Origin of the sequence: Xanthobacter sediminis (assembly GCF_043195015.1) — a bacterium.
Classification (GTDB): Bacteria; Pseudomonadota; Alphaproteobacteria; order Rhizobiales; family Xanthobacteraceae; genus Xanthobacter.
Map to the genome: position 1 here is coordinate 1 of NZ_JBAFWH010000003.1, position 57,671 is coordinate 57,671.

At 70.1% G+C, this 57,671-nt stretch carries 41 protein-coding genes (1 of these 41 running past the window's edge); 25 read left to right on the forward strand and 16 right to left on the reverse strand.

Translation table 11 applies throughout. The features are described from left to right. The first annotated feature begins 623 nt into the window (after nucleotides 1-623). The 3 genes from V5F61_RS04165 to V5F61_RS04175 all read left to right on the forward strand — a co-directional run bounded on the left by V5F61_RS04165 (nucleotide 624) and on the right by V5F61_RS04175 (nucleotide 4,801). Nucleotides 624-2,618 (forward strand): M23 family metallopeptidase, encoded by a 1,995-nt coding sequence (locus tag V5F61_RS04165; protein ID WP_393989521.1) that lies wholly within the window; start codon nucleotides 624-626, stop codon nucleotides 2,616-2,618. Nucleotides 2,619-2,679: 61 nt separating this feature from the next. Beyond that, nucleotides 2,680-3,654: a hypothetical protein gene (locus V5F61_RS04170; RefSeq protein ID WP_393989522.1), complete on the forward strand. Its 975-nt coding sequence runs from the start codon at nucleotides 2,680-2,682 to the stop codon at nucleotides 3,652-3,654. Between the two features lie 181 nt (nucleotides 3,655-3,835). Beyond that, complete coding sequence (locus V5F61_RS04175; protein WP_393989523.1) at nucleotides 3,836-4,801, forward strand: hypothetical protein; 966 nt, start codon at nucleotides 3,836-3,838, stop codon at nucleotides 4,799-4,801. Nucleotides 4,802-4,818: 17 nt separating this feature from the next. Here V5F61_RS04175 and V5F61_RS04180 read toward each other — a convergent pair whose 3' ends face one another. Both V5F61_RS04180 and clpB read right to left on the reverse strand, forming a co-directional pair. Continuing rightward, nucleotides 4,819-5,238, reverse strand: coding sequence for a DUF2267 domain-containing protein (locus V5F61_RS04180; RefSeq protein ID WP_393989524.1), 420 nt, complete (start codon nucleotides 5,236-5,238; stop codon nucleotides 4,819-4,821). A 166-nt stretch (nucleotides 5,239-5,404) separates the two neighbouring features. Then, nucleotides 5,405-8,044 (reverse strand): ATP-dependent chaperone ClpB, encoded by a 2,640-nt coding sequence (gene clpB, locus V5F61_RS04185; RefSeq protein WP_393989525.1) that lies wholly within the window; start codon nucleotides 8,042-8,044, stop codon nucleotides 5,405-5,407. Nucleotides 8,045-8,356: 312 nt separating this feature from the next. Here clpB and V5F61_RS04190 point away from each other — a divergent pair, with 312 nt between their 5' ends. The 10 genes from V5F61_RS04190 to V5F61_RS04235 all read left to right on the forward strand — a co-directional run bounded on the left by V5F61_RS04190 (nucleotide 8,357) and on the right by V5F61_RS04235 (nucleotide 20,828). After that, complete coding sequence (locus V5F61_RS04190) at nucleotides 8,357-9,163, forward strand: MOSC domain-containing protein (protein ID WP_393989526.1); 807 nt, start codon at nucleotides 8,357-8,359, stop codon at nucleotides 9,161-9,163. A 131-nt stretch (nucleotides 9,164-9,294) separates the two neighbouring features. After that, on the forward strand, nucleotides 9,295-9,831 hold the full coding sequence (locus V5F61_RS04195) for an arsenate reductase ArsC (protein WP_393989527.1): 537 nt from the start codon (nucleotides 9,295-9,297) through the stop codon (nucleotides 9,829-9,831). An 80-nt stretch (nucleotides 9,832-9,911) separates the two neighbouring features. After that, nucleotides 9,912-10,523 carry a LysE family translocator gene (locus tag V5F61_RS04200; RefSeq protein ID WP_393989528.1) on the forward strand — a complete coding sequence of 204 codons (612 nt, stop codon included), beginning with the start codon at nucleotides 9,912-9,914 and terminating at the stop codon, nucleotides 10,521-10,523. Nucleotides 10,524-10,588: 65 nt separating this feature from the next. Further along, nucleotides 10,589-13,015, forward strand: coding sequence for a DNA topoisomerase (ATP-hydrolyzing) subunit B (gene gyrB / locus V5F61_RS04205; protein WP_393989529.1), 2,427 nt, complete (start codon nucleotides 10,589-10,591; stop codon nucleotides 13,013-13,015). Between the two features lie 137 nt (nucleotides 13,016-13,152). Beyond that, the gene (ligA, locus tag V5F61_RS04210; protein WP_393989530.1) at nucleotides 13,153-15,306 is read left to right on the forward strand and encodes an NAD-dependent DNA ligase LigA; all 2,154 of its coding nucleotides are present in this window, start codon (nucleotides 13,153-13,155) and stop codon (nucleotides 15,304-15,306) included. A 171-nt stretch (nucleotides 15,307-15,477) separates the two neighbouring features. Continuing rightward, nucleotides 15,478-16,284 carry a (Fe-S)-binding protein gene (locus tag V5F61_RS04215; RefSeq protein ID WP_393989531.1) on the forward strand — a complete coding sequence of 269 codons (807 nt, stop codon included), beginning with the start codon at nucleotides 15,478-15,480 and terminating at the stop codon, nucleotides 16,282-16,284. A gap of 17 nt (nucleotides 16,285-16,301) precedes the next feature. After that, entirely contained in the window at nucleotides 16,302-17,744 is a 1,443-nt protein-coding gene (locus V5F61_RS04220) for a LutB/LldF family L-lactate oxidation iron-sulfur protein (RefSeq protein ID WP_393989532.1), read from the forward strand. Continuing rightward, complete coding sequence (locus V5F61_RS04225) at nucleotides 17,741-18,424, forward strand: LutC/YkgG family protein (RefSeq protein ID WP_393989533.1); 684 nt, start codon at nucleotides 17,741-17,743, stop codon at nucleotides 18,422-18,424. Before V5F61_RS04220 ends, V5F61_RS04225 begins: the two co-directional genes overlap by 4 nt. A 143-nt stretch (nucleotides 18,425-18,567) precedes the next feature. Further along, a complete protein-coding gene (locus tag V5F61_RS04230; RefSeq protein ID WP_393989534.1) occupies nucleotides 18,568-19,287 on the forward strand; it encodes a hypothetical protein in 720 nt (239 codons plus the stop codon). Between the two features lie 356 nt (nucleotides 19,288-19,643). Next, a complete protein-coding gene (locus V5F61_RS04235) occupies nucleotides 19,644-20,828 on the forward strand; it encodes a methyl-accepting chemotaxis protein (RefSeq protein WP_393989535.1) in 1,185 nt (394 codons plus the stop codon). A 397-nt stretch (nucleotides 20,829-21,225) separates the two neighbouring features. On the opposite strand, the gene hisN is transcribed toward V5F61_RS04235, so the two are convergent. Further along, entirely contained in the window at nucleotides 21,226-21,999 is a 774-nt protein-coding gene (hisN, locus tag V5F61_RS04240; protein ID WP_393989536.1) for a histidinol-phosphatase, read from the reverse strand. 340 nt (nucleotides 22,000-22,339) lie between these two features. Here hisN and V5F61_RS04245 point away from each other — a divergent pair, with 340 nt between their 5' ends. The 7 genes from V5F61_RS04245 (at nucleotide 22,340) to rfbA (ending at nucleotide 32,422) form a co-directional block, all read left to right on the forward strand. Next, nucleotides 22,340-24,787, forward strand: coding sequence for a GcvT family protein (locus V5F61_RS04245; RefSeq protein WP_393989537.1), 2,448 nt, complete (start codon nucleotides 22,340-22,342; stop codon nucleotides 24,785-24,787). A gap of 259 nt (nucleotides 24,788-25,046) precedes the next feature. Then, a complete protein-coding gene (locus V5F61_RS04250; RefSeq protein WP_393989538.1) occupies nucleotides 25,047-25,994 on the forward strand; it encodes an ABC transporter substrate-binding protein in 948 nt (315 codons plus the stop codon). Between the two features lie 99 nt (nucleotides 25,995-26,093). Then, nucleotides 26,094-27,128 carry a quaternary amine ABC transporter ATP-binding protein gene (locus V5F61_RS04255; RefSeq protein WP_393989539.1) on the forward strand — a complete coding sequence of 345 codons (1,035 nt, stop codon included), beginning with the start codon at nucleotides 26,094-26,096 and terminating at the stop codon, nucleotides 27,126-27,128. Further along, nucleotides 27,125-29,146 (forward strand): ABC transporter permease, encoded by a 2,022-nt coding sequence (locus V5F61_RS04260; RefSeq protein WP_393989540.1) that lies wholly within the window; start codon nucleotides 27,125-27,127, stop codon nucleotides 29,144-29,146. Before V5F61_RS04255 ends, V5F61_RS04260 begins: the two co-directional genes overlap by 4 nt. A 19-nt stretch (nucleotides 29,147-29,165) precedes the next feature. Further along, the gene (locus tag V5F61_RS04265) at nucleotides 29,166-30,044 is read left to right on the forward strand and encodes a phosphotransferase (RefSeq protein ID WP_393989541.1); all 879 of its coding nucleotides are present in this window, start codon (nucleotides 29,166-29,168) and stop codon (nucleotides 30,042-30,044) included. A 233-nt stretch (nucleotides 30,045-30,277) separates the two neighbouring features. Then, nucleotides 30,278-31,444 (forward strand): nucleotide sugar dehydrogenase, encoded by a 1,167-nt coding sequence (locus V5F61_RS04270; protein WP_393989542.1) that lies wholly within the window; start codon nucleotides 30,278-30,280, stop codon nucleotides 31,442-31,444. Between the two features lie 105 nt (nucleotides 31,445-31,549). Then, nucleotides 31,550-32,422 (forward strand): glucose-1-phosphate thymidylyltransferase RfbA, encoded by an 873-nt coding sequence (gene rfbA / locus V5F61_RS04275; RefSeq protein ID WP_393989543.1) that lies wholly within the window; start codon nucleotides 31,550-31,552, stop codon nucleotides 32,420-32,422. A 140-nt stretch (nucleotides 32,423-32,562) separates the two neighbouring features. Here rfbA and trxA read toward each other — a convergent pair whose 3' ends face one another. The 13 genes from trxA to V5F61_RS04340 all read right to left on the reverse strand — a co-directional run bounded on the left by trxA (nucleotide 32,563) and on the right by V5F61_RS04340 (nucleotide 51,215). Further along, nucleotides 32,563-32,883, reverse strand: a complete 321-nt coding sequence (trxA, locus tag V5F61_RS04280) for a thioredoxin (RefSeq protein ID WP_393989544.1) — start codon at nucleotides 32,881-32,883, stop codon at nucleotides 32,563-32,565. 86 nt (nucleotides 32,884-32,969) lie between these two features. Continuing rightward, entirely contained in the window at nucleotides 32,970-36,464 is a 3,495-nt protein-coding gene (gene addA, locus V5F61_RS04285; protein ID WP_393989545.1) for a double-strand break repair helicase AddA, read from the reverse strand. Next, nucleotides 36,461-39,493, reverse strand: a complete 3,033-nt coding sequence (gene addB / locus V5F61_RS04290; protein WP_393989602.1) for a double-strand break repair protein AddB — start codon at nucleotides 39,491-39,493, stop codon at nucleotides 36,461-36,463. The genes addA and addB overlap by 4 nt, the downstream gene beginning before the upstream one ends. A 47-nt stretch (nucleotides 39,494-39,540) precedes the next feature. After that, entirely contained in the window at nucleotides 39,541-40,254 is a 714-nt protein-coding gene (locus tag V5F61_RS04295) for a nucleotidyltransferase family protein (RefSeq protein WP_393989603.1), read from the reverse strand. 17 nt (nucleotides 40,255-40,271) lie between these two features. Further along, nucleotides 40,272-41,825, reverse strand: coding sequence for a tRNA (adenosine(37)-N6)-threonylcarbamoyltransferase complex ATPase subunit type 1 TsaE (tsaE, locus tag V5F61_RS04300; protein WP_393989546.1), 1,554 nt, complete (start codon nucleotides 41,823-41,825; stop codon nucleotides 40,272-40,274). Then, a complete protein-coding gene (locus tag V5F61_RS04305) occupies nucleotides 41,825-44,212 on the reverse strand; it encodes a sensor histidine kinase (protein WP_393989547.1) in 2,388 nt (795 codons plus the stop codon). The genes tsaE and V5F61_RS04305 overlap by 1 nt, the downstream gene beginning before the upstream one ends. 439 nt (nucleotides 44,213-44,651) lie before the next feature. Next, complete coding sequence (locus V5F61_RS04310; protein ID WP_393989548.1) at nucleotides 44,652-45,980, reverse strand: bifunctional folylpolyglutamate synthase/dihydrofolate synthase; 1,329 nt, start codon at nucleotides 45,978-45,980, stop codon at nucleotides 44,652-44,654. Nucleotides 45,981-46,006: 26 nt separating this feature from the next. After that, a complete protein-coding gene (gene accD / locus V5F61_RS04315) occupies nucleotides 46,007-46,900 on the reverse strand; it encodes an acetyl-CoA carboxylase, carboxyltransferase subunit beta (protein ID WP_393989549.1) in 894 nt (297 codons plus the stop codon). Nucleotides 46,901-47,014: 114 nt separating this feature from the next. Further along, the gene (gene trpA / locus V5F61_RS04320; RefSeq protein WP_393989604.1) at nucleotides 47,015-47,842 is read right to left on the reverse strand and encodes a tryptophan synthase subunit alpha; all 828 of its coding nucleotides are present in this window, start codon (nucleotides 47,840-47,842) and stop codon (nucleotides 47,015-47,017) included. Between the two features lie 49 nt (nucleotides 47,843-47,891). Further along, entirely contained in the window at nucleotides 47,892-48,236 is a 345-nt protein-coding gene (locus tag V5F61_RS04325; RefSeq protein ID WP_393989550.1) for a hypothetical protein, read from the reverse strand. Beyond that, nucleotides 48,233-49,444, reverse strand: a complete 1,212-nt coding sequence (trpB, locus tag V5F61_RS04330) for a tryptophan synthase subunit beta (protein ID WP_393989551.1) — start codon at nucleotides 49,442-49,444, stop codon at nucleotides 48,233-48,235. The genes V5F61_RS04325 and trpB overlap by 4 nt, the downstream gene beginning before the upstream one ends. Next, the gene (locus V5F61_RS04335; protein ID WP_393989552.1) at nucleotides 49,441-50,133 is read right to left on the reverse strand and encodes a phosphoribosylanthranilate isomerase; all 693 of its coding nucleotides are present in this window, start codon (nucleotides 50,131-50,133) and stop codon (nucleotides 49,441-49,443) included. Before V5F61_RS04335 ends, trpB begins: the two co-directional genes overlap by 4 nt. A gap of 80 nt (nucleotides 50,134-50,213) precedes the next feature. Then, nucleotides 50,214-51,215, reverse strand: a complete 1,002-nt coding sequence (locus V5F61_RS04340; RefSeq protein WP_393989553.1) for a complex I NDUFA9 subunit family protein — start codon at nucleotides 51,213-51,215, stop codon at nucleotides 50,214-50,216. Nucleotides 51,216-51,544: 329 nt separating this feature from the next. Here V5F61_RS04340 and rpsT point away from each other — a divergent pair, with 329 nt between their 5' ends. The 5 genes from rpsT to V5F61_RS04365 form a co-directional block, all read left to right on the forward strand. Next, nucleotides 51,545-51,811, forward strand: a complete 267-nt coding sequence (gene rpsT / locus V5F61_RS04345; RefSeq protein ID WP_393989554.1) for a 30S ribosomal protein S20 — start codon at nucleotides 51,545-51,547, stop codon at nucleotides 51,809-51,811. A gap of 1,124 nt (nucleotides 51,812-52,935) precedes the next feature. Further along, nucleotides 52,936-54,372, forward strand: coding sequence for a chromosomal replication initiator protein DnaA (gene dnaA, locus V5F61_RS04350; RefSeq protein WP_393989555.1), 1,437 nt, complete (start codon nucleotides 52,936-52,938; stop codon nucleotides 54,370-54,372). Nucleotides 54,373-54,877: 505 nt separating this feature from the next. Continuing rightward, nucleotides 54,878-56,002: a DNA polymerase III subunit beta gene (gene dnaN / locus V5F61_RS04355; protein ID WP_393989556.1), complete on the forward strand. Its 1,125-nt coding sequence runs from the start codon at nucleotides 54,878-54,880 to the stop codon at nucleotides 56,000-56,002. Nucleotides 56,003-56,183: 181 nt separating this feature from the next. Beyond that, a complete protein-coding gene (gene recF, locus V5F61_RS04360) occupies nucleotides 56,184-57,326 on the forward strand; it encodes a DNA replication/repair protein RecF (RefSeq protein WP_393989557.1) in 1,143 nt (380 codons plus the stop codon). Between the two features lie 257 nt (nucleotides 57,327-57,583). Continuing rightward, nucleotides 57,584-57,671 carry the 5' portion of a L,D-transpeptidase gene (locus tag V5F61_RS04365; RefSeq protein ID WP_393989558.1) on the forward strand. It continues 572 nt past the right edge of the window, so the window shows 88 of its 660 coding nt (coding positions 1-88); it begins with the start codon at nucleotides 57,584-57,586; its stop codon lies off the right edge, out of view.

Consider the following 57,671-nt stretch of genomic DNA (forward strand, 5'->3'; position numbering starts at 1 on the left):
GAGAGTGCTAGACCCTCAACCCATCGTCACCGATAGGGACGACGCCTCATCTGCCTGCTTTTTAGCCGGCAACTTCACGCCAGTCAAGTCGTGATAAGAAGCGTCGGAGACGCGTTATCGGCCGGCGTTTTCGTCGGCGGCAGCGCGTCTTTGATGGGCGGTTTATAGGGGGAGCCCGCCGGAGTGTCAACAGCAGCTAGTTGGAAAAATGAAGCGCGAATGACGATGTGGAGAAAACGGCATCGGAGGGGCGGAAACAGGTTGCGACATAAGGCATTTACGCCTGTGGATAATTGCGCGGTTGCCGGGGCGCGGCGGCGGGGTGGAAAGCACGCGAGATGGCAGGGGTCGCGCGCGTGCGCGTACTTTATTTATGTCCAGGGCATTCGTTAAAGGGGAGTCACGCGCCTGTGTTCGGCGGCGCGCAGGCCTGCGCGCCCGCGCCGAGGGGCGCTCCAGTGGCGGAACGCCATGCTTTCGCCGCGACGAGCGCGCTTCTTCGAGCGTGATGCTTGCAAGGCGGCCGCGTTGACGGAGGCTGTGCATAAAGGCATTGTCCGCGCGAGCGCAGGGGACGCGTCGCCCATAGAGCGTGGCGTCGCTGCGAGCTGAAGGGACCGAATTTGTACCAACGACGATCAGCGGCCGCCTGGCGCGACTCGGCGAGCGCGGCCGGCCTCGGCGACGATGCTCCGCTCGGGGTCGACGGCGACGAGGAGGAGATTGACCGCCGGCGCGTGTCGGTCCGCTGGTTTGCGGCCACGCTGCTGACGGCGTTGTGCGGCTCCTTCCTGATGGGCGGCGCTGTCTATGCGGCGCTCGACGGCGAGCATCGCTTCGCGCTGATGCCGGAGAAGATTCGGGCCACCTTGCGCAATGCACTCGCAGAGGGAGAGCGGCCGACGAACGCCCTACGCAAGGGCGATCGCATGTCGCTCCTCAGCGACAGCTCCAACGCCCGGCAGACGTTCCGCGTCTCCACCGCCACCAAGATGGGCGACCGCGAGATCATCAAGGTGCGGCCCTTCACGCGGGTGGCGGCGAATCTCGCCATGTCCACCACGTCGATCTCGGCGAACGTTCCACGTTTCAACCCTGCGCAGCTGGTGGCTGATTCCACTGCTAAAGAGGAAGCCGCGCCCCAGGCTGAGCCCACCGGCGAGGTCACCCTGGTCATGCGCGATCTGGGTGCGGTGCCGATGAACGCGAAGCTCGGCGCCAGCATTCCCATGGAGAATGTGCTGGTGAAGGTGCGGGAGGTGGCCGAGCTCGCGCGCAACACGCCCGGCGCCCTGCCGAGCGCCATCGTCGGCAATTCCGCGCGCTTCTCGCCCGATGCCCCCTACCTCGCCTATGCCGCCGCGGGGCAGGACCTTGGCGGCACGCCCGCAGCCTCCGGGCTGCGCGACAACATCAGCTTCGTACCGAAGACCTCGGGGGAGACCTCCGGCGGCAACGACTGGTCCGACACCACGGTGGTGGTGAAAAAGGGCGACAGCATCGTCTCCATCCTCACCGACGCTGGTGTTTCGAAGGATGACGCGCGCGCCCTTTCAGTGGCTTTCAATCGCGGCAAGGAGGGCCGGGTGAAAGACGGGCTGCGCATGCGCATGCTGCTGCAGCAGGAGGGTGACCGCATCATTCCCCTGCGCGTGTCCCTGTTCAGCGATTCCGGCCATGAGGGCACCATCGCCCTTTCGGACCACAACGATTTCGTGAACGTGCCGGAGCCGTCCGAGACCGAGACCACCGGCGTCTCCGAGGATACGGACGATGATTCCGGGCCCGGCGTGCGCCTGTATGAGAGCGTCTACGAGACCGCCCTGCGCAACGAGATCCCGCGCTCGGTGATCGCCGATCTCATCCGAGTCTATTCCTTCGACGTGGACTTCCAGCGCCGGGTGCGCTCGGGCGACAATTTCGAGGTGCTCTACTCGGACGATCCCTCGGGCAACAACGAGGTTCAGTTCGCGGCGCTGACGATCGGTAACGAAACCAAGCGCTACTATCGCTTCCAGACCTCCGACGACGGCGTGGTCGACTATTATGACGAGGATGGAAAGAGCGCGAAGAAGTTCCTGGTGAGAAAGCCTCTTTCGGGCGGCGTCATGCGCTCGCCCTTCGGCTATCGCCGCCACCCCATCCTTGGCTATTCAAAGCTACATACGGGTGTGGACTGGTCGGACGCGATCGGCACGCCAATCTATGCGGCCGGCAATGGCACGGTCATCTATGCCAACTGGAAATCCGGCTACGGCAAGCATACGGAAATCCAGCATGCCAACGGCTACGTGACCACCTATTCCCATCAGTCCGGCTTCGCCCGCGGCATCCGTGAGGGCATGACGGTGCGCCAGGGCCAGCTCATCGGCTACATCGGCTCCACCGGCCTCTCCACCGGCCCGCACCTGCACTACGAAGTGAAGATCAATGGCAACTTCGTGGACCCCATGCGCATCAAGCTGCCGCGCGGGCGTGCCCTTTCCGGAAAGTTCCTCGCGGAGTTCAACAAGGAACGCGAGCGCATCGATGCGCTGATGAACCACGGCCAGGCCGCGCCGAAGGTGGCCGGCGTCGCCCCTGCCGGCGGCAAGCCCGCCCGCTCGGCCAGCAATTGAGAGTATGCCTGAGGGGCGCGGCTGCGGGTCGCGCCCCGCCGTGCCGGGCTCTGGTGGAAAGATGGTTTTCTCCTCCCCGCGCCACGGCCAGAATGCGCGCCTCGCCACCGGACACGAGCCGACCATGATCCGCCTCGCACGACGCGTTCTCTGCGCCGCCGTCCTTGCCGCCCAGCCGTTCGCGGCGGCGGCGGCGCCGGTCGACGATTATCTCGCCGTGCGCGAAAAGGCGGTGTCGGCCGCCGTGGCCGCAGCCAAGGCCGGCAAGAGCGATAGCGACGCTGCCGTCAACGCCGAGAAGGCCGCCCGCAAGGATCTCACCAGCCGCATGGCGGCCCTTGTCGGCTCACAGAAGTTCAAGGGGCTGGGCGCGCCCGCTTACACCCTGGAGGTGTTTATCTACGGCGACGACCTGCCCACGACCCAGCTCGATGGCATGGCATTCGCGAACAAGGACGAGACCGTCCGGGTCCTGGTGACGCCGGAACCGGTCTTCCAGGCCTGGCTCGCAGCCCGCGCCGAGGACAAGGAAGCGCCAGCCTCGGTCCGGGGCGGCGCAAAGGCGGTTGCCGAAACCGCCTATCTCGTCAACAACGCGCTGGTCACCGGCAGCGGCGGCTACATGCCCTACACGGCACTGCCCGTGACCGCCGGACCCGGCGAAACAGCCTACGCCACCCTCGGCCTCTTCACCGACGACGCGCCGGCCGACAGCCTGCCCAACAGCATCGTGGCGGTGCGGGTGGCCGATGGTCGCGCCGTTCTGGGCGTGACACGGGTGGAGACGGGCATGAAGCCCGTGCCGGCCTGCACGCAGGTTTGGAAGCCCTACGACACCAGGATCCAGGCGCTTCTGAAGGCCACCGAGAACCTGAGCGACCTCGAAGACCCGCGCTGGGCGGAACTGTCGAAGGTGGAGGACGAGGGCGCGACCGCCTTCCGCACCTGCCTCGTCAAGGCGCCCGAAAGCCAGGCTGCCCTCGCCGTCGCGACCCGGAAGGCGGACGCCTTCCTGCAGACCCTGCGCGGCAACTGAGGACGCGGCACGCGCCCGGCCTCTGCCCCCGCGGCGGGGCACACCGCATGCCTCGGCTCACGGCAATCACTCTGGATTATCGCGATCACGCATTTTCTTCGCGCCAACCGGTGTCCCCTTCACTTGAAAATGCTCTAGCACACGGGTCATCCCCCATCGGCCGCTACCGAAGGATATCGACATGGACGCGCATCCGAACGCCCCGGCCGAGCCGGCTTCCTTGATCCGCCGCCTCGCCTCCCGCCTCCCCGGGCTGCGCCGGCTGGCGCTGGCGGCCGGGCTCGCCGTCGCTCCCGCCTCGGTGCACGCCGGGCCGGTGGAGGATTACATCGCCGCGCGCAACAAGCTGGCGGCCGAGGTCGCCGCCGCCGTCAAGGCCGGCGAGAACGAGGACGCCGTCGACAAGCGCAGCGCAGCCGCCGTCAAGGATCTCCAGGGCCGCATGACCGCCCTCCTCGGCCCGGTAGCGTTCAAGGGCACGCAGAAAACACCTATCTTCATGCCCTCCACGCTCGTTCCGGAATATCTGGAATCGCATGAGCCCGACGGCCTGCTGTTCTCGAGCGACGACTATGTCACCCGCTTCTTCGTCTCGCCCGAGCCGGTGTTCACCGATTGGCTGGCCGCCCGCGCCAAGGACGAGGACGCGCCGGCGGTGCTGCGGGAGGGACTGAAGGGCGCCTTGGGCTCGGGCCCGCTCTACAGCGCGGTGCTGGGCACCGATGCCGCCTTCTACAAATACATGGACCTGCCCGTGAGCGCCGGTGCGGACGAGACCGTGAACGCCGCCCTCGGCCTCTTCACCCAGAGCGGGGCGCGCAACGACGCGCCGAACACCATCGTCTTCACCCGTATCGCCGGGGGGCGCGTGGTGGTGGGGGCGGCGGACGTGAAGGTTTCCATTCCCGCCCTACCCGCCTGCAACAAGGCGTGGCGCGGCTATGAGGCCAAGTCCAAGGCGCTGATCGCCGCTGCCGAGAAGTCCAAGAACGACGAGGACCCGCGCTGGCAGGAATCGGAAAAGGTGGAGGAGGAAGGCGCCGCCGCCTATCGCGCCTGCTTCGTGGCGGCGGCGCCGGCCATGCCCTTCTTTGCCACCGCCACCAGGCAGGCGGAGAGCCTGCTCGCGACCGCTCGCGGACAGTAGTCGCGCCCCGGCGCGCCTCATAAGGCCCAGAAGCCGGCCGCGTCCTCCGGCAGTGTGCCGAGCATGCGGTCAAACGCCTCTTCGTCCACATGGCGGCGCAGGGACGCCGCCACATCGCGGATCGCGGAAGACGGCGCGAAATTATGGTGCCGGCGCAGGCCCTGCGCCTCGCCGGTCATCACTGCCACATCGGCGAAGGGGCGCCGCGGCTCCGCCGGGTCCCAATCGGCAACGAAGATCGCCCGTACGACCGGCGGCAGCACGCTGGCGAAGCGGATGGCGTCTTCCAGCGGCAGGCGGCGGCGAAACGCCCGCAGCACCCCTTCCACCATGGTGTAGGCCTGGTTGCGCGTGGCGAGGCCGGCCGTGTCCCGCGCATCGCCGAGGAAGCGCTCGAAGTCCTCCGAAGCGTGCTGAAGGTCCATGGGGATGGGCATCGTGCACCCTCCGCTCCGCCCACAATGATTCCGGCGGACGACAAGAAAAAGGCCATCCCGGCGGGGATGGCCTTTCGTTTTCGCACGCTGGCGCGTTTTCAGGCGAAGTGGATACCGGCTCGCGCGAAGAAAACGCGACAACGGAAAAGACTCTCGCGCCGTACGGTCAGGCGGCCTGCTCCACGGCACCCGCCTCGCCCTGGAAGGTAAGGTGGCCGTTTTCCAGGCCGATCTTCACCGTGGCGCCGTCCAGGATGTCGCCGGCGAGGATCTTCTCGGCCAGCGGGTCCTGCACCAGCTTCTGGATGGTCCGCTTCAGCGGGCGCGCGCCATAGGCCGGGTCGTAGCCCTTCTCCGCCAGGAAGTGCCGCGCCTCGGGCGAGAGCTCCAGGGTGATCTTGCGATCCTCCAGCAGCTTCCGCAGGCGGCCCATCTGGATATCGACGATAGCGTCCATCTGCTCGCGCTTCAGGCGATGGAACATGACGATCTCGTCGATGCGGTTGATGAACTCCGGGCGGAAGTGGTGCCGCACCGCAGTCATCACCATGTCGTAGGCCTCCTCGTCGGAAACCACCTTGTCCCCGTCGTGGCCGGGCACCTTGAAGCCGATGGGCTGACGCGGATCAGCCAGGAACTCGGCCCCAAGGTTGGAGGTCATGACGATGAGCACGTTGCGGAAGTCCACCGTGCGCCCCTGCCCGTCCGTCAGGCGCCCGTCGTCGAGCACCTGCAGCAGGACGTTGAAGACGTCCGGATGGGCCTTCTCCACCTCATCGAACAGCACCACCTGGTAGGGCCGGCGCCGCACGGCTTCGGTGAGGGCGCCGCCCTCGTCATAGCCCACATAGCCGGGAGGAGCGCCGATGAGGCGGCTCACGGAGTGCTTCTCCATGTATTCGGACATGTCGATGCGCACCATGGCGGTCTCGTCGTCGAACAGGAACTCCGCCAAAGCCTTGGTCAGCTCGGTCTTGCCGACGCCGGTGGGGCCGAGGAACAGGAACGAGCCGATGGGCCGGTTCGGGTCCTGCAGGCCGGCGCGGGCGCGGCGGACGGCCGTCGAGACGGCGGCCACCGCCTCCGACTGGCCGACCACACGCCTGGCCAGCTCCAGCTCCATGCGCAGCAGCTTCTCGCGCTCGCCTTCCAGCATCTTGTCCACCGGCACGCCGGTCCAGCGGGAGACGACGCCGGCGATGTGGTCTGGCGTCACCGCCTCCTCCACCATGCCGCCGCTGGCACCCGCCTTCTCGATCTCGGCCAGCTTCTTCTCCAGCTCCGGGATCACCGAATAGGTGAGCTCGCCGGCCTTCTGGTACTCGCCCTGGCGCTGCGCGGCCTGGAGGTCGGCGCGGGCCTGGTCGAGCTTGGCCTTCACGGTGGTGGCCTCGCCCAGCTTCTCCTTGTCGGACTTCCACTTGGAGGTGAGGACGGATGCCTTCTCCTCCAGCTCCGCCAGCTCCTTTTCGAGCTTCTTGAGCCGGTCCTTGGAGGCGGTGTCGGTTTCCTTCTTCAGCGCCTCCTGCTCGATGCGCAGGCGCACGATCTCGCGGTCGAGATTGTCCAGCTCCTCCGGCTTGGAATCCACCTGCATGCGCAGGCGCGAGGCCGCCTCGTCCACGAGGTCGATGGCCTTGTCCGGCAGGAAGCGATCCGTGATGTAACGGTTCGAGAGCACCGCCGCCGACACCAGCGAGGAATCGGTGATGCGCACGCCGTGGTGCAGCTCGTACTTCTCCTTCAGGCCGCGCAGGATGGAGACGGTGTCTTCAACCGTGGGCTCGGAGACGAAGACGGGCTGGAAGCGCCGCGCCAGCGCCGCGTCCTTCTCCACGTGCTTGCGGTATTCGTCGAGCGTGGTCGCGCCAACGCAGTGCAGCTCGCCGCGCGCGAGCGCGGGCTTCAGCAGGTTGGAGGCGTCCATGGCGCCGTCGGTCTTGCCGGCGCCGACCAGCGTATGCATCTCGTCGATGAACAGGATGATGCCGCCTTCCGCGCTCTCCACCTCGGAAAGCACGCTCTTCAGGCGCTCCTCGAACTCGCCGCGATATTTCGCGCCGGCAATGAGGGAACCCATGTCGAGGGCGAGCAGGCTCTTGCCCTTCAGGCTCTCCGGCACGTCGCCGTCCACGATGCGGCGGGCGAGGCCCTCCACGATGGCGGTCTTGCCGACGCCGGGTTCGCCGATGAGCACGGGATTGTTCTTGGTGCGACGGGCCAGCACCTGGATGGTGCGACGGATTTCCTCGTCGCGGCCGATGACCGGGTCAAGCTTGCCGTCCCGCACGGCCTGGGTCAGGTCGCGGGCATATTTCTTGAGCGCGTCATAGGCGTTCTCGGCGGTGGCGGTGTCCGCCGTGCGGCCCTTGCGCAGCGCCTCGATGGCCGCGTTCAGGCTCTGCGGGTTCACGCCCGCGCTCGCCAGGATCTTGCCGGCCTCGGTGTCCTTCTCGATGGCGAGGGCGAGCAGCATCCGCTCGACGGTCACATAGCCGTCGCCAGCCTTCTTGGCCGCCTGTTCCGCCGCCTCGAACACACGGGCGATGGGCTGGGACAGGTAGACCTGCCCGGAGCCGCCGGAAACCTTCGGCAGCTTGGCCAGCGCGGCCTCCACATCGGCGCGCACCAGCGTGGGATTGCCGCCCGCACGCTGGATGAGGCCGGAGCACAGCCCTTCCGGGTCGTCCATCAGCACCTTCAGCAGGTGCTCGGGCACGAACTGCTGATGGCCCTCCCGCACCGCCAGCGACTGGGCGGACTGCACGAAGCCGCGCGCGCGCTCGGTGTAGCTGTCAAAATTCATATCGCATCTCCTCCTTCTCGCGCCCGGCACCTTCCGATGAAGCATGCAGAGCGCGCTCGGGCACGATCCCGGCATCCCCGGCGACCGCCGCGCAGGCTCGCACCCACGCCGAAGCTCATGTGGGTGTGGCATCCCGGCAACGGAAGGGGGAGCGGCAACGAAAAGAGGAGCGATCCGCCGCCTGTTCCGGCAAGGGCCACAGCCAGGGATCAGGGGCGGTGCCGGCGGCGGAAGCGCGACCCGCGGAAAGCGGGTTGACGGCAGGGCCGCCGGGTGGGAACCCGCGTGACAGCTTCCGCCCCGAGGCCCGCCATGACCCAGCTTTCGCCCTCCCGCGCCCCCATGGCGCTGCCGCCCGCCACCGTCGCCGCGCTCTACCGCCATCCGGTGAAGGGCCTTTCCCCCGAGCCGCTGGAGCGCGTGTGGCTCGAGGCCGGCGCCTTCTTTCCCGCCGACCGGCTCTATGCGGTGGAGAACGGCCCCTCGGGCTTCGACCCCGATGTCCCCGCTTATCGCCAGAAGACCGCCTTCCTAATGCTGATGCGTGACGCCCGCCTCGCCGCGCTCGAAAGCCGCTATGACGACGAGAGCCGGGTGCTCTCCCTGTTCCTCGAAGGGGTGGAAGCCGTGCGAGGAGACCTCGCCACCGCGGCGGGGCGTGCGCAGATCGCCGCCTTCCTCACCTTCTACATGGGGGAAGAGGCGCGCGGGGCGCTCAAGGTGCTGACCGCACCGGAGGGCTTCCGCTTCACCGATTCCCTGCGTTCCGGCTTCGTTTCCCTGCTCGGCCTCGCCAGCGTGCGGGAGCTCGCGCAGCGAATGGGGGTGGAGCTGGACCCCCGGCGCTTCCGCATGAACCTTCACCTGGAGGGCTGGCCCCCAGGCGCCGAGCTGGAGCTGAAGGGCCGGGAGATCGACATCGGCGGCGCCCGCCTCGCCATCGTGAAGCGCACCGAGCGCTGCGCGGCGGTGAACGTCGATCCCGCCACCGCGCGGCGCGACCTCAACGTGGTGAAGGCCCTGGTGCAGGCCTACGGGCACGCCGACTGCGGCGTTTACGCCAAGGTATTGCGTTCCGGTGAGGTGCGGATCGGAGATGCCGTGAGCGCGGTGTCATGAACCCCGGCGAGTGACACAAATACGTTGAATCCCGCCGCTATACGGTGCGATCGGGCGGTTTGCGCCGGATGTGCCGTGCGCGCGGAGCTTGAGCACGGCGATGGCCGGGCAGCGAAAACATGGGGGAACCAATGTCGGACACGGCGGCCGCTGGGCACGTTTATAATGTGCTTTTCCTGTGCACCAAGAACGCCGCGCGCTCCATCATGGCCGAGGCCATCCTGAACAAGGACGGCGGCGGCCGCTTCCGGGCCTATTCGGCGGGCACCCACCCCGGCAACGGCGTGCACCCCCTCGCCGTGCTGACCCTGCACCGCTTCGGCTACCCCACCCAGGGCGTGGGGCCCAAGAGCTGGGACGCGTTCGCCAAGCCCGGCGCCCCGCAGATGGATTTCGTCATCACCGTCTGCGACGACGCGGCGGGCGAGGAATGCCCGGTGTGGCCGGGCCACCCCATCACCGCCCACTGGGGCATCGAGAACCCGGCCCTCACGGAGGGCACGAGCGTGGACAAGGAGGCGGCCTTCAACCGCGCCTTCCACTACCTCAAGTCCCGCATCTCCGTATTCGACGCCCTGCCCGTCGCCACCCTGGACAAGCTGGCCCTCCAGAGCCGGCTCAAGGAGATCGGGCAGATGGATGGCGCGAGCGGCAACCCCGCCGCCTGATCCCGGCCCCGGCACCGCGCCGGAAAGGGCCGGACAGGCCCGAGGCTTGACGTTCCGGCCCGTGCGGCGCACTAGAGGGCATGGAACCGGCAAGCCTCGTCCTTTTCGCGGCCGTGCTGACCTTGGGCGCCGCCAGCCCTGGCCCGGCGGTGGTGGCCCTGGTGGCGCGCACGCTCGCGCGCGGCCGGGCCGGATCCCTCGCCTTCATCCTGGGTCTCGCCACCGGCGACATCATATGGCTCGCGGCGGCGGCCCTGGGCCTTGCCGCCCTCGCGGCCGCGCTCGGCAGCCTCTTCTTCTTCGTCCGCCTCGCGGGCGCTGCCTACCTGCTCCACATGGCCTGGCGGCTCTGGACGGCGCCGGCCGCCGCCGGTGAGACCGCCCTGCCCGAGCCGCGCTCCGCGCTCGGCCTCTATGGCGCCGGCGTGGCGCTGACGCTGGGCAATCCGAAGACCATGGCCTTCTACCTCGCCCTGCTGCCCACGCTGATGGACCTCGGCACCCTTTCCGCGGCCGGCTTCGGCGAGATGAGCGCCGTCATCCTGGTGGTATTGCCCGCGGTCTTCGCCGCTTATGTGCACCTTGCGGACCGCGCCCGGCGCTTTATCGCCTCGCGTCGGGCCATGCGCGCCCTCAATCGCGCCTGCGGCGTGGTCCTGGCAGGAGCGGCGGTGAGCGTCGCCACCAAATAACCGCGTGTTTGCGCTAGATTCGCAACACGCTGAAACCCGATTCGAGACCCGAGGTCGAGATCCCCATGGCCGAACCCGTGCCCGCTGAATCCCCCGACGACTACGGCGCCCAGTCCATTCAGGTGCTGAAGGGCCTGGACGCGGTGCGCAAGCGTCCGGGCATGTATATCGGCGACACCGACGACGGCTCGGGCCTCCACCACATGGTCTACGAGGTGGTGGACAACGCCATCGACGAGGCGCTGGCCGGCTGGGCCCACGAGGTCACCGTCACCCTCAATGCCGACGGCTCGGTGACCGTGACCGACGACGGCCGCGGCATCCCCACCGACCTGCACCCGGAAGAGGGCGTCTCGGCGGCCGAGGTCATCATGACCCAGCTGCACGCGGGCGGTAAGTTCAACCAGAATTCCTACAAGGTCTCCGGCGGCCTTCACGGTGTGGGCGTCTCCGTGGTGAACGCGCTGTCAACCTGGCTCGACCTGACCATCTGGCGGGACGGCAAGGAACACTTCATGCGCTTCCGCCACGGCGACGCCGAGGCGCCGCTGAAGGTGGTGCGCGACGCCCCGGAGCACAGCCGCGGCACCAGGGTCACCTTCCTGCCGAGCCCCGAGACCTTCACCAGGATCGAGTTCGACTACGCGACCCTGGAGCACCGGCTGCGGGAGCTCGCCTTCCTAAACTCGGGCGTGCTGATCGTGCTCACCGACGCGCGCGGCCCCGAGCCGAAACGCGAGGAGCTGCACTATGAGGGCGGCATCGAGGCGTTCGTGAAGTATCTCGACCGCTCGAAGACCGCGCTCATCCCCAAGCCGATCGTGATCCGCTCCGAGCGCGACGGCATCAGTGTGGAGGCTGCCCTTTCGTGGAACGACGGTTACCACGAAAATGTGCTGTGTTTCACGAACAACATTCCGCAGCGTGACCGCGGCACCCACTTCACCGGCTTCGCCGCCGCCCTCACGCGGCAGGTGATCGGCTACGCCAACGGCTCCGGCATCGCCAAGAAGGAAAAGGTGGACCCCACCGGAGAGGACTGCCGCGAGGGCCTCACCTGCGTGCTCTCGGTGAAGGTACCGGACCCGAAATTCTCCTCCCAGACCAAAGACAAGCTCGTCTCCTCGGAAGTTCGCCCGGTGGTGGAGAGCCTGGTGAGCGAGGCGCTGACCAACTGGTTCGAGGAAAACCCCAACGAGGCCAAGGCGGTTATCGGCAAGGTGGTGGAGGCCGCCGCCGCGCGCGAGGCCGCCCGCCGCGCCCGCGACCTGACCCGCCGCAAGAGCCCGCTCGACATTGCCTCCCTGCCCGGCAAGCTCGCCGACTGCCAGGAGCGCGACCCGGCCAAGTCCGAGCTGTTCCTGGTCGAGGGTGACTCGGCCGGCGGCTCCGCCAAGCAGGGCCGCGACCGCGCCTTCCAGGCGGTGCTGCCCCTGCGCGGCAAGATCCTCAACGTGGAGCGCGCCCGCTTCGACAAGATGCTCTCCTCCGAGCAGATCGGCACGCTCATCACCGCCCTCGGCACCGGCATCGGGCGCGACGACTTCGACCTTTCGAAGCTGCGCTACCACAAGATCATCATCATGACCGACGCGGACGTGGACGGCGCCCACATCCGCACCCTGCTGCTCACCTTCTTCTTCCGGCAGATGCCGCAGATCGTCGAAGCCGGGCACCTCTTCATCGCCCAGCCCCCGCTCTATAAGGTCACGCGTGGCAAGTCCGAGACCTACCTGAAGGACGAGAAGGCGCTGGAGGACTACCTCATCACCGCCGGGCTGGACGAGGCCTCGTTGCGGCTCGCCTCCGGCGAGGTGCGCACCGGCGCCGACCTCGCGCATCTCGTTGAGGTGGCCCGGCATTTCCGCGGCACACTCCACGCCCTGCACCCGCGCTACAATCGCGCGGTGGCGGAGCAGGCGGCCCTGGCCGGCGCCCTTTCCGCATCGGTCGCGGCCGACATGGAGCACGCCGGCCGCGCGGCCGCCCAGGTGGCGCAGCGCCTCGACACCCTGGCCGAGGAGACCGAGCGCGGCTGGACCGGCGCCGCCGACGAAACCGGCTTCACCTTCTCGCGCACCGTGCGCGGCGTGCAGGAGGTGGCGCGGCTCGACGCCGCCTTCGTCACCTCGCCGGAAGCCCGCCGGCTCGACACCCTCGCCCGGGACATGGAGGGCGTGTTCACCGAAGGCGCCGGCCTGAAGCGCAAGGGCGACGAGGAGATGCTCCACGGCCCCGTGGACCTGTTCGACGCCGTCACCGATGCCGGCCGCAAGGGCCTTTCGCTCCAGCGCTACAAAGGCCTGGGCGAGATGAACCCCGAGCAGCTCTGGGAAACCACCCTCGACCGGAACGCCCGCTCGCTGCTGCAGGTGCGCGTGAAGGAAGTGGACGCCGCCGACGACCTCTTCAACCGCCTGATGGGCGACGTGGTAGAACCGCGGCGCGAGTTCATCCAGGAGAATGCCCTGCGCGCCAGCGTGGACGTGTGAGCCACCAGCCCGCGCCCGCCGGGCGCTGGAAAAGGGGGGAGCACGGCGCCTTGCCGGCTGCGGCCGGCGGCGTCATCGGCTATCTCTTGCGGCGATGAGGCCGGCCGATGATCCGGCCGGACGCCGAGAGCCGCCGCATGACCCGGACTTCCACCAGCCCCTCCCCATCGACGCTCCGCGCCCTTGACGTAGAGGACCTGTCCGCTGAGCAGGCCGCCCGCGAGCACAAGGCCCTCGCCATCGAGATCTCCGGGCACGACGCCGCCTACTACCGCGAGGACGCCCCCGTCGTCTCGGACGCGGACTACGATGCCCTGCGCCGCCGCTACGAGGAGATCGAGCAGCGCTTCCCGGCCTTGGCCGGGGCGGACAGCCTTTCCGCGAAGGTCGGCGCGGCGCCGGTGGAGAAGTTCGGCAAGGTCACCCACCAGGTGCCCATGCTCTCGCTGGCCAATGCCTTCACCGACACGGAGGTGGAGGAGTTCGTGGGCCGGGTGAAGCGCTTCCTGGGCCTGGGGGAAGGGGAGGATGTCGCCTTCACCGCCGAGCCCAAGATCGACGGCCTGTCCTGCTCCCTGCGCTACGTGAACCGCCGCCTCGAGGTGGCCGCCACCCGCGGCGACGGCAGCGAGGGCGAGGACGTGACCGCCAACGTGCGCACCATCGCCGAGATCCCGCAGGTGCTGGAGGGCGACGACGTGCCCGACATCATCGACGTGCGCGGCGAGGTCTACATGGCGGTGGCGGACTTCGAGGCGCTGAACGCCCGCCAGGAGGCGGCGGGCGAAAAGGTGTTCGCGAACCCGCGCAACGCCGCCGCCGGCTCCCTGCGCCAGCTCGATCCCGCTGTCACCGCCGCCCGGCCGCTGAAGTTCTTCGCCTATGCCTGGGGCGAGGCGGCGACCCTGCCGGCGGACACCCAGATGGGCATGGTGGCAGCCTTTGCGCGCTGGAGCTTTCCCACCAATCCTCTCACCGTGGTGGTGCGCTCCGCGCGCGAGCTGGTCGCCCACTATCACGGCATCGAGGAGCGGCGGGCGACCCTCGGCTACGATATCGACGGCGTGGTCTACAAGGTGAATGCGCTGGAGCTTCAGCGGCGGCTGGGATTCGTCTCGCGCTCGCCGCGCTGGGCCATCGCCCACAAGTTCCCGGCCCAGCAGGCCGTGACCCTCCTGGAGGATATCGAGATCCAGGTGGGCCGCACCGGAGCCCTCACCCCGGTGGCGAAGCTCGCGCCCATCACGGTGGGCGGCGTGGTTGTCTCCTCCGCCACCCTGCACAACGAGGACGAGATCGCCCGCAAGGACATCCGCATCGGCGACACGGTGGTGGTGCAGCGCGCCGGCGACGTCATTCCCCAGGTGGTACGCGTGACCGAGGAGCGCCGGCCCGCAGGCGCCGTGCCCTATGTCTTCCCCACCGTGTGCCCCGCCTGCGGCTCCCATGCAGTGCGCGAGGTGGACGTGAAGACCGGCAAGGTGGACGCGGTGCGCCGCTGCACCGGTGGCCTCATCTGCCCGGCCCAGATGGTGGAGCGCCTGCGCCACTTCGTGTCCCGCAACGCCTTCGATATCGAGGGCCTGGGCGAAAAGCAGGTGCAGGCGCTTTTTGACTGGGGGCTGGTGCGATCCCCCGCCGACATATTCACCCTCGATGCGCGCAACGCCGCCTCCCTCCAGCGGCTTGAAAACCGCGAGGGCTGGGGCAAGACCTCCGCCACCAATCTGTTCGCGGCGATCGAGGGGCGGCGGACGGTGGCGGTGGACCGCTTTGTGTTCGCCCTCGGCATCCGCCACGTGGGCGAGACCAACGCCAAGCGCCTGATGCGCCATTTCGGCACCGTGGCGGCGCTGGAGCAGGTGGCGCTGGCGGCGCAGATGCCCGGTGAGGAGCACCCCAAGGGCAATGCCGGCTGGCAGGAGCTGATCGCCATCGACGGCATCGGCGACGTGGTGGCGGAAGCTGTGATGGAATTCTTCGCCGAGCCCAACAACCGCGAAGTGGTGGCCGCCCTGCTCACCCACGTGACGCCCGAGCCCATGGAGCAGGTGGCGGCGGCAAGCCCGGTCTCCGGCAAGACGGTGGTGTTCACCGGGTCGCTGGAGAAGATGACCCGCGACGAGGCCAAGGCCATGGCCGAGCGCCTGGGCGCGAAGGTGGCGGGCTCCGTCTCGGCCAAGACCGACCTCGTGGTGGCGGGCCCCGGCGCCGGCTCCAAGCTGGAGAAGGCGCAGGCCCTGGGCGTCCAGGTCATCACCGAGGACGAGTGGTTCGAGCTGGTGGGCTGAGCGCCCGCGCCGGCGGCGCATTCCACCCCCGCCGGCGAGGTGATATAGGATTGCTCCAATGTGAACGGCTGCCGCTTCCCCCTGCCCGGGGCCGCGACGAAGGCCCGCCTCGCCCAAGCCCTTCCGGGCCTAGTCGCCCGCTTGCCCGCACCGCCAGAGCGCAGAGCTGCCATGACCTCTTCCGCCGCGCCCTCCCCCGCGCCCCGCCGCCCGCACCGGGTGGGCCTGTTCTGCACCTGCCTGGTGGACACCATCCGCCCCGCGGTGGGCTTCGCGGCGGCGAAGCTCCTGGAAGAAGCCGGCTGCGAGGTGGACGTGCCGCGCCAGACCTGCTGCGGCCAGCCGGCCTTCAATTCCGGCGACCGCGCCACTGCCCGCGCCCTGGCCGAGCAGACCATCGCCGCCTTCGAGGGCTTCGACTATGTGGTGGTGCCCTCCGGCTCATGCGCCGGCATGATGAAGGTGCACTACCCCGAGCTGTTCGCCGGCGAGCCGGACGGCATGATCCGCGCCGAGCGCTTCTGCGCCAAGGTGTTCGAGCTCACCTCCTTCCTTGTGGACGTGCTGGGCATGACGGGCGTGGAGGCGCGCTACGCCGGCACCGTCACCTATCACGACAGCTGCTCGGGCCTGCGCGAGCTGAAGGTGAGGGACCAGCCGCGCGCGCTGCTCGCCACGGTGGAAGGGCTCGAGCTGGTGGAGATGGCGGACGCCGACACCTGCTGCGGCTTTGGCGGCACCTTCTGCGTGAAGTATCCGGACATCTCCAACGCCATCGTCGGCAAGAAAGCGCAGAACGCCCTCGCCTCGGGCGCCGACACGCTGCTGGCGGGCGATCTCGGCTGCCTCATGAACATGGCCGGCAAGCTCCAGCGCGAGGGCCGGGAAATCGCCGTCCGCCACGTGGCGGAAGTGCTCGCCGGCATGGGCGACGCGCCCGCCATCGGCGCCCCCAAACCCGCCGGCGGCAAGGGCTGAGCACAGGGAGCACCGCCATGAGCGTCGCCATCACCTCGCCCCGCCTCAAGGAGAACGCCGCCGCGGCGCTCGAGGACGCCCAGCTCCAGGAAGCCCTCGCCAAGGTGGGCCCGGGCTTTATCGGCAAGCGCCGTGCCGCGGCCGAGAAGATGCCTGAGTTCGAGGACCTGCGCGACAGCGCGCGGGACATCAAGAACCACACCCTCGCCCACCTCGACCTCTACCTGGAGCGGTTCGAGGAGAAGGTGCGCGCGGCCGGCGGCCATGTGCACTTCGCGGTGGACGCGGCGGATGCCCGCGCCATCGTCACCGACATCTGCCGGCGCCTCGGCGCGAAGACGGTGACCAAGGGCAAGAGCATGATCTCGGAAGAGATCGGCCTCAACGACCACCTGGAGGCGCAGGGCATCGTCCCGGTCGAGACCGACCTCGGCGAATATCTCATCCAGATCCGGGGCGAGACGCCCTCCCACATCATCGCCCCCGCCATCCACCTCAACAAGCGGCAGGTGGAGGCGGACTTCCGCCGCGTGCACACCGACCTGCCGGAGGACCGCGACCTCACCGAGCCCACCTCGCTCCTGGCGGAGGCACGGGGCGAGCTGCGCCAAAAGTTCCTGGTGGCGGACGTGGGCATCACGGGCGCCAATTTCCTGATCGCGGAAACCGGCACCTCGGTGCTCGTGACCAACGAGGGCAACGGCGACCTCACCCAGACCCTGCCCAAGGCGCACATCGTGCTCGCTTCTCTGGAGAAGCTGGTGCCGACGCTGGAGGACGCCACGCAGATGCTGCGCGTGCTCGCCCGCTCGGCCACCGGGCAGGACATGAGCGTCTACACCAGCTTCTCCACCGGCCCGCGCCGCTCCGACGATCCCGACGGGCCCGGCGAATACCATGTGGTGCTGCTGGACAACGGGCGCTCGGCCATGCTCCAGGGCGAACTGCGGGAGATGCTGCGCTGCATCCGCTGCGGCGCCTGCATCAACCATTGCCCCGTGTACCACGCCATCGGCGGCCACGCTTACGGCTGGGTCTATCCCGGCCCCATGGGCTCGGTGCTCACGCCCGCGCTCATCGGCGTGGAGAAGGGCGCGAACCTGCCCAACGCCTCCACCTTCTGCGGCCGGTGCGAGGAGGTGTGCCCGGTGCGCATCCCCCTGCCGAAGCTCATGCGGCACTGGCGGGAGAAGGAGTTCGAGCGCCACCTCACCCCGGCGCCGCAGCGCTACGGGCTGAAGCTGTGGAGCTTCCTCGCCACGCGCGGCTGGCTCTACCGGCCAGCCACCCGGCTCGCCATGGCGGCGCTGGGGGCGCTCGGCCGTGCGAAGGGGCGCTTCTCCGCCCTGCCGCTCGCCGGCGGGTGGACGAAGCACCGCGACTTTCCCGCCCCCGAGGGCGATACCTTCCAGGCCCAGTGGCGCGCCCGCAAGGCCGCGAACCGGAGCACCGCGCGATGACCAGCTCCCGCGACACCGTCCTCGCCTCCGTCCGCCGGGCGCTGGGGGTCACCTCGAAGGAAGCGCCGCGCCGCCAGGAGGTGGCCGACCGGCTCGCGGGGCACCCGGCCGGCGTAGTGCCGGCGCGCGGCCGGCTGCCTCCGGCGGAACGCCTCGACCTGTTCAAGGAAATGGTGCTGGCGGCAGCGGCCACCCTCGATCACCTGCCCGGCGATGCGCAGGTGCCCGGCGCCATCGCCGCTTACCTGCGCGCCCGCAACCTGCCGGCGACCCTGCTGCGCGGCGCGGACGAGCGCCTCGCCATCCTGCCCTGGTCCAGCGAGCCGCAGCTCGACGTGTGGATCGGCCCGTCCGACGGACGCCAGCTCGTGGGATTGTCCCATGCCTTCGCCGGCGTTGCGGAATCCGGCACGCTCGTGTTGCTCTCGGGCCAGGACAATCCCACCACCCTCAATTTCCTGCCCGACCACCACCTCGTGCTCATCGACGCGCGCGACGTGGCGGGCGACTACGAGGCGGTGTGGGCCCGCATCCGCGCCCGCTTCGCGCCGGGAGCACTGCCGCGCACGGTGAACATGGTCACCGGCCCGTCGCGCTCGGCCGACATCGAGCAGACCCTGCTGCTGGGCGCCCACGGCCCGCGCAGCCTGCACGTGCTGCTGGTGGGCGAAGCCACCTGACGTTCCGGAAAATGATGCCGTTGCGCAACGCTCCCCGCGTAAATGCGGGGCGCCGGAAGACTGTTGCCACGGTGAAGCAAACTTGGCTTGCCGCCCGGCACGATTGACGGCAGAACTCGGCTGTCACGATCCATGGTGCCCAAATGACGTTGAGCTTGCGCTTTGCCGTGGCGCTGTTCGCAGCGCTGTTCCTGACCGCCACCGGCCGGCCCGCCGCCGCTCAGGGCACCCCCCACGTCTACCTCATGCGCGGCCTCGCCAACGTGTTCTCCCTGGGCATGGACGATCTGGCCGCCAAGCTCAATGCCCGTGGCATCCCCGCCCAGGTGTATGAGTACGGCCAGTGGGAGCAGGTGGCCGCCCAGGCCTCCGCGGTGAGCAGGTCCGAGCGCGGCTCGCCCATCATCATCATCGGCCATTCGCTGGGCGCGGACGCCGCCATCGAAGCGAGCGAGCGCCTCACCGCCCTCGGCACCCCCCCGAAGCTGGTTGTGACCTTCGATCCCGTGGGCGTGAACACCGTGGGCAAGGCCTCCGGCCGGTTCGTGAACTACTACCAGGCCAACAATGGCTACGGTAAGCGCCTCACCGCCGGCCCCGGCTTCCGTGGCAAGCTGGTGAACCGCGACCTCGACGGCGTAGCGTCCATCGACCACTTCAACATCGAGAAGATGCCCAAGCTGCATGCCGAGGTGATGGCCTCCATCCAGGCCCTCAAGTCGCGGCCGAAGCCGAAGCCCGTGCCCGCCGCCCCGGCAGCGACGCCCGCCTCCGAAACCGCCGGCACGAAGCCGCCCGCCGCGCTGCCGGCCTCCGGCTCCAGCGAGCGCACGGCCACCGCGAGCGGCCAGAAGGCCATGTGACGCCGCAGGGGCGTCCTCGGGTTGCAGATCCGGCGCGATGGCGCCAGGTGAGCTGAAAGCAAGGGCCGCGACTTCCCGAGGGAGGCCGCGGCCCTTTGCTCATCCGGCCGCCGCGCGGGCTCCCCCAAGGCAAGGAAGCGCCCGTGTCCAAAGCTTCCGGCAAGCTCCGCGTGTTTCATTCGTGAGCCGGCACGCATCAAGGCGTGCCCTGGCACCGGCAAGGCACCCGAACTAAATCAAGTAGAGTTGTTTCGAGGCGAGGGAACGCCATCGTGTTCAACTATATAATAACCCTACTTGGCATCTTCACAAAGGGCCTTGGCCTGAGAATTGTCCTTTGCTTCATGCCACCGATAGTGGCTGCGTGGACATTCTTTATCCTTCATCTGGTGAACCTGTACCAATTCCACCCCGAATCCTTCACGCAGACGCTGGTTCTGGGATTGCTCGGCATCGCCGTGGGCAGCGTTATCGTCTGTGTGCTCATTCTTTCCATCGTCCCGCCGCTGCGGCGGATCGTTGATGTCACCTCCACCCTCCAGCAGGGCAGGACCGATTTCACCATCCCCTACCAGGGCCGCAAGGATGAGATCGGCGACCTCGCCCGATCGTTCGAGGTGCTGCGCGAGGGCCTCATCAAGGCCGCCACGCTCGAAGCCGCGAACCGCGCCGAGGCGGAGGCGAAGATCGCCCACGGCACCCGCATCGCGGGCCTCGCCCGCAATTTCGAGGCGGTCATCAAGGCGGTGGTGGGCAGCCTCACCGGCTCCGCGGGCGACCTTCAGGCGAGCGCAGCGGCCATGCTGGCGGCCTCCCAGCAGACCCAGCAGCAGAGCAACGTGGTGGCCTCCGCCTCGCAGGATGCCTCATCGAATGTCCAGGCGGTGGCCGGCGCCACGGAGCAGATGACCGTCTCCAGCCGCGAGATCGGCCGGCAGGTCTCCAACGCCTCGCAGATGGCCGCCGCCGCGGTGCAGGAGGCGAACCGCACCGGCACCGTGGTGGACCGCCTCGCGCGCGACGCCGAGAAGATCGGCTCGGTGATCCAGCTCATCCAGGAAATCACGGCGCAGACCAACCTGCTCGCCCTCAACGCCACCATAGAGGCGGCGCGGGCGGGAGACGCCGGCCGCGGCTTCGCGGTGGTGGCGAGCGAGGTGAAATCCCTCGCCGCGCAGACCGCCAAGGCCACCGAGGACATCGCGACACAGATCACGGATATCCAGACCGCGACCAGCTCGACCGTGGATGCCATCAAGGGCATCAGTGATTCCATCGCCGACATCAGCGACGTGGCCTCCGCGGTGGCCTCCGCCGCCCAGCAGCAGGTGACGGCGACGGCGGAAATCTCCGACAACGTGCAGCAGGCGGCGCTCGGCACCGGCGAGATTTCACGGAACATCGCCGGCGTGGCGGAGGCGGTGGACCAGACCAGCACCGTCGCCGGCACCGTGCTCAACGCCGCCAACCAGCTCGCCACCGAAGCCGAAAGCCTGCGCCGGGAGGTGGAGACCTTCCTCGCCGCCCTCGACAAGGCCTGATCCCGCGGCCGCGCGGGCGGCGCCCTCACGCCGTCCGTGCAGTGGCGGGGAAGCGGAGCTTTAGCTCCGGGACCGGACATCCAGCTTTGACCGCGCCGGCTCCCCCTGCTCCGGCATGTCCGACGTCGACGGAGAAGGGCGTGGGACCGGCCGCCTCCCATCCGAGCCCTCCAAGACAAGCCCGAACACGACCGCTCCGATATGGGAGGGGTCGGCGGCGCCGCGCTCCGCCCCGTGCACCACCAGACTCGCCCCTCCCTGCACGTGTCGTGCGAGGGGGACGGCGCCCGGCCTTAGGCCATCAGCCCCGGCCTTTGACCAGGCGCCGAGCGGGTTTGCTCAAGCACCATGCGGGCTTCACCAAGGACCCACGAGAAAAGCTCACGGGCCATTGGCATCAGCCGTTGAGCGCCCGCAGTGCCGCCGCGTGCAGGGCCAGCGAGGCAGCGGCCACCACCTTGCCGTCGGAAGCGAGGCCCAGCGGGCGGCCCTGCCAGTCGGTCATCACGCCGCCGGCGCCCTCCACCACAGGCACCAGCGCCATGTAGTCGTAGGGCTGAAGCGCGGTTTCCACCACCAGGTCGCAATGGCCGGAGGCGAGAAGGCCGTATTGGTAGCAATCGCCGCCGAAGCGGCGCATGGCCCCCTGGCGGCTCAGCGCGTCGTAGCGCGCCCAGTCCTCGGGGGTGAAGAAGTCAGGCGAGGTGGTGTAGACGCGCGCGTCCGCCAGCACGGCGCAGCCGCTCACCCGCGCCGGCACGCCGTTCAGGGTGGCGCGGCCCGGCAGGCCCACCCAGCGCTCGCCGAGGGGCGGAACCTCGATCACCCCCACCTGCGGCACCCCCTTCTCGGCGAAGGCGATGAGCGCCCCGAACAGGGGCATGCCGGTAATGAAACTCTTGGTGCCGTCGATGGGGTCGATAACCCACAGATGGTCGTCGCCGCCGGTCATGCCCGCTTCCTCGCCGAGGATGGCGTGGCCGGGGAAGCGCGCGGCGATGGCCTCGCGCAGGGCGGCCTCGATGGCCTTGTCGGCGACAGTCACGGGGCTCTCGTCAGCCTTCCGCTCGAAGGCGGTGGTCTTGCGGAAATGCGCCCGCGCCAGGGTGCGCGCCGTGTCGGCGAGCGTCCCGGCGAAGGCGGCGACGAGATCCGCATCGATATCGGTCATGGAATTCCCCTCTTCCCGCGGGCGGCCTCGCAATGCGCCCACGGCCTGCGGCCGAAACACACCGGCGCCTTATGACAGTCCACAAAAACCTCTCTTTGCCACACAAAGCAATATGATTTTGTGGATTTTCGTTGACTTCGCCGCAGCGCAGCAGGAATCATATGTGGGTTCGCGGGCTTCACCGGGCGCGCACCACACAGCCGCAATGCCCGCGGCAGAGCCACCCGTGCCAGGGGCGCGTGAGCTTTTCTCACGGGCTCCTGGTCAAGCCCGCGCGGCGTTTGAGCGAAACCCACTTGGCGCGGTCAAGGACCGGGGCCGATGGTATCAGGGGATATTCATGGCTGAGTTTCCGACCCAGGCCCAGGTCGTCATCGTCGGCGGCGGCATCATCGGCACGTCCACCGCCTATCACCTCGCCAAGCTGGGCTTCAAGGACACGGTGCTCATCGAGCGCCACAAGCTCACCTCGGGCTCGACCTTCCACGCCGCCGGCCTCGTCGGGCAGTTGCGCTCCAACGCCAACATCACCCAGCTCCTGGGTGAATCGGTGAAGATCTACCAGACGCTGGAGCAGGAGACGGGCCTTGCCACCGGCTGGAAGATGAACGGCGGCCTGCGCCTCGCCTGCACAGAGGAGCGCTGGACCGAGGTGAAGCGCCAGGCCACCACCGCGCGCTCCTTCGGGCTGGAGATGCACCTGCTGACGCCGAAGGAGGCGCAGGAGCTGTGGCCGCTCATGGACATCTCCGACGTGGTGGGCGCCGCCTTCCTGCCCACCGACGGGCAGGCCAATCCCTCCGACATCACCGGCTCGCTGGCCAAGGGCGCGCGCATGAACGGCGCCCGCATCTTCGAGGATACCGAGGTCACCGGCTTCAAGGTGGAGAACGGCCGCGTCACCGTGGTGGAGACCAGCCGCGGCCCGATCCGATGCGAGATCGTGGTGAACTGCGCCGGCCAGTGGGCCCGCGAGGTGGGCGCCATGGTGGGGGTGAACGTGCCCCTGGTCTCGGTGGAGCACCAATACATGGTGACGGAGCGCATCGCGGGCGTCACCTCCACCTTGCCCACCCTGCGCGACCCCGATCGCCTCACCTATTACAAGGAGGAAGTGGGCGGCCTCGTCATGGGCGGCTACGAGCCGAACCCCATTCCCTGGGCGGTGGGCGGCTTCCCCGAGAAATTCAACTTCCAGCTCCTCCAGTCCAATTTCGACCATTTCGAACAGCTCATGGAGCTGGCGCTCGGCCGCGTGCCGGCGCTCCAGACCGCCGGCATCAAGCAGCTCATCAACGGGCCCGAGAGCTTCACGCCCGACGGCAACTTCATCCTGGGCCAGGCGCCGGAGCTCACCGGCTTCTACGTGGGCGCGGGCTTCAACGCCTTCGGCATCGCCTCCGGCGGCGGCGCGGGCAAGGTGCTGGCGGAGTGGATCGTCGGCGGCGAGCCGCCCTATGACCTCTCGCCCGTGGACATCCTGCGCTTCGGCCGCAACCACCAGGACGTGAACTGGGTGCGCAAGCGCACGCTGGAGGCCTATGCCAAGCACTACACCATCGCCTGGCCCCACGAGGAGCACAAAAGCGGGCGCCCGCTGCGCCGCTCGCCGCTCTACGACCGGCTGAAGGCGCAGGGCGCCGTGTTCGGCGAGAAGCTGGGCTGGGAGCGGCCCAACTGGTTCGCCGTCGAGGGCGAGGAAGCCCAGGACCACTACACCTTCGGCCGCCCCAACTGGACCGACGCCGTGGCGCGCGAGCACAAGGCCACCCGTGAGAGCGTGAGCGTGTTCGACCAGACCTCGTTCGCGAAATTCATGCTCATCGGCAAGGACGCGGAGGCCGCCCTCTCCTATGTCAGCGCCGGCGACATGACGCGGCCCGCGGGCACGCTCACCTATGCCCCCATGCTGAACGCCCGCGGCGGCATCGAATGCGACCTCACGGTGGGGCGGCTCGCGGCGGACACCTATTACATCGTCGCCGGAACGGGCGCGGCCACGAAGGATTTCGACTGGCTGAAGCGCCGCCTGCCGGCGGGCCTCGACGCCCATCTCATGGATGTCTCATCCATGTATGCGGTGCTGGCGCTCATGGGCCCGAACGCCCGCAAGGTGCTGGAAAAGCTGACCCGCGACGACGTTTCGAACGCGGCCTTCCCGTTCGCCACCGTGCGCAACATCAACGTCGCCGGCGCACCGGTGATGGCGCTGCGCCTCACCTTCGTGGGCGAGCTGGGGTGGGAGCTGCACATTCCCGTGGAGTTCGCCGCCACCGTCTATGAGGCGGTGATGGAGGCGGGCGCCGAGTTCGGCATCCGCAATGCCGGCTACCGCGCCATCGAGACCCTGCGCCTGGAGAAGGGCTACTGGGCCTCGGGCGCCGACATCGGCCCTGACCACACCCCATTCGAGAGCGGTCTCGGCTGGGCGCTCAAGCGCGACACCGGCACGCCCTTCATCGGCCGCGAGGCGCTGGAGAAGAAGCGGGCCGAGCCGCTGAGGAAGCGCCTCGCCTGCTTCACGGTGGACGACCCGCAGGTGGTGCTGCTGGGCCGGGAAACCATCTACCGCGACGGCGAGCGGGTGGGCTGGCTCTCCTCCGGCGGCTTCGGGCACACGCTGGGCAAGCCCATCGGCTACGGCTACGTGCGCCAGCCGGAAAAGGGCCTCGACGACGCCTTCGTGCTGTCGGGCACCTATGAGCTGGACGTGGCGACCGTGCGGGTGCCGGCGAAGGTGCACCTTTCGCCGCTCTACGACCCCGAGATGAAGAAGATCCTCGCCTGACCGGCGGGTGACGCGCGCGCCGCCGCCTGTCCCTCGTGCGGCGGCGCGCGCCCTCGATTTCCGGCCGCAAACCCAAGCGAAAGGAGAGACCTCGTCCTGCCCCCAAAATAGTCACAGGAAGCCGCAAATTCGCGCACGCGGGTTGCGAAAAAACAAAATATGCTCCGCTTCATTCCTGGGACGATATGAAATTTCTGCCTAGTGAACGGCGCCTAGAGCCGCAACAAATCGCGCAAATAAACTTCCAAAGGGGTTCCGCATGCTTCGCACTCTGTCTCGCATCGCCCTCGCGGGCGTCGTCTCCATGGCGGTCGGCACGGCATGGGCCGCGCCGGAATCCAAGGATCCCATCAAGATCACACTGAACGACTGGACCGGCCAGCTCCTCAGCGCCCACATCATGGGTGAGATCCTGAAGAAGCAGGGCTACAACGTCGAATATGTCCCGGCGGATTATCTTGCTCAGTTCTCGGGCATGGGCACCGGCGACCTCACCGTGGCGCCGGAAGTCTGGGCCACCACCGCGCAGGAAGCCCTTGACGCGGCCGTGAAGACCGGCGGCGTGGAGAACGTGGGCTCCTCCGGCATGGAAGCCCGCGAGGACTGGTGGTTCCCCGAATACATGAAGGAAAAGTGCCCCGGCCTGCCCGACTGGAAGGCCCTGAAGAATTGCGGCGCCGCCTTCTCCACTCCCGACACCGCCCCCAAGGGGCGCTATCTCGGCGGCCCCTCCACCTGGGGCGGCTATGACGAGGAGCGCGTGGAAGCCCTCGGCCTGCCGTTCGAGGTCATCCATGCCGGCACCGATGCCGCCATGTTCGCCGAGCTGAAGAGCGCCTACGAGCGCAAGGCCCCCATCATCCTCTGGATCTACACGCCGCACTGGGCGCCCATCAAATACAAGGGCGAGTTCGTGGAGTTCCCGGCCTATGAGCCGGCCTGCTACGAAGATCCCGCCTGGGGCGTGAACAAGGAAATGAAGTATGACTGCGCCAAGCCGCGCGGTCCCATCTGGAAGGCAGTGTGGTCCGGCATGCAAAAGAAGTGGCCGGGCGCCTACGAGATCATCAAGGACTACAAGTTCGACAACCAGACCATGGGCGAGCTTGCTGCCCGCGTCGATATCGACGGCCAGAAGGTCGAGGACGTGGCCGCCGAGTGGGTCAACAAGAACGAGCCCACCTGGAAGGCCTGGGTGAAGAAGTGACCGCCTGAGAGGCGTTCACACCCATCGAGACCCGCGCCCGGAGGGAGGCTCCTCCATCCGGGCGCGCGCCGGCACCTTCGTTTCCAAGGCCACACAGCCATGAGCCATCCCGTTCTCGCCTGTCGCGACGTCGCCAAGCTCTACGGGGCGAAAGCCCGGAAGTTCGTCGTCGACGGCCGCCTCACCGCCGATGCCGCGACCCTGGCCGAAGCCGGGGTCACCGCCGCCGTGCGCGACGTCAACCTTGAGATCCAGCGCGGGCAGACCTTCGTCATCATGGGCCTGTCGGGCTCGGGCAAGTCCACGCTCGTGCGTTGCCTTTCGGGCCTCACGCCCCCCACCGCCGGCGAGGTGCTGTTCGAGGGGCGCGACCTGTTCAAGTATTCCGAGAGCGAGCTGATCCAGATCCGCCGCCACCAGATGGGCATGGTGTTCCAGCACTTCGCGCTGCTGCCCCATCTCAACATCCTGCAGAACGTGGCCTTCCCCCTGGAGATCCAGGGCCGCACCAGGGCCGAGCGCCTGGACAAGGCGCAGAAGATGATCGAGCTCGTGGGCCTGAAGGGTCGCGAGCACCGCTTCCCCAGCGAGCTTTCCGGCGGCCAGCAGCAGCGCGTGGGCATCGCCCGCTCCCTCGCCGCCGACCCGGACCTGTGGTTCCTGGACGAGCCCTTCTCCGCCCTCGACCCCCTCATCCGCCGCGAGATGCAGGACGAGGTGCTGCGCCTCCAGGGCATGCTCAAGAAGACCATCGTCTTCATCACCCACGATTTCGACGAGGCGGTGCGCATCGCCGACCGCATCGCCATCATGAAGGACGGGCGCGTGGAGCAGATCGGCTCCGCCGAGGAGCTGGTGCTCACCCCCGCCACCGACTACGTGCGCGCCTTCACCCGCGAGGCGCCGCGCGCCAAGATCCTCACCGCCCGCGCCATCATGACGCCCGCCCCGGCCGACGCGAAATTCGCCGGCCTCATCGAGGCCAAGGCACGCATCTCCGCCTTCGCCCATCAGGTGGGCTCCGCCGATGGCGTCTACGGCGTGGTGGACAACGGCCGCATCCTCGGCGCCATCGACCGGCTCGCCATGATCGACGTGCTCGTGGGCCGCGAGCCGAGGGGCGTGGCGGCATGACCATGGCGAGCGCGCAGGACACGACACCGGACACGGACCCGCAGGCGGTCGCCGCCCCCTTCCCCTGGCGCCGGCTGGTGTGGCCGGCGGTAGTGGTGCTCACCATCGTCGCGGTGATGCTGCCCGCCGGGGCCCTGCCGGGCTGGGCCACGAAATATCCCGTCGCCTGGCAGCTGCCGCTTGCCGCGTGGATCTCCGATTTCATGAAGTGGCTGATGAACAGCGCCTCGTTCGGCCTGTTCACCGTGCGCGACCTCACCCGCGCCATCTCGGCAGTGCTCAACCTGCCGCTGACGGTGGCGAAGTCGATCTTCGCCACCGGCGTGATGCAGGGCGAGGGCTCGGCGGCGGTGCAGCTGTTTCCGCCCGTGCCGTGGTTCTCGCTGGTGATCGCGGCCACCGCCGTCTCCTACGCCATCGGCGGCCTGCGCCTCGCGGTGGGCATGGCGCTGGGCCTCGCCTACCTCGCGGTGTTCGGCCAGTGGACGAGCGCCATGGTCACCTTCGCTTCGGTGCTTGTGTCGGCCATCATCGGCGCCTTCGGCGGCCTGCTGCTGGGCCTTGGCTGCGTGCGCTCGCGGACGCTGGAGCGGCTGATGTCGCCCCTGCTGGACGTGGCGCAGACCATGCCGGTGTTCGCCTATCTGCTGCCCATGCTGATCCTGTTCGGCTTCGGGCCGGTCTCGGCCATGATCGCCACCATCATCTATGCGGTACCGCCCATGGTCCGCATCACCATCGTGGCCATCCGCGCCGTGCCGGAGGAGATTGACGCGCTCGGCCGCATGACCGGCTGCACGCGCCGCCAGATCACCTGGAAGATGCTGGTGCCCTCCGCCATGCCCGCGCTCATGGTGGGCGTGAACCAGGTCATCATGCTCTCGCTCAACGTGGTCATCATCGCCTCGATGATCGGCGCCGGCGGCCTCGGCTGGGACGTGCTGGCGGCCCTGCGGCGCCTCGACATCGGCGGCGGCCTGGAGGCGGGCCTCGCCATCACCGTGCTCGCCATCCTGCTCGACCGCTTCGCCCAGGCACTGGCCTTCCGTGCCCGGCGCGCCGGCCGCGGCGGCAACCAGAAGCGCGTTCGGCTTGCCGTCTACGGGGCGCTGGCGGTTGCGGCGGCGGGCTGGCTCGCGGCCGCCCACTGGCCCCATGTCGCGCCCTATCCGGAGGCGTGGCGCCTGTCCACGGCACCCTTCTGGGGCGATCTCGTGTCCTGGATCAACATCAATTTCAACGGCCCGCTCGACGCGGTGAAGACCTTCATCCTGCTCAACGTGCTGGCGCCGGTGAAGCAGTTCATGCTGGCCCTGCCCTGGCCCTGGGTGGTGGCGGTGACGGCGCTCGCTGGCTACTGGCTCGGCGGCGTGCGGCTCGCGCTCACGGTCGGCCTCATGTGCGCCTTCATGGCGGTGGTGGGGCTGTGGCCGGCGACCATGATCACGGTCTATCTGTGCGGCGTGGCGGTGGTCATCTCCGTGCTCATCGGCGTGCCCGTGGGGGTCGCCTGCGCCCAGCGCCCGGCCCTGCGCACGGTGGTGGAATGGATCATCGACACGCTGCAGACCCTGCCGGCGTTCGTCTACCTCATTCCCATCGTGATGCTGTTCCGGGTGGGCGACTTCACGGCCCTCATCGCCATCGTGCTCTACGCCATCGCCCCGGCCATCCGCTACACCGCCCACGGCGTGGCGCAGGTGTCGCCGCACCTCGTGGAGGCGGGCGTGATGAGCGGCTGCACGCGACGGCAGATCCTCACCCGCATCCGCCTGCCGCTGGCGGTGCCGGACATGCTGCTGGGCCTCAACCAGACCATCCTGCTGGCGCTGTCCATGCTGGTCATCACCGCGCTGGTCGGCACTCGCGACCTCGGCCAGGTGACCTATGCCGCCCTCGCCAAGGCGGACGTGGGCCTCGGCCTCGTCGCCGGCCTGTCGGTGGCGTTCATCGGCATGATCGCCGACCGGCTGATCACGGCCGGCAGCGCCCGGCTGAAGGCCCGCGCGGGACATTGAAGAACGGCAGGGAACATCCATGAGCAGCAACGCCGCGGACCGCATCCGCGCCCTGTCCTTCTGGGGCGGCCCCGTCGACCCCAAGCCCCTCGGCGGCGGCATCACCAACTCGAACTTCCTGGTGGAGGACGGACCGCGCAAATACGTGGTCCGCCTCGGCGCCGACATCCCGCTGCACAACGTCATGCGCTTCAACGAGCGCGCGGCGGCGCTGGCGGCGGAGGCGGCCGGGGTCTCCCCCGCCCTGCGCTACTTCGAGCCCGGCCTCATCGTCATCGACTTCATCGAGGGGCGCACCTTCAACGAGGCCGACGTGCGCGCGAACCTCTCGCGCGTGGTGGAGCTGGTGCAGCGCGCCCACCGGGAGGTGACCCGCCACATCCGTGGGCCGGCGCTCGGCTTCTGGACCTTCCATATCCTGCGCAATTACATCGCCGCGCTCGCCGACCGGCGCCACCGCCTGGCCGGCGACCTGCCCCGTTTCTCGGCGGTGATCGATCGCCTCGAAGCCGCGCTCGGCCCCACCGAGATCGTATTCGGCCACAACGACCTCTTGCCCGCCAACTTCATCGACGACGGCAAGAGGCTGTGGCTGATCGACTGGGACTACGGCGGCTTCAACACCCCGCTGTTCGACCTCGGCAACCTCGCCTCCAACAACGAGTTCGACCTCGCCCAGCGCCGCGACCTGCTGCGCCTCTACTATGAGCGCGAGCCGGACGATGCCCTGCGCCTGAGGTTTCAGGCCATGTTCGTGGCCTCGCTGCTGCGCGAAAGCCTGTGGAGCATGATCTCGGAGCTCGAATCCCAGATCGACTTCGACTACCGCGCCTATACCGCCACCAACCTCCACCGCTTCGAGCGCGCTTTCGCCGACTTCGACACGATGCGCGCCTGACCCCGATCATCGTGAGCCCGGCTCATGGCGATCGGTCGAGCCCGCGCCGCGTTTGAGAGCCGTCTATTCGGCGCCGATCGACGGCCGGGGCCGATGGCATGCCCCCGAAGGCCAGGCGCCCACGGGCGCCGTTCCCGCTGCCCCGGCATCTGCCCCCGAACGCGCCCCCTTGGCGCGGCCGGAGCGAGGGTCTAGAGCGTTCACGCGCGCAGAACCGATGGGACGGGCTGAAGATGCGGATCGCGATCGCGGGACTGGGATATGTGGGCCTCTCCAATGCCGTGCTTCTGGCCCAGAAGCACGTGGTGACCGCCCTCGACGTGGACCCCGAGCGGGTGGCGGCCATCAACGCCCGCCGCTCCCCCATCGTCGATCCCGACATCGAGCACTATCTCGCGGAGCGCGCGCTCGACCTCAAGGCCACCCTCGATCCGCGCGAGGCGTTCGCGGGCGCCGCGTTCGTCATCGTCTCCACCCCGACCAATTACGACGTCCGCACCAGCCACTTCGACACCCGCTCGGTGGAGACGGTGATCGACCAGGCGCTCGCCATCAATCCCGACGCCACCCTCATCATCAAGTCCACCATCCCCGTGGGCTTCGTGCAGCAGGTGCGGGCCCGGCTCGGGCGCGAAAACATCATCTTCTCCCCGGAATTCCTGCGCGAGGGCAAGGCGCTCCACGACAACCTCCACCCCTCCCGCATCATCGTCGGCGACCACACCGAGGCCGCGCACACCTTCGCCGGCCTGCTGAAGGACTGCGCCATCCGCCAGGACGTGCCGGTGCTGTTCACCGGCCCCGGCGAGGCGGAGGCCATCAAGCTGTTCGCCAACACCTACCTCGCCATGCGGGTGGCCTTCTTCAACGAGCTGGACAGCTACGCCCTCGCCTTCGGCCTCGACACGCGGGAGATCATCGGCGGGGTGAGCCTCGACCCGCGCATCGGCGGGCACTACAATAACCCTTCCTTCGGCTACGGCGGCTACTGCCTGCCCAAGGACACGAGGCAGCTGCTCGCCAATTATTCCACCGTGCCGCAGAGCCTCATCCGCGCCATCGTGGACGCCAACTCCACCCGCAAGGACTTCATCGCCGAGCGCATCCTGGCGCTCGCGCCCCGGCACGTGGGCATCTACCGCCTCACCATGAAGGCGGGCTCCGACAATTTCCGCGACAGCTCCATCCAGGGCATCATGAAGCGGATCAAGGCCAAGGGCGTTCCCGTCACGGTCTATGAGCCGCAGATCCGGGAATCGCACTTCTTCAACTCCCCGGTGGAGCGCGACCTTTCGACCTTCAAGGCCCAGGCCGACGTGATCGTCGCCAACCGCTGCACCGACGAGCTCGCCGACGTGGCGGACAAGGTCTTCACCCGAGACCTGTTCGGCTCCGACTGAGCGGGAGCCGCCCGCCGGAGGCCGTCGCGCTTGCCCCACCGGCGGTTTCGGCGCACACAGCGACGGGCGGCACAACCGCCCAATGACCGAGAGCAGAGAGAACGCATGAAGGGCATCATCCTCGCCGGCGGGAGCGGCACGCGCCTGCATCCCCTGACCCTCGTCACCTCCAAGCAGCTGATGCCGGTCTACGACAAGCCGATGATCTACTACCCGCTGTGCGTCCTCATGCGCGCGGGCATCACCGAGATCCTCATCATCTCCACCCCGCAGGACGTGCCCCAGTTCCAGCGCCTGCTGGGCGACGGCAGCCAGTGGGGCATCTCCTTCTCGTATGCGGTGCAGCCCTCCCCGGACGGCCTCGCCCAGGCCTACGTGATCGGCGCGGACTTCGTGGCCGGCGAAAGCTCCGCCCTCATCCTCGGCGACAACATCTTCTACGGCCACGGCCTGCCGGAGCTGCTGGCGCCCGCCGCCCAGCGCGCCGAGGGCGCGACCGTCTTCGCCTATTACGTCAATGATCCCGAGCGCTACGGCATCGTCGAGTTCGATGCCCAGGGCCGGGCGCTGACCATCGAGGAGAAGCCCAGGCAGCCGCGCTCCAACTGGGCGGTCACGGGCCTCTATTTCTACGACGCGCAGGTGGTGGACATCGCCGCCAACCTGAAGCCCTCCGCCCGCGGCGAGCTGGAGATCACGGACGTCAACCGCGCCTATCTGGAGCGCGGCCAGCTCCAGGTGGAAAAGATGGGCCGGGGCTATGCCTGGCTCGACACCGGCACCCACGACAGCCTGGTGGACGCCGCCACCTTCGTGCGCACCCTGGAGCGCCGGCAGGGTCTGCGCATCGCCTGCCCGGAGGAGATCGCCTTCGTCAGCGGCCTCATCGGCCGCGACCAGCTCCACAAGCTCGGCGAGAAGCTCGGCAAGAGCGAATATGGCCGCTACCTGATGCGCATCGCCGAGGAGAACGCCTGAGACCAAAGGCCCGCGGCGCTTGAGCGAAACCCGTGCGGCGGCGCTCGAAGACCGGGGCCGATGGCATCAGGCAGGCTCCCTGAAACGAGAAAGGCCCCCGAGCACGCTCGGGGGCCTTTCTTTTTCCGACGCCGGCCGGCTCAGACGGCAGCGTTGATCCACTGCACCAGCTTGGCCTTCGGGGCGGCGCCCACCTGGCGGGAGGCGATCTTGCCATCCTTGAACATCAGCAGGGTGGGAATGGACATGATGCCGTACTTGGACGCGGTCTGCGGATTCTCGTCCACGTTCAGCTTGACGATGCGGACCTTTTCGCCGAGCTCGCCGGAAACCTCCTCGAGGATCGGCGCCACCATGCGGCACGGACCACACCACTCCGCCCAGAAATCGACAATCACCGGCGCACCGGACTTGAGCACGTCGGTCTCGAAATTCTGATCGGTCACCTTTTCGACGGCCATGGCATACCTCGTAGGGGCAGAAGGGAAGAACCCACTGAATCTTGCTCCGGAACGTAGGGATGCCCTCCCCGTCCCGTCAAGCCGCGTCACGCTGAGGTGAGCGCCGGGAGCCGGGAGAGCGCCGCCGCCAGCCTCGCGCCGTCGAGCACGAACACGCGCGGCGCGGCGGTGTAGACGAGCCGCGCCTCCACCGCCCGCCCCCCGAATACGCGCGACAGCACCGCCCCGTAGAGGGCGAGCTGCGCCACATGGGTCTCCCGGACGCCTTCAAGGCTTTCCGGGGGCGCGCGGTCGGTCTTGAAGTCGGCGAGGAGGAGCCGGTCGGGCAGGATGGCGAGCCGGTCGATGCGCCCGTTCACCGCCACGCGCCCGCCGCCCGGCAGGTCGAGATGCCCCGCCACCGGCAGCTCCGGCCGGCTCTCCCCGCTGAACAGATCCGCGAGCGGCGCATGGCCGAGCACCCCGAGCGCCTCGGCCATGATCTCGTCATGGGCGGTGGCGTCGAGCTTAGCCCCGGCATGACGCAGCAGGCGCAGCCCCGCCGCCGCCCGCTCCTGCGGCGCGATCGGCGGCAGGCCGGCGAGCAGCCGGTGCACGAGATCACCCCGCACCAGCGGCGAGAGGCCGGAGGGCCCGGCCTGATCACCCGCCACGCGCGGCGCCGCTCTTGACGGGCGCAGCACCCGTGGCGGTGCCTCATGGGGCGGCGGCCCGGCGAAGGCGAGGGGCGCCACCGCTTCGGCGGCGGCGGCCGGCGCCCGCGGCGCGAGGCCGAGCACGCCGGAGGCCGCGCCCTTGCCCCAGCGCAGCACGCTGCCCTCGAAGCCGAAGGCCGGCACCTCCTCCGCCTCGGGCGAGAGGGCGGTGCGCACCAGCTCATACCAGCAGCCCTCGGGCCGGGCATGGGCCTTGTCCTTCGCCGGCAGGCTGGTCTCGGCGCCGCAGACCACGAGGGCGTCCTCGGCACGGGTGAGGGCCACGTAGAGCAGGCGGCGGTATTCATCCAGCTCGCGGGCGGCGGCGGCGGCGCGCGCCTCGGCGATCGCGGGCGAATCCTCCGCCTTGCGCGCGGCCAGCACCGGCACCTCCAGCCCGCAGGAAGACAGGCGCAGGAAGCCGCCGGCGGTGCGCGGGCGCGGCAGGTCCACCGTGTCGGCCAGGATCACCAGCGGTGCCTCCAGGCCCTTGGCGCCGTGCACGGTCATAACCCGCACCTCGTTGCGCCCGCTCTCCATGTCGCGCTTGGTCTCGGCGCCGCCGCGGCGCAGGAAGGCGAGGAAGCCGGGCAGGCTCGCGGGCTCGGCGCCCTCATAGGCGCGCGCCAGGGCCATGAACTCGTCCAGCACGTCCGCGGCCTCGGGGCCGAGCCGCGCCAGCATGGCCCGCCGGCCGCCGTCACGCCCCAGCACGCGGGCGTAGAAATCGAACGGCCGTAGCGCCAGCGCCTCCTCCCGCCAGCCGGCGAGCCGGCGCGCGGCCGCCTGCACCTGCACGCCCCCGGCGGCGGCAAGGACATCCGCGAGCCGGCCGGGACGGCCGGGGCACAGCACCATCAGGTCGTCATCGGTGAGGCCGAACAGGGGGCTCTTGAGCACGCTGGCGAGGGCGAGGTCGTCGTCGGGGCACAGGAGCGCGTCGCCCAGCGCCATCAGATCGAGGGCCGCGATGTGCTCGGCCACCACCAGGCGGTCGGCGCCGGCCACCGCCACCTCGGGGTCGTTCAGCTCCTTGAGGGCGCGGATGACGGCCTCGAACACGCGGCCCCGCCGGCGCACCAGCACCAGCACGTCGCCGGCCCGCATGGCCGCCCCCCCGCGCGCGGGCATGGCGAGCCCGGATCGGACCCCCGCCTGCACGAAGCCGGCGATGCGCCGCGCCAGCAGGTTCACCGGGTCGTCACCGGGCACCGCGTCCAGCGGGCGGCGCCAGTCGTCCACCTCGGGGGCGGGGCTCGGCACCGTGGTGGGCCACAGCTCCACCAGGGCCGGCGCGTCGGCCCGGATGGCGGCGTGGACGGGGGCGGAGGAATCCAGCGTCAGGCCGGCGTGGGCGTCGGTACCGGAAAAGATGCGGTCCACCGCCTCCAGCACGCCCGGCGCAGAGCGGAAGGAATGGGGCAATTGCACCTGCCGGAAGGCGGCGCCGCCGGCCTTCTGCGCGAATTCCGCGCGCATGGAGCCGAAGGCGCGCGGGTCCGCCCCCTGGAAGGAGAAGATGGACTGCTTCTCGTCCCCCACCACGAAGATGGTGCGCTTCACCCCCGGCCGCGCGCCCTCGCCGGAGAAGAAATCCGAGGTGAGGCCGTGCACCACCCGCCACTGGGCCGGGCTCGTGTCCTGCGCCTCGTCCACCAGCACGTGGTCGATGCCCTGGTCGAGCTTGTAGTGCACGAAGGAGGCGGGCACCTGATTGAGCAGACCGGAGGCGCGCGCCACCAGGTCGTCGAAGTCCAGCAGGCCGCGCTGGGCCTTCTCCGCCTCATAGCGCCGGCAGGCCTCCGCGCCCAGCACGAGCGCCGCCTCGGTGCGCTCCAGCACGCGGGCGCCGCGCAGCGCATCCTCCAGCCCGGCGAGGCGCTCGCGCTCGGCCTGCATGCGGGCCAGAAGGTCGGGGTAGTTGTCGGCCACGAACTTGGTGGCGAGGGAGCGGTCGGCGCGCGGCTTCCGCTCGGCCGTGAGGAACACGCCGAGATATTCCGCCCGCGCCTCGGCCGGATCGCCCGAGTGGTAGGCGGCCAGCAGCGCGGCGGCGCGCTCCTGGTCGGTCTTCTTGTCGGAGGTGGCGAGGGCCGCGGCCGCAGCCTCCCACTCGCTCCAGGGCAGGTGCGGGCTATCCAGAAGCTGCGCCTCCAGCTCCGCCACCCCGGCGCCGTGGGGCACCCCCAGCGCCCGCGCCAGGGCGCTGCGGCGGGCGGCCGCGCCCTCCCCCAGGGCCGCGATGCGCTCGCGCTCGGCGATGGCGGCGTCGAGCATGGCAGTGATGGAGCCGTCGGAGAGGTCGGCCATCAGCATGGCGAGCGCCCGGCCCAGCTCGCCCGCGGGGGCGGCCGCCGCCTCGATGATGAGCGACTGGCGGATGCGCGCCATCAGCTCGGCGCGCGCCACCTCGTCCAGCTCGCGGAAGCCGGCCGCCACCCCCGCCTCGAACGGGAAGCGATGCAGGAGGCCGCCGCAGAAGGCATGGATGGTCTGGATCTTGAGCCCGCCCGGCGTCTCCAGGGCGAGGGCGAACAGCCGGCGCGCGCGGGCGCGCAGGGCGGGCGTCACCCGCTCTCCGGTCGCCTGCACCAGCTCCGCGTCGAGCCCGGCATCGTCCAGCCCCACCCAGCGGCCGAGGATGCCGAGCACCCGGTTCGACATGTTGGCCGCCGCCGCCTTGGTGTAGGTGAGGCACAGGATGCGCGCCGGCGCCACCCCGTCCAGCAGCAGGCGGATGACGCGCCGCGCCAGCACATGGGTCTTGCCCGAGCCGGCATTGGCCGAGACCCAGGCCGAATGGGCGGGATCGGACGCCAGCGACTGGCGGCGCGTGGCCTCGGCCTTGGGACCCGTGGCCGAGGCCGCATCGGACGCGCTGCTCATTGCTCCTCCTCCCCGCCGAGCGCCCATTCGCGCACCCGCGCCAGATGGTCATAGTCGCCGAAGCCGCCCTGCCACTGGGGCGCGGCGAGGGAGCGGTAGCCCTGCCGCTCGTCCTCGAACGCCGCGAGCAGGGAGAGAAGGCCGGCGAGCGCGGTCTCGGCCACGTCCGTGGGGGTACGGTCCCTGTAGCGGATGGGTTTCTCCTCGCCGCCCGCGGCGCCGCCCTTCAGCTCCACATAGGTGATCTCGGACACCGGCAGCGGCGGCACGTGGCGGAAGGCGCCCTTCGCCGCCATGGCCGCCTCCAGCGCGAGCTGGGGGGAGAGGGAGGCCACCTGCTTCGCGCTCGGCGCCGTGCCGGTCTTGTAGTCGAGGATCGCGAGCGTGCCGTCGCGCCTTACCTCGATGCGGTCGGCGCGGCCGGCGAGGCGGAAGCTCCGCTCGCCCAGCGGCAGGTCGAGCGCGCCCGGCGTCTCCGCGACGATGGCCTCGCTGCCGGCCCGGCGGCGGCGCTCGAACTCCACCATGAAGGCCGCCACGCGCTCGAACCGCGCCCACCACACCGCATGCTCCGCCGGGAACACGGTGAGCGGCGCGAAGGCCCGGCGCCCGTGCTCCAGGAGCTGCGCCAGCGCATCTGCCGGCAGCGCCTTGGGGAAGGCGGTGGTGAAGGTGCCCAGGGCCTCGTGCAGGGCCGAGCCGCGCTCGGCGGCGCCGGGAGCGGCGTCCAGCGGATCGAGGGGCGTGAGGCCGAGCACGTGGCGGGCGAAAATGGAATAGGGATCGCGCAGGAAGGTCTCGATCTCCGTCACCGTCAGCCGGCGGGGCCGCAACGCCAGCGGCGGGGCGGGCGCCGGGCGTGCCGCACGCGGCACGGGGGGAGCGACATCGAGCGCCACCGCCGCCGCGCGCCAGCGCGCGCCGCGCACGCGCGCCTCGGCGGCAAGTGCGGGGCCCAGCACGGTCTCAAGCCGCTTCAGGAAGCGCGAGGGCACGCTCTGGGTGCCCCCCACCTTGCCGGCGTAGGTCAGCACCACCTCGGGCGCGCCGAAGGCCTGCACGAAATCGTGGGCGGAAAGGCCGATCCGCCGCTCCGGCAGGTCGAGCCCGAGATCGAGCCGCATGGGCCGGCTGAGCCAGGGGTCCGTCTCGCCCTGGCGGGGCCACACCCCTTCCACCAGGCCGCCCAGCACCACCCGGTCCACCCGCACCAGCCGCGCTTCCAGCGGCCCCAGGATGCGCAGGCGCGCGTGGCGCTCCCCCGCCGGCCGCACCATGGCGTCACCGATGAGGGAGGAGACGGCGTCCGCATAATCGGAAAGGGCGAGGTCCGGCCCGTCGCCGGCCGCCGCCGCCACCGCCGCGAAGGCCCGCGCCAGCGCCGCGAGGGCCGGGTCGTCGTCATCCTCCAGCAGCGGGCCGGCGATGGCCTCGACGGCGGCGCGGTGGGCCGCCACCAGCTCGGGCAGCGGCAGCGGGCCGCGCCGCTCAGCGAGAGCAGACAGCGGAGCCATGGCCGCGTCGAGCTGGTCCACCAGAAGCTGCGCCCGGTCAAGGGCGGCTCCGGTGAGGCGGCGGCGCGGATCGGCACCCCGGAAGCGGTCGGGATCGCAGGCATCGAGCGCGGCCCGCAGCCCCGCCACCCCGGCCCGCGGGCGCGGGCCGCGCAGGGCCGCAAGCTCCAGCGCCGCCAGCGCCTCCGCCTTCAGGTCGTCGTCGAGCCCGAGGCGCGCCAGGGGGTGGCTCACCAGGGCGAACAGCGGCACCGGCGCCCACGCCTGCGCCGCCACCTCCGCCACCAGCCGCGCCAGCCGGCCCAGGGGCGCTTCCGCCAGCGGCGTGCCGGCGGAATCGTCCACCATCACCCCGAAGCGCGCCATCTCCGAGACCACCCGGCGGGCGAGGTCGCGGTCGGGGGTCACGAGGGCGGCGGTCTCTCCCGGCCGCTCCAGGCTCTCGCGCAGCAGCAGCGCGACGGCGAGCGCCTCCTGGCGCGGATCATCCGCCTCCACCACGGTAAGGCGCTCCGTCGCCTCGGCCCGCGCCTCCGGCGGCAGGCGCTCGGGCAAAAGCGCCCACAGGTCGGAACTCTCCGCCTGTCGCATGGCCTCGCTCAGCAGCAGCTCGCGCGGGCCGGCGGCGGCCAGCGGCTCCACCCCGGCGCGGGAGGTCTCCAGCGTCCGCAGCAGCCGGGCGAGGCCGTATTGCGGATGGTCCGGCGCGCCCCGGACGGGATCCCCCAGGACCGCGAACGCTTCGTCCTCCATCACAAGGTCCAGGCCCGGCAGCACCACCGCGCCCCGGGGCAGGCGCGAGATAGCCTTCAGCAGTCGCGCCGTGGCGGGCATGGAGCCGGTGGAGCCGGCGGCGATCACCGGCCCCGCCCCGGCGCCCAGCTCCGCGAGCCGGCGCGCCTCGGCATCCACCAGCGCGTCGCGCCGCACCGCCGGCTCCACCAGCCCCTCCTCGGCCAGGTAGCCGTCGAAGCCCGCGCGGGCGATGCGCACGAAATCGAGGCTGATCTCGAAATAGGGGTCGAGCTCGCGCGGGGTCAGGCCGTCGAGGCGCGCCAGCGGGACGCCGGCGGTAGAGAGGTCGTCGAACAGGCGGGCCAGCTCGTCCGCCAGCGCCAGGGTCGCGGCCGGCCCGGCGGCCACCGCGGCACGCCCCTCCCCGGCCTTCAGCGCCGCGCGCCAGCGCGCCACCAGGGCGGCCAGCACCAGCCGGCGGTGCACCGGGGCGATGGCGTGGGGCGCGGCGAGCAGCGGCGCGTCCTCGGAGAAGGCGAGCGCGTCCTCGTCCACATCGCCCAGGGGCACGATACGGGGCAGGAGCAGGGCGCCGGTGCCCGCTTCCTCCAGCAGCGCCTCGGCGAACAGGCGGCAGGCGCGGCGGGTGGGCAGGAACACGGTGGCCTCGGCGAGGGCCATGGGGTCATGGCGCGGCGCGTATCCCGCGATCAGCCGCCCCTCCAGCAGCGCCCGCGCCAGGGTGGCGAGAAAGGGCGCGGTGGGCGCAATGGTGAGCACGCGGGACAAGAGCCAGCCTCCGGACGCGAATCGGGCCGGGCCCGATCCTACTCGCTGGAGAGCTGGATCGCCTCCTCCGCCAGGGCGATGGCCTCCGGCGTGCCCACATGCATCCACACGCCGTCGAGGCGCAGGCCGAACAGGCGTTCGCGCGCGGCGGCGCGGTCGAACACCAGATTGAGGGAGAAGGGCCCCTCGGGCGTCGCCTCGAACAACTCCGGCTTCAGGATGCAGGCGCCGGCGTAGACGAACGGCGCCACCAGTCGCTCGGCGCGGCGGGCGAGGCGGCCATTGGTGTCCATCACGAAGTCGCCCACCCCCTCATAGCCGGTGGAGAGGGCGGCGGGCGCCAGCAGCAGCAGGGCGTCCATTTCAGCGGGGTCGAAGGCCTCCATCAGCCGGACCAGATTGGGCCGCGCGCCCTCGATCCAGATGGTGTCGGAATTGATGGCCAGGAACGGCGCGAAGGATGGGCCCGGCGCCAGCAGCGGCAGCGCCTTGCGCACGCCGCCGCCGGTTTCCAGCAGCAGACCGCGCTCGTCCGAGACGGTGACGCGCGGCGGGGCGGGGCGAGCGGCGAGATGGGCCTCGATCTGCTCCGCCAGGTGGTGGACGTTCACCACCGCCTCCGGGATGCCGGCGACGGCGAGGGCGTCGAGCACATGGTCGAGGAGCGGGCGGCCGTAAACGGGAACCAGGGGCTTGGGCGTGCGGTCTGTGAGCGGGCGCATGCGCGTGCCGAGGCCCGCCGCCAGCACCATCGCCTTGTGGATGGGCGTCACGAGTTCAGATCCTTCGAAGGCAGCACCGCCTCGTACCATGCGCGCAGCGAGCCGAGCTCCTGGTGGCCGAGGCAGCGGGCCAGATAGCGCCGTACGCGCGGGATGTGACGCAGATATTGCGGTTTGCCGTCCCGCTGCTCCAGACGGGTGAATATGCCGAGGATCTTGGTGGCGCGCTGGGCCCCGAGCACCGCATAGGAACGCGCGAAGCCGCGCACGTCGAAGCCGGGGTCCGCCTCGCGCCGCGCCTTCACGTAGTGGCCCACGAGCTGCAGCTCCAGCGCTTCGGGCACATCCACCCGCGCATCCTGGGTGAGGGACACCACGTCATAGGCCGCCGGACCCATCACCGCATCCTGGAAATCGATGAGCCCGACCCGCCGCAGGCCCTCGCGGCCGGGTAGCCAGATGAGGTTGGGCGAGTGGTAGTCGCGCAGCACCCAGGTGGGGGTCTCGTCCAGCACCGGATGCAGCGCGCCGCGCCAGAACAGGTGGAACTCCTCCCGCACCACGCCGTCGATGCGGATGCCGCGGGCCGGCAGGTACCAGTCCAGCATCAGGTCCACCTCGGTGAGGAAGGCCGCGGCGTCATAGGCCGGCAGCGGACGCTCCACGCGCGGGGCCACATGCAGCGTCTGCGGCAGGGCGCGCGCGTGCAGCGCCGCCAGCACGCCGATAGCCGCCTCATAGCGCTCGCGCAGGGGCGCGGGCGGATCGCCGCGCACCACCCCCTCCTGGCCCAGGTCCTCCAGCACCAGCAGGCCGGTGTCGATGTCGGCGGCATGGATCTGCGGCGCCGAGAAGCCCTGCGCCAGCAGCGCCCGGTCCATGGCCACGAAGGGCTTCACGTCCTCCGCGAGGTGCACCAGCCGGCTGTAGGACTTGCCCTCGCGGATGGGCGGCCCGTCCGGCCGCGCCGGCGCGTTCATGAGGATGGCGCTGCGGCCGGGCAGGACCAGGCGGGTATAGGAGCGGCTGGAGGCATCGCCCTGCAGGAACACGCGCTCCGCGGCGCCGAAGCCGGCGGCCTCCACCAGGGCTTCCGCCACATAGAGCCGCTCCAGCCGGGCCGCCAGAGCGCCGTGGCCGGTGAGCACGCAAACCCGCGCCTGGGGCCCCAGCTCCGGGGCCAGGGCGAGCAGGACGTCCACCCGGTCCGCCGAGAGGCGGTCCCCGGCCCGGTCGGCCCATTCCACCAGCACCAGCGCCTCGTCGCCGATCTCGTCCCAGCCGATCTCGTCGAGCTCCTCGTCCTCGACGATGCGGTAGAGGTCGGCGTGCACCACCCGCCCGCGGTTGAAGTCGTAAGTGATGACGATAGGGAAGGTCGGGCTCGGCACCTCGATGTCGGCGCTGCCCGCGACCGCGCGGATGATGGCGCGGGCCAGCTCGGTCTTGCCGGCGCCGAGATCGCCCGAAAGGGTGATGACGTCGTTGGCGCCGAACCAGGAGGCCAGCTCCACGCCGAGCCGCTCGGTGGCGGCGAGGTCCGGCAGGACCACCTGATAGGCGCCGTCTTCGTCGGCGATGCGCTGGATGAAGGCACTCATCAGGCGGCCTCTTGGTGCGAGGTTCCGGTGAGGGGGAAGACGCAGGTGGCGAGAGTGCCCACGGCGCCGGGAATGCGCGTCGCCGCCGGCACCACGCTCACCGAGCCGCCATGCAGCGTCATGAAGGAGCGCACGATGGCGAGCCCGAGCCCCACCCCGCGATGGCGCGGGCTGGAATTGCGGCTCTCGAAGCGCTCGAACAGGGTTTCCGCCAGCTCCGGCGGCACTCCGGCGCCCTCGTCGCGCACGGCGAGCAGCACCGCCTGCGGCCGGCGCTCGGCGCCCAGGGTCACGGTGCCGCCCTCAGGCGAGGCGGCGATGGCATTGGCGATGAGGTTGAACAGGATCTGGCGCACCCGCTTGGGATCGGCCGTGAAGCGCCCCGCGTCCGCCGGCAGCGCCACGGCGATGCGCACGCCCGCTGCTTCCACCTGGTCGTGCACCGCCACGGCGGCGCTCTCCAGCATCTCGCGCACATCCACCTCGGCGAGGTCCAGCTCCATGGCGCCGGCGTCGATGCTGGCGAGGTCCAGGATGTCGTCGATGAGGGCGCGCAGCTGGTCGGAGGACTGGCGCATGTGGTCGAGATAGTCGCGCTGACGCGCGTTGAGCGGCCCGGCCAGCCCCTCGCGCAGCATGTCGGCATAGCCCATCAGCGTGTTGAGGGGCGTGCGCAGATGGTAGGAGACATGGCTGACGAAGGCGTTCTTCAGCTTGTCCGCCGCTTCCAGCGCCTCGGCGCGCTCGATGAGGGCGCGCTCCACCTTCACGCTGTCGGTGACATCGCGGAAGGTCACGAGGGTGCCGCCGTCGGGCAGGGGCTGGGCGGTGCCGTCCAGCACCCGCCCGTCGGCCCGCTCCAGGCGCAGGGTCACGCTCTCGCGGTGCTCCATGGCGGTCACCACCGAGCGGATGCGCGAGAAGGCGGCGCTTTCCCCGTGGCGCGAGCGGCAGAGCGCGGCCACCGCATCAATGTGGGGCTTGTCGCCCAGCGCCTGGGCGTCCAGCGCCCAGAGGGAGAGGAAGGCCTCGTTGTACAGGTGCAGCCGGCCCTCGCTGCCGAACACCGCTACCGCCTCCGCGAGCGCATCCAGGGTCTCGCCCTGGATGCGGATGAGGGTGTTGTAGCGGCTCTCCAGGGCCACATGCTCGGAGAGGTCATCGAACAGATAGGTGACGCCGCCTTCCGCATTGGGAGTGATGACCACGCGCAGCATCTCGCCGCCGGGCAGGTGCCACCAGTCGTTCACCGGCTCCAGCGCCCGGTAGGCCTCGCGCAGCTGCGCGCGCCAGGCCGGAAAGTCCGCCTGCTCGGGCACCTTGCGGCGGGTGCGCAAGTTGTCGAGGATCTGCCCGTCGGAGGGGCGCTGGTCCAGGAAGGCGGGGGAGAAGTCGAACAGCCGCTCATAGGCAGCGTTGTGGAACACCAGCCGCTCATCGGCGCCGAAGATGGCGACTGCGGTGGTGAGCTGGTCCAGGGTGCGGCGATGGGCGGCGACCGTGCGTGCCGTCTCGGTCTTCGCCGCCTCCAGGTCCGTCACGTCCACCGCGAGACCGGCGATGCCGAACGGGCCCGCCACCTCCACCACGTCGAGCTGGCGGCGCTGGCCGCGCGTCACCGCCCGCACCCGGCCCTGGAAGGCGCCGGAGCCCTCCTCCGCACTGGCTGCGGCGGCGCGCGCCTTGCTGTCGAGCAGGTCGTGGCCCTCGGCCCGCGCAGCCTCGGCGGAAGCAGCCCCCACCGCCGCCACGAAGGCGGGGTTCACATAAGACAGCGTGCCGTCCGGCGCCCTCAGCCATGCCGGGGCCGGCGTGGCGTCGAGCACGGCGGCGAGACCGGCCGCATCGGCGCCGCCCGCACCGGTCGACACCGGGTGCACCATCAGCACCCCGGCGCCGTTGAGAGTGCGGCCGGCAAGCCGGAATGCGCGCCCATCCGCCGCCGTGACGGTGCGCTCCAAGGCGGCCTCGCCCTCGCGCAAGGCCGTAAGAGCCGCCTCTACCTCGTGTGCGGCAGCGGCGCCGAGCCAGCCGGCGCGCGCGTCCTCCGGCATGCCGAAGCTCTCCGCAGGCCCACCTGCGCGCAGCCAGATCAGCGCGCAATCGGCACCGGAACCCAGAAGATGGCGCAGGCTGTGCGCCTCGGCCCGGGCCCGTGCCGCAGCAGCGGCAGCCTCCTCGGCCCGCCCCTCGGCCGCAGCGCGCGCGGCCTGTGCCGCCCCGGTGCGGCGCACGCCGTGAACCCAGGCCGCCGCCGCAACCGCGCCGAGAACGAATGCCGCGAGCCAGGGGGCGGTGCCCGCCGCCACCGTACCCACGCCGGCCGCCGCAGGTCCGCTCCAGGCAACAAGCGCGGTCGAGCCCAGCAGGGCGGCGAGCGGCCGCATGGCACGGACGCGCAGGCCCGCGAGACGGGGCCCGGCGGCGGGCTTCCGGCCCGGGAGCCCTTCGGCTCCCCACTTCGCGCCGCGCTTCACCATTCGCCCCTGCCCTCTCGCTGAAGTCGCCCGCCGGCCGGACCCGGCGGCTTGAAATCCGGCCACGGCGCCGGCCAATCCAAACGGAGCGCGCCCATGGAAATCCGAAACGGACAGGGCGCACACGAGCGCCCGCGCGGACCGTCGCCCACGCGCGCACGACGGCCCGGAACCCTCGCGTTCCGAATCAAGCACGATTTCGTCAACCGGACTTTACCGGAGGGCCGGGGGGCATTGAAGGGGCGCCGCGACACGCCCAGGCCCCGCCGCGGAGAGATTGCGCCCTCAGGTCGCGTCCCCGGTCCCGATGCCCCCGGTATCCACGGGGCCGGAAGGGGCGCCGCCCGGCTCAGGTCACGGGCGTGCCGTTGGCATCGAGCACGGCGCCGGCAAGGTAGAGCGAGCCGCAGATGAGCACCCGCGCCGGCGGCACCGTGGGCACGGTGGCGAGGCTGTCGAGCGCGCTCGCCACATCGGCCGCCACCCGCGCCTTGATGCCGAGGCCGGCGGCGGCCGCCGCCACCTCCTCCGGCTTCAGCCCGGCAGGATTGTCCGGCACCGGCACCGCCACCGCCTCCCGCACGAGACCCGCGAAGGGGGCGAGGAAGCCGGTCACGTCCTTGGTGCCGAGCATGCCGATGACCATCACCAGCGGGCGGGAATAGCGCTCCTCCAGCCCGCACAAGGCATGGGCGAGGGCGGCGCCGCCGGCGGCATTGTGCCCGCCGTCGAGCCACACCTCGGCGCCGGCGGGGGCGCGCGCCACCAGGGCGCCGGTGGAAAGACGCTGCAGGCGCGCCGGCCATTCGGCGGAAAGAATACCCGCCTCCTGCGCCGCGGCGGAAAGGCGCAGGCTGCGCAGGGCCGCGACCGCGAGCCCCGCATTGTCGATCTGGTGTGGCCCCACGAGGCGCGGACGCGGCAGGTCCACGAGCCCGTCCTCGTCCACATAGACGAGACGCCCGGCCTCCTCGTGCACGTGCCAATGCTCGCCGCGCACGAACAGGGGCGCATGGAGCCGCTGCGCGGCGCGCTCGATCACGGCCAGCGCCTCGCTCTGCTGCGCGCCCACCACCACCGGCACGCGCGGCTTGATGATGCCGGCCTTCTCGCCGGCGATGGCTTCCACCGTAGCGCCCAGGAAGTCCACATGGTCGATGGAGACGGGGGTGATGACGCTGGTGCGCGGCGAGGGCACCACATTGGTGGCGTCGAGCCGCCCGCCGAGGCCCACCTCCAGCAGCAGCACGTCCGCCGGATGCTCGGAGAACAGCACGAAGGCGGCCGCGGTGGTGATCTCGAAGAAGGTGATGGGCGCGCCGTCGTTGGCCGCCTCCACCCGGTCGAGGGCGTCGGCCAGCAGGGTGTCGCTCACCAGCTCGCCCCGGCCCGGCGCGCCGAGGCGGATGCGCTCGTTGAAGCGCACCAGGTGCGGCGAGGTGTAGACATGCACCAGCCGGCCCGAGGCCTCCAGCATGGCGCGCATGAAGGCGATGGTGGAGCCCTTGCCGTTGGTGCCCGCCACGTGGATCACCGGCGGCAGCCGCCGCTCGGGATGACCGAGCGCCTCCATCAGCCGCTCCATGCGGGAGAGGGAGAGGTCGATCTTCTTGGGGTGCAGCGCGGAGAGGCGCGCGAGGATCTCCACGGGCTCGGACTTCAGCTGCGGCAGGGCCATGGTCGTCGGGTGCCTTCGAGAGTGCCTCAGGCCGCCGCCGGGCCGGGCAGCCGGCCCTGGGGCGGCAGCGCCGGCGCCTTCACGAGCAGGCGGCAGAGCCGGCCCAGGGTCTCGCGCATCTGGTGCCGGTGCACCACCATGTCGATCATGCCGTGGGCCACGAGATATTCGGCGCGCTGGAAGCCGTCGGGCAGCTTCTCGCGGATGGTCTGCTCGATCACGCGCGGGCCGGCGAAGCCGATGAGCGCGCCGGGTTCGGAGATCTGCACGTCGCCCAGCATGGCGTAGGAGGCGGTGACGCCGCCCGTGGTGGGATTGGTGAGCACCACGACGTAGGGCTTCTTCGCCTCGCGCAGCTCCTGGATGGCGGCGGTGGTGCGCGGCATCTGCATGAGGGAGAGGATGCCTTCCTGCATGCGGGCGCCGCCGGAAGCGGCGAACATGATGAAGGGGGTACCCTTATCGGCCGCGATCTGCAGGCCCTTCACCACCGCCTCGCCGGCGGCCATGCCGAGCGAGCCGCCCATGAAGCCGAAATCCTGCACGGCGATGGTCACCGGCAGCTCCTCCAGCAGGCCAGTGGCCACCTTCACGGCATCCTGGTAGCCGGTCTTGGCGCGGGCATCCTTCAGGCGGTCGATGTAGCGGCGCTCGTCGCGGAACTTCAGCGGGTCGATGGCGACCTCCGGCAGCGGCACCTCTTCGTAGACGCCGTTGTCGAAGGTGGCCTTGAGGCGCTGCACGGCGTCCATGCGCATGTGATAGCCCGAGCCGGGGATCACATAGAGGTTCGCCTCCAGGTCCTTGTGGAACACCATCTGCCCGGTTTCGGGGCATTTCACCCACAGGTTCTCCGGAACCTCGCGGCGCGCCAGGAAATCGCGGATCTTCGGGCGGACGACGTTGGAAATCCAGTTCACGGGGCTTTTCTCCGGGAACGGGCGGTGATCGCCGCCCGTCGCACTGCAACATTATCCCACCTAATGGCCGGCCCGTCGCGGCGAAAGTGCGGCGAGCCCGGCCCGACGCGGCGATCAGCGGCGGACGCCGCGTACCGCCTCGGCCAGAGACTGCACGAGCACCTCGACCGCCGGAACGGTGTTCGCGGTGGCCTTCCCCTCGTCGTCGAGGGTGCGGCGCACCGCCTCCACCAAAGCGGAGCCCACCACCACGCCGTCGGCGCCGGCGGCGATGGCCTTCGCCTGCTCGGGCGTCCTGACGCCGAAGCCGACCGCCACCGGCAGGTCTGTGTGACCCTTGATGCGCGCCACCGCGCGGCCCACCGCGTCCGCATCCGGCGTGGCCGAGCCGGTGATGCCGGTGATGGAGACGTAATAGACGAAGCCCGCCGTGTGCTTCAGCACCGTGGGCAGGCGCTTGTCGTCGGTGGTGGGGGTGGCGAGGCGGATGAAATCGATGCCCGCCGCCAGCGCCGGCAGGCACAGCTCGTCGTCCTCCTCCGGCGGCAGGTCCACGATGATGAGGCCGTCCACGCCGGCGGCGCGGGCATCGACCAGGAAGCGGTCCACGCCGTAGACGTAGATGGGATTGTAGTAGCCCATCAGCACGATGGGGGTCGCATCGTCCTCGGCGCGGAACACCTTCACCATGGCGAGGGTCTTCGCCAGGGTCTGCCCGCCCTTGAGGGCGCGGAGGCCTGCGGCCTGGATGGCCGGGCCGTCGGCCATGGGATCGGTGAAGGGGATGCCCAGCTCGATGATGTCCGCGCCGGCGCCCGGCAGCGTCCTCAGGAGGCCGAGGGAGGTCTCGGCGTCGGGATCACCGGCGGTGATGAAGGTGACGAGGGCGGGACGGCCCTCTTCCTTGAGCGCGGCGAAGCGGGCGGCGATGCGGGTGGTCATCGGATGGGACATGCCATGGTTGCCTCTCCCCGTGCGGGGAAGGTCGCGCTCACTGGGCGCTGGTGATCTCGCAATTGGCGGCCTTGGCCGAGGTGGCGCCGAGCAGGCGCACCTGGTCGTTGCCGGTGGTGCCGCCGATGACCGAGAACAGGGTGGTGGACGAGGTGCCGAGGGTCTGCCCGCCGCCGGTGAAGGTGCAGGTGACGACCACCTGGCCGAACAGGTTCGGGGTCGCGTTGGCCACCGCCACCGAGACGAACGCCCCGGCGGGATCGGTGTGAATAGGCCCGGTGGAGAGCTTCAGCCCCTCCGGAATGCTCGCCGCGCCGGCCGGGCCGGCGGCGAGAAGCGGGACAGCGACGGCGCAGGCGACCTTGAAACCCTTCGAGATCATAGGCTTGCCCCCAGAATCTCGGCCACCTGCGGCACGTCCTTGTCGCCGCGGCCCGAGAGGTTGACCACCATCAGATGATCCTTCGGCCGCTGCGGCGCGAGCTCCAGCACCTTGGCGACGGCATGGGCGCTCTCCAGCGCCGGGATGATGCCTTCGAGCCGGGTCAGGATCTGGAACGCATCCAGCGCTTCCTGGTCGGTGCAGGGGATGTATTTCACCCGCCCCACGTCGTTGAGCCAGGAATGCTCCGGGCCGATGCCGGGATAGTCCAGCCCGGCGGAGATGGAATGCGCTTCCTGGATCTGGCCGTCGTCGTCCATCAGCAGGTAGGTGCGGTTGCCGTGCAGTACGCCGGGGCGCCCGCCCTGGATGGCGGCCGCGTGCTCGCCGGTGGAAAGGCCGCGCCCGGCAGCCTCGACCCCGAAGATCTCGATGCCCGGCTCGTCCAGGAACTCGTGGAACAGGCCCATGGCGTTGGAGCCGCCGCCCACCGCCGCCACCAGGCTGTCCGGCAGGCGCCCCTCCATCTCCAGCATCTGGGCGCGGGTCTCGCGGCCGATGATGGACTGGAAGTCACGCACCATGCCGGGATAGGGGTGCGGGCCGGCGACGGTGCCGATGCAGTAGAAGGTGTCGGAGACGTTGGTGACCCAGTCGCGCAGCGCCTCGTTCATGGCGTCCTTGAGGGTGCGCGAGCCGGACTGCACCGGCACCACCTCGGCGCCGAGCAGCTTCATGCGGAACACGTTGGGCGCCTGGCGCTCCACGTCCACCGCGCCCATGTAGACCACGCACTTCAGTCCGAAGCGCGCGCACAGGGTGGCCGTGGCCACGCCGTGCTGGCCGGCGCCGGTCTCGGCGATGATCCGCGTGCGGCCCATGCGCCGGGCGAGCAGAATCTGCCCGAGCACGTTGTTCACCTTGTGGGAGCCGGTGTGGTTCAGCTCCTCGCGCTTCAGGTACACCCTGGCGCCGCCGAGATGCTCGGAGAGGCGCTCGGCGAAATAGAGCGGCGAGGGACGGCCCACATAGTGGGAGAGGTAGGAATCCACCTCGGCCTGGAAGGCGGGGTCGGCGCGGGCGGCCTTGTAGGCCGCCTCCAATTCCAGGATGAGCGGCATCAGGGTCTCGGCCACGAAGCGGCCGCCGTGGATGCCGAAATGGCCGCGATCGTCGGGGCCGGTGCGGTAGGAATTGGGCGCGTTCACGAAGCCTGGGCTTTCGATGGGAGGTTCGGACTATGGCCGGCGGCGGCGCTGGCGCGGCGCGCGGCGGCGACGAAGGCGTGGATTTTCTCGGGCGATTTCACCCCGGGCGCCGTTTCGACCCCCGAGGAGACGTCCACCCCGTCCACGCCGGTTGCCACGATGGCCTCGACGACGTTGCCGGCATCAAGCCCTCCGGAAAGCATGAGCGGGCGACCGGCGTCAAGGCCGCGGATCAGATCCCAGTCGAACACCCGCCCGTTGCCGCCGGGCAGCAGGGCGCCGGGCGCAGGCTTGGCGTCGAACAGCAGGCGGTCGGAAACGGCGGCGTAGTCGCCCACGCGGGAGAGGTCGTCCCGCGTCGCCACCGGCAGCGCCTTCATCACCGGGCGGCCGAAGCGGGCCCGGATCTCGCCCGTCCGCTCCGGCATCTCGGCGCCGTGGAGCTGCAGGATGTCGGGATCGAGGGCGGCGATCACCTCGGCGATGAGGGCGTCGTCGGCATTCACCACGAGCGCCACCTTCAGCGCCCGCCCGCGCACATGGGCGGCGAGAGCCGGCGCCGCGGCCAGCGGCAGGTGGCGCGGGCTCTTCGGAAAATGCACGAAGCCGACGAGGTCGGCCCCGGCCTCCAGCGCCGCGTCGAGGGCCTCGATGGTCGTGAGGCCGCAGATCTTGATGTCGAAACCCATGGATCAGATCCCCGGATGGATCCGCCCCGCCCCGGGCGCATGCCCGTGCGCCCGCCGGCGGAACCGACCGGCGCGGCCCGTCAGAACTCCAGCTGCGTGAACTGGCCCGCCTTGCGGAAGCGCCAGAGGTAGGTGGGCAGTTCCACCCGCAGCGCTGTGGGGGTGACGCCGAGGCCATCGAGGGTGAGCCCTCCGGCCTTCGCCGCATCGGACACCACGTTGTCGGCCTTCAGCATGGCCACCTGGTCGGTGGTCAGCGGCGCGCCGGGAATCCACTGGGTGAGCCCGGCGATCAGGCCGGCGAGGCCGAACGGCAGCGAAATGAGCGCCTTGCGGGCGCCGATCTCGCGCAGCATCAGCTCCATCAGCTCCCTAAAGGTGCGCACCTCGGGGCCGCCCAGCTCATAGGTGGCGCCGGCCTTGGCCTTGCCGTCCACCGCGCGGGCGACGGCGAGGGCCACATCGCCCACGAACACCGGCTGGAAGCGGGTGACGCCGCCGCCGATCAGCGGCAGGGCCGGAGAGAGCTGGGCCATGGAGGCGAAGCGATTGAAGAAGGTGTCCTCCGGCCCGAACAGCAGCGAGGGGCGCAGGATGATCGCCGTGCCGTGCGCGGCCTTCACCGCCTCCTCGCCGTCGGCCTTGCTGCGGCCGTAGCCCGAGGGGGACGCCTTGTCGGCACCGATGGCGGAGATGTGGACCAGGGGAACGGAAGCCTTGGCGGCCGCGCTCGCCACGGTACGCGCGCCGGCCACGTGCAGCGCGTCGTAGCGCTGCCGGCCGCTCTCCACCAGCACGCCCACGAGGTTCACCACCGCGTCGGCGCCCGCCACCGCGCGCGCCACCGACTCGGGATAGCGCACGTTGGCCTGCACCACCTGGATCTGGCCGACATAGCCGAGCGGCTGGAGGAAGCCCGCGAGCTCCGGCCGCCGCACCGCCACCCGTATGCGATAGCCCCGGAGCGCCAGCGCGCGCACCACGTGCCGGCCCAGGAAGCCGGAGCCTCCGAACACCGTCACGAGGCTGTCGCCCACCGGACGATCGGTCACCGCGAAATCGCTCACGGCCACGTCGCTCATGCCTGACCCCCGCTGCTGTCTGCCTGTCCGGCAGGGCCGTTCGCGGAGCCTCGCCCCGCGCCACCGCCGCACACTATAATAGAACGCCGGCACGACATACGCGATGGAGACGGTTTCCGTCCAGCGGCCAGACGGCCGCGGCGCCCCGCGCACGCACGCAATGGCATCGTTCGACGGCTCCGGGTCCGTCTTGACGGCGAGGCCGGTCCCCACTATAAGCCCGGCACTTCGCAGGCGGCGCGAGCCGCACGCGTTTTCAGCCATTCCAACGCATGACGGGTTGGCCGCGAGGCTTTGATCCGCATTGCGCTAACCAGCAAGGACGGCCGATGGCCAATACGCCTTCCGCCAAGAAAGCGGCGCGCAAGATCGAGCGCCGGACCGAAGTGAACCGTTCGCGTCGCTCGCGCGTGCGCACTTACCTGCGCAAGCTCGAGGACGCCCTCAGCACCGGCGACGCCGCTGCCGCCTCCGCCGCCTTCAAGGCTGCCGAGCCCGAGATCATGCGGGCCGTCACCAAGGGCGTGCTGCACAAGAACACCGCCTCCCGCAAGGTGTCCCGCCTCGCGGCCCGGGTGCGCAAGCTCAGCGCCTGATCGCGGCGCCGCGCGCCCCGCGCGCTATACACCTCCCGCAGGTTCCCGAAGGCCCGGCCGAGCCGGGCCTTTTTTGTGCCTGTCCGCCGCCTCGCGACAGAGAATCGCCGGGCTTGCGCAATCTCTCCAGCGCGTCAAGCCAGCCCCGTTTCGGCGCCCGCGCACCCCGTCTTCCCCCCTCCCCCGATCGCGCAGAAAATCGATATGCGGCTTAGCGACTTACAGGGCAAAGGCGGAAGCCGGCTCGCCCCCCTCTCCACCTCAGGTACTTCGACACCTAAGGAGGGGCCTTCCGCAGAGTCGGCACGATCTTACGGAAGCCTTGGATTCTCGCAGCTTCGCCAGAGGTTTGCCGACTGGCCCCAAGGCCTGTGAAAAGGCACCGGAGCGACCTTTTTACCCGCTATCCCACAGCGGCGGGGAAAGGCGTTGCACCCCCGGAGGGGGCTGTGTATGGTCAAATTCACCTCGGGGGCGACGCCGAGTTTTCACCGACAGATTGAAGATTTAAAGACTCTTCGTGGCAGAGGAGGGGGAGGTCGTGACTTTAAATATACATGACTCCCCGCGGCCCTACCGCACCTGCCACGCAGATGCACTTCAGGCCAAGGCAGCCATGCTGGGAGTGGGCATCAGTTCCACTCTCGGGTGATTTAAAAGCAGCAGGAAATCTGGTTCATTGAAGCGGCAGCCGGGGCGTACTCGCCGACGGTAGAGGGAGCGGCTATGACTTCACGCACACATGGCGCATCGAATGCGGCAGCTCTTGCCCCCTTCCCGGCCGACCGGAGCGCCATGCGGCCCGTTTCCATGGCATGCGCAGCCCCGGCACAAATGATCCTGGGGCGCGCTGCCGTGCCCCGTCCCGTGGCCCCTGCGACGGCGAGCACATGATGCCGCGTTAACGTGACGTCCGACGGGTAACGGCCACATCGTCTGATCCAACCCGCGCACGAGAACCGCGCCGCCCACCGGGGCGCGAAGGAGATCTGCGCTTCAATCGGGACCGCGCCTCGCGGCGCGGAAGGCTTTCTATGCTCAAACCGCACACGACCGATGACTCGCAACCCGGCAGAGCCGCCATCGCGGCCGGCCTTGCCGCCAATGTTGGGACCGATGCCGAAATGACCCCCTGGGAGCGCGTTCGCCAGCGCCTGCACGAAGAGATCGGTGAAGAGAAGTTCTCCAGCTGGTTCGCCCGCATGGAGCTCGATGCCCTCACCGGCGATGCCGTGCATCTCTCGGTTCCCACGCGATTCCTGAAGTCCTGGATCCAGGAAAATTACCTGCCGCGAATCTGCGAATTGTTCGCGGAAGAGAGCGGCGCGCGCCGACGCGTGGATGTCGCCGTGCGCAGCGCCGTGGCCCGTCCCATGCCGCTGAAGGCCACCGGCCGGCGCGAGGTGGTGAGCGAGCGCAGCCCCGAGGCGCGCCCCACCGCCCCCGCGACGCCCTCGGCCACGCCTGCGCCGGTCCCGGCCAGCGCCTCCGTCAATTCCATCGCCTCCGACATGTCGTCGGGTTCGCCCCTCGATGCGCGCCTGACCTTCGACACCTTCGTGGTGGGCAAGTCCAACTCCCTCGCCCATGCGGCCGCCCGCCAGGTGGCCGAAGCCGCGAGCGGCGCCAACCCGGTGTTCAACCCGCTCTACCTCCACGCGGCCGTGGGCCTCGGCAAGACTCACCTGCTGCAGGCGGTGGTGTGGGCCGCCGAGAAGAAGGGCCGCCGCGCCATCTACCTCACCGCCGAACGCTTCATGTACGGCTTCGTGGCGGCGCTGAAGACCCATTCGGCCATCGCCTTCAAGGATGCACTGCGCACCATCGACACCCTGGTGATCGATGACCTGCAGTTCCTGAAGGGCAACAACCTGCAGCAGGAATTCTGCCACACCCTCAACGCTCTGCTCGACGGCGGGCGGCAGGTGGTGGTGGCGGCGGACTGCGTGCCGGCCGAGCTGGAGCATCTCGATGAGCGCGTGCGCTCGCGGCTCGCCGGCGGGCTCGTGGTGGAGCTGGCACCCCTGGAGGAAGACCTGCGCCTCGAGATCCTCAAGGCGCGCTATCAGACCCTGGCCGAGCAGCACAAGGGCTTCACCGTGCCGGCGCCGGTGCTGGAGTTCCTCGCCCGTTCGGTGGGCCAGAGCGGGCGCGACCTCGATGGCGCGCTCAACAAGCTGCTGGCCTTCAACCAGCTCACCGGCGAGCCGGTGACCCTGGAGATGGCCGAGAACGCCATCAAGGACCTCATCCGCCCATGCGACCCGAAGCGGGTGCGGGTGGACGACATCCTGCGCATCGTGGCCAAGCACTACAACGTTTCCCGCGCCGACCTCCTCTCCCAGCGCCGCACCGCCAACGTGGTGAAGCCCCGGCAGGTGGCGATGTATCTCGCAAAGACCCTCACCCTGCGTTCCCTGCCGGAGATCGGCCGTCGCTTCGGCGGGCGGGACCACACCACCGTGCTGCATGCCGTGCGCAAGATCGATCGCCTCATCGGCACCGATCGCGTGCTCGCCGACGAGATCGAGGTGCTCAAGCGCGCCGTGCAGGAAGCCTGATTCCGCAGGCTCCGGCCAGCGACCGGCGCCGGGCAGGTTTCCCCCCGGGGCCGCAGCCCCCATCGATGGGTTCACGCAGAAGGCCGGCGGGCGTGCCCCGCCGGCCTTCTGCGTTTTGCCGGCAAGGCAGCGGTCTTCGGGCTGTGGATCGGCGGGGACAAGCCGGACCTCGGCGGGAATTTCGCCGCCCACCCTTGCTTTGCGCAGGCATGGGCGGCAATGTCGGCGGCCCGGCGCGCGCTCCCCGCGTGCGTCCGCCACTCAGGAGCCGTTCCGGCCTCGCCCCGTGCGGGAAGGGCCGGGCCGATACTCCGCCCCTCGAATTTGGAGGCGGCCCCGCCGTCCGGATCGACAGCATCCGGCGGGTCCTCTTCCGGAGCGCTTCCGCGCGAGGCCGGTGCCGGCCCGCGTGAGGAAGCGTGAAGCATCAATGGCCCGGAGTGCCCGACGCGTGCCCTGCGCGCGCGGCGGCCGCTTCGGAGCGAAGAACGAACGGGCCTGGGTCATGAAGGTCACCGTCGAGCGCACCGAGCTTCTCAAGTCGCTGAGCCACGTGCACCGCGTCGTGGAGCGGCGCAACACCATTCCGATTCTCGCCAACGTGCTCATCCGCGCGGGCAAATCCGGGCTGGAGCTCAAGGCCACCGACCTCGACCTGGAGGTGGTGGAGACCGTGCCCGCCGAGGTGGGCCAGCCCGGCGGCACCACCGTGCCCGCGCACGTGCTCTACGACATCGTGCGCAAGCTGCCCGAAGGCGCCCAGGTGCAGCTTGAGGCGGGCGGCGAGCGCGGCACGCTGACCGTGCGCGCCGGCCGCGCCCGCTTCCAGCTCCAGACCCTGCCCGAGGACGACTTCCCCGACCTCGCCGCCGGGGACTTCCCCCACACCTTCAAGGTGAAGGGCGTGGAATTCCGCCGCCTGGTGGACAAGACCCAGTTCGCCATCTCCACCGAGGAGACGCGCTACTACCTCAACGGCATCTACCTGCACGTGACCGACCCCGCCCAGACCAGCAAGCCCATGCTGCGCGCGGTGGCCACCGACGGCCACCGCCTCGCCCAGGCGGAGCTGGAGGCGCCGGAGGGCGCGGCCGGCCTGCCGGGCGTCATCGTGCCGCGCAAGACCGTGGCCGAGATCCAGAAGCTGCTGGAGGACAAGGAGGCCGAGGCCACCGTCTCCATCTCCACCACCAAGATCCGGGTGCAGGTGGGCGCCATCGTGCTCACCTCCAAGCTCATCGACGGCACCTTCCCCGACTACGGCCGCGTGATTCCCCAGGGCAATGACAAGACCCTGAACGTGGACAAGGACGAATTCGCCGCCGCGGTGGACCGCGTCTCCACCGTGTCCAGCGAGCGTGGGCGGGCGGTGAAGCTCTCCCTCGCCGAGGGCAAGCTCACCTTGTCGGTCACCAATCCCGATTCGGGCAGCGCCACCGAGGAGCTGGAGGTGGACTACGCCGCCGAGCCGCTCGATATCGGCTTCAACTCGCGCTACCTGCTCGACATCACCGCCCAGCTCGAGGGCGACACCGCCGAGCTGAAGCTGGCGGACCCCGGCTCGCCCACGCTGGTGCGCGATTCCACTAGGACGGACGCCCTCTACGTGCTGATGCCCATGCGGGTGTGAGCGCGCCCGCGCCGCCCCCGCAGGCGGCGCGCGGCTGGAGCGTTTTCGAGCGACGTGGAAACCGGTTCGCGTGAGGAAAACGCGTCAATTCTAGAATCGAGAGCATTTCCCGATTCCATGAAACAGGGAGATGCTCCCGGGCGGGCCGTCCGCCGGGGCCGCGCCTCCACATTTTCCGGCCATGCTTCACGCCCGCATCCGCACCCTCGCCCTCACCCGCTTCCGCTCCTATGGGGCGGCGCAGCTCATGGTGGGCGAAGGCATGGTGGTGCTCACCGGGCCCAACGGCGCCGGCAAGACCAACGTGCTGGAGGCGATCTCCTTCCTCTCCCCCGGCCGGGGGCTGCGGCGCGCCCATCTCACCGAGGTCGGCCGGCAGGGACCGGAGGCCGGCCTCGGCGCGCCGGGGAGCTGGGCGGTTTCCGCATTGGTGGAGGGCGCGCTCGGCGAGGCGCGGCTCGGCACCGGCCTCGACGGACTGGAGACGCCCCAGCGGCGCTGCCGCATCGACGGCGAGCCCGTGGCCTCCGCCTCCGCCTTCCTCGACCACCTGAAGGTGATCTGGCTGACGCCGGAGATGGACGGCCTGTTCACCGGCCCGCCCGCCGAGCGGCGGCGCTACCTCGACCGGCTGGTGCTGGCGGTGGACGCCGGCCACGGCACCCGCGTGAACGCGCTGGAGCGCGCGCTGCGCGCCCGCAACCGGCTGCTGGAGGAAAATGGCGGCCCGCGCTTCCTCGACGCCGTGGAGCACGAGCTGGCGGAGCTGGCGGTGGCGGTGGCGGCGGCCCGGCTGGAGACGGTGGCGCGCCTTTCCGCTGAGATCGCCGCCCACCGCGACGACGCCTCCCCCTTCCCGTTTGCCCGGATCGCGCTCGAAGGCGCGCTGGAACGGCTCGTCGCCGAGATGCCGGCGCTGGAAGCCGAGGATCGCTACCGCGCCTTATTGCGCGACAGCCGCGGCCGCGACCGCGTCGCCGGCCGCACCCTGGAAGGCCCGCACCTGTGCGACCTCCAGGTGAGCCACGGGGTGAAGGAGCTGCCGGCCGCCCGCTGCTCCACGGGGGAGCAGAAATCCCTGCTCGTCGGCCTCACCCTCTCCCACGCGCGGCTGGTGGCGGCCATGCAGGGGCTGTCGCCGGTGCTGCTCCTGGACGACGTGGCGGCCTACCTCGATTCGCAGCGCCGGGAGGGCCTGTTCGAGGCACTGGCGCGGCTGGGCGCCCAGGTCTGGATGACGGGGGCCGATCCCGCCGCGTTCGCGGCCCTCGACCGCGCCGAGCGCTTCTCCGTCTCGCCCGGCCGGGTGGTGCCGGCGGCCTGAATGCTGCCGCGGCATGCGAAAAAAGGCGTCAGATGGCCATTCCCCACGAAGGTGTTGCATGCAGGCCACCCGAAGGGCGGCGACGCGTGCTACAGCCTTTCCCCCATCGGCGGATGATCCGTGAGCGGATTTTTCCGCGGCGTTAACCTTAACGATACCTCACCGCGATGAGATACGCAGAAAGCAGGCGGGCCTCCGGCTGCGCGCCGTGCGTTGATGCGCGATGGCAACCCGTTTCCTTCCGTGCTGGGTAGACCATGGCCAGTGATCCCATAAAGCCCGAGTTTCTCTCGCGTCGCCTGTTCGTTCTCGCGGCCCCTCTCCTGCTCGCCGCCTGCGTCACCA

What these genes read in the sequence shown, in the direction of transcription:
- ligA (WP_393989530.1), top strand. Translation starts at nt 13,153, where the DNA reads ATGACCCGGACTTCCACCAGCCCCTCCCCATCGACGCTCCGCGCCCTT.
- V5F61_RS04325 (WP_393989550.1), bottom strand. Translation starts at nt 48,236, where the DNA reads ATGATCTCGAAGGGTTTCAAGGTCGCCTGCGCCGTCGCTGTCCCGCTT.
- gyrB (WP_393989529.1), top strand. Translation starts at nt 10,589, where the DNA reads ATGGCCGAACCCGTGCCCGCTGAATCCCCCGACGACTACGGCGCCCAG.
- V5F61_RS04295 (WP_393989603.1), bottom strand. Translation starts at nt 40,254, where the DNA reads ATGGTGCTGGCGGCGGGCCTCGGCACGCGCATGCGCCCGCTCACAGAC.
- V5F61_RS04265 (WP_393989541.1), top strand. Translation starts at nt 29,166, where the DNA reads ATGAGCAGCAACGCCGCGGACCGCATCCGCGCCCTGTCCTTCTGGGGC.
- V5F61_RS04270 (WP_393989542.1), top strand. Translation starts at nt 30,278, where the DNA reads ATGCGGATCGCGATCGCGGGACTGGGATATGTGGGCCTCTCCAATGCC.
- trpA (WP_393989604.1), bottom strand. Translation starts at nt 47,842, where the DNA reads ATGACCACCCGCATCGCCGCCCGCTTCGCCGCGCTCAAGGAAGAGGGC.
- V5F61_RS04230 (WP_393989534.1), top strand. Translation starts at nt 18,568, where the DNA reads ATGACGTTGAGCTTGCGCTTTGCCGTGGCGCTGTTCGCAGCGCTGTTC.
- V5F61_RS04340 (WP_393989553.1), bottom strand. Translation starts at nt 51,215, where the DNA reads ATGAGCGACGTGGCCGTGAGCGATTTCGCGGTGACCGATCGTCCGGTG.
- tsaE (WP_393989546.1), bottom strand. Translation starts at nt 41,825, where the DNA reads ATGAGTGCCTTCATCCAGCGCATCGCCGACGAAGACGGCGCCTATCAG.
- rpsT (WP_393989554.1), top strand. Translation starts at nt 51,545, where the DNA reads ATGGCCAATACGCCTTCCGCCAAGAAAGCGGCGCGCAAGATCGAGCGC.
- recF (WP_393989557.1), top strand. Translation starts at nt 56,184, where the DNA reads ATGCTTCACGCCCGCATCCGCACCCTCGCCCTCACCCGCTTCCGCTCC.
- hisN (WP_393989536.1), bottom strand. Translation starts at nt 21,999, where the DNA reads ATGACCGATATCGATGCGGATCTCGTCGCCGCCTTCGCCGGGACGCTC.
- V5F61_RS04195 (WP_393989527.1), top strand. Translation starts at nt 9,295, where the DNA reads ATGTCGGACACGGCGGCCGCTGGGCACGTTTATAATGTGCTTTTCCTG.
- V5F61_RS04220 (WP_393989532.1), top strand. Translation starts at nt 16,302, where the DNA reads ATGAGCGTCGCCATCACCTCGCCCCGCCTCAAGGAGAACGCCGCCGCG.
- V5F61_RS04305 (WP_393989547.1), bottom strand. Translation starts at nt 44,212, where the DNA reads ATGCGGCCGCTCGCCGCCCTGCTGGGCTCGACCGCGCTTGTTGCCTGG.
- V5F61_RS04180 (WP_393989524.1), bottom strand. Translation starts at nt 5,238, where the DNA reads ATGCCCATCCCCATGGACCTTCAGCACGCTTCGGAGGACTTCGAGCGC.
- V5F61_RS04245 (WP_393989537.1), top strand. Translation starts at nt 22,340, where the DNA reads ATGGCTGAGTTTCCGACCCAGGCCCAGGTCGTCATCGTCGGCGGCGGC.
- dnaA (WP_393989555.1), top strand. Translation starts at nt 52,936, where the DNA reads ATGACCCCCTGGGAGCGCGTTCGCCAGCGCCTGCACGAAGAGATCGGT.
- dnaN (WP_393989556.1), top strand. Translation starts at nt 54,878, where the DNA reads ATGAAGGTCACCGTCGAGCGCACCGAGCTTCTCAAGTCGCTGAGCCAC.
- V5F61_RS04310 (WP_393989548.1), bottom strand. Translation starts at nt 45,980, where the DNA reads ATGGCCCTGCCGCAGCTGAAGTCCGAGCCCGTGGAGATCCTCGCGCGC.
- addA (WP_393989545.1), bottom strand. Translation starts at nt 36,464, where the DNA reads ATGAGCAGCGCGTCCGATGCGGCCTCGGCCACGGGTCCCAAGGCCGAG.
- V5F61_RS04260 (WP_393989540.1), top strand. Translation starts at nt 27,125, where the DNA reads ATGACCATGGCGAGCGCGCAGGACACGACACCGGACACGGACCCGCAG.
- V5F61_RS04250 (WP_393989538.1), top strand. Translation starts at nt 25,047, where the DNA reads ATGCTTCGCACTCTGTCTCGCATCGCCCTCGCGGGCGTCGTCTCCATG.
- V5F61_RS04335 (WP_393989552.1), bottom strand. Translation starts at nt 50,133, where the DNA reads ATGGGTTTCGACATCAAGATCTGCGGCCTCACGACCATCGAGGCCCTC.
- V5F61_RS04255 (WP_393989539.1), top strand. Translation starts at nt 26,094, where the DNA reads ATGAGCCATCCCGTTCTCGCCTGTCGCGACGTCGCCAAGCTCTACGGG.
- V5F61_RS04170 (WP_393989522.1), top strand. Translation starts at nt 2,680, where the DNA reads ATGGTTTTCTCCTCCCCGCGCCACGGCCAGAATGCGCGCCTCGCCACC.
- V5F61_RS04190 (WP_393989526.1), top strand. Translation starts at nt 8,357, where the DNA reads ATGACCCAGCTTTCGCCCTCCCGCGCCCCCATGGCGCTGCCGCCCGCC.
- trxA (WP_393989544.1), bottom strand. Translation starts at nt 32,883, where the DNA reads ATGGCCGTCGAAAAGGTGACCGATCAGAATTTCGAGACCGACGTGCTC.
- V5F61_RS04200 (WP_393989528.1), top strand. Translation starts at nt 9,912, where the DNA reads ATGGAACCGGCAAGCCTCGTCCTTTTCGCGGCCGTGCTGACCTTGGGC.
- rfbA (WP_393989543.1), top strand. Translation starts at nt 31,550, where the DNA reads ATGAAGGGCATCATCCTCGCCGGCGGGAGCGGCACGCGCCTGCATCCC.
- V5F61_RS04215 (WP_393989531.1), top strand. Translation starts at nt 15,478, where the DNA reads ATGACCTCTTCCGCCGCGCCCTCCCCCGCGCCCCGCCGCCCGCACCGG.
- clpB (WP_393989525.1), bottom strand. Translation starts at nt 8,044, where the DNA reads ATGAATTTTGACAGCTACACCGAGCGCGCGCGCGGCTTCGTGCAGTCC.
- V5F61_RS04225 (WP_393989533.1), top strand. Translation starts at nt 17,741, where the DNA reads ATGACCAGCTCCCGCGACACCGTCCTCGCCTCCGTCCGCCGGGCGCTG.
- V5F61_RS04175 (WP_393989523.1), top strand. Translation starts at nt 3,836, where the DNA reads ATGGACGCGCATCCGAACGCCCCGGCCGAGCCGGCTTCCTTGATCCGC.